Source organism: Aeromonas rivuli (assembly GCF_020149575.1).
GTDB classification, from domain to species: domain Bacteria; phylum Pseudomonadota; class Gammaproteobacteria; order Enterobacterales; family Aeromonadaceae; genus Aeromonas; species Aeromonas rivuli.
On record NZ_CP079742.1, the window covers coordinates 922,672 to 978,564 of the forward strand.

General features: G+C 60.2%; 56 protein-coding genes and 1 pseudogene (2 of these 57 cut by a window edge). 17 read left to right on the forward strand and 40 right to left on the reverse strand.

All coding sequences use genetic code 11. The features are described from left to right. Positions 1 to 1,813 carry the 5' portion of a phosphate acetyltransferase gene (gene pta, locus KYK33_RS04380; protein ID WP_224432135.1) on the reverse strand. 347 nt of this gene lie to the left of the window's left edge, so only the first 1,813 of its 2,160 coding nucleotides appear in the window; the start codon lies at positions 1,811 to 1,813; its stop codon lies beyond the left edge, outside the window. Positions 1,814 to 1,883: 70 nt separating this feature from the next. Continuing rightward, the gene (locus KYK33_RS04385) at positions 1,884 to 3,086 is read right to left on the reverse strand and encodes an acetate kinase (RefSeq protein WP_224432136.1); all 1,203 of its coding nucleotides are present in this window, start codon (positions 3,084 to 3,086) and stop codon (positions 1,884 to 1,886) included. A 303-nt stretch (positions 3,087 to 3,389) separates the two neighbouring features. Here KYK33_RS04385 and yfbV point away from each other — a divergent pair, with 303 nt between their 5' ends. Further along, positions 3,390 to 3,830, forward strand: coding sequence for a terminus macrodomain insulation protein YfbV (yfbV, locus tag KYK33_RS04390; RefSeq protein WP_042040332.1), 441 nt, complete (start codon positions 3,390 to 3,392; stop codon positions 3,828 to 3,830). A 70-nt stretch (positions 3,831 to 3,900) separates the two neighbouring features. Here yfbV and KYK33_RS04395 read toward each other — a convergent pair whose 3' ends face one another. From KYK33_RS04395 to KYK33_RS04405, 3 genes are all read right to left on the reverse strand, one after another. Beyond that, positions 3,901 to 4,401, reverse strand: coding sequence for a YfbU family protein (locus tag KYK33_RS04395; protein ID WP_042040331.1), 501 nt, complete (start codon positions 4,399 to 4,401; stop codon positions 3,901 to 3,903). Between the two features lie 242 nt (positions 4,402 to 4,643). Continuing rightward, complete coding sequence (bcp, locus tag KYK33_RS04400) at positions 4,644 to 5,108, reverse strand: thioredoxin-dependent thiol peroxidase (protein ID WP_224432944.1); 465 nt, start codon at positions 5,106 to 5,108, stop codon at positions 4,644 to 4,646. Between the two features lie 59 nt (positions 5,109 to 5,167). Further along, on the reverse strand, positions 5,168 to 5,701 hold the full coding sequence (locus KYK33_RS04405; protein WP_224432138.1) for a glycine cleavage system protein R: 534 nt from the start codon (positions 5,699 to 5,701) through the stop codon (positions 5,168 to 5,170). Positions 5,702 to 5,891: 190 nt separating this feature from the next. Between KYK33_RS04405 and dapA the strand changes: the two genes are divergently transcribed. The 3 genes from dapA (at position 5,892) to KYK33_RS04420 (ending at position 9,148) form a co-directional block, all read left to right on the forward strand. Then, positions 5,892 to 6,779 carry a 4-hydroxy-tetrahydrodipicolinate synthase gene (gene dapA / locus KYK33_RS04410; protein ID WP_224432139.1) on the forward strand — a complete coding sequence of 296 codons (888 nt, stop codon included), beginning with the start codon at positions 5,892 to 5,894 and terminating at the stop codon, positions 6,777 to 6,779. After that, positions 6,772 to 7,899 (forward strand): outer membrane protein assembly factor BamC, encoded by a 1,128-nt coding sequence (bamC, locus tag KYK33_RS04415; protein ID WP_157013878.1) that lies wholly within the window; start codon positions 6,772 to 6,774, stop codon positions 7,897 to 7,899. Before dapA ends, bamC begins: the two co-directional genes overlap by 8 nt. 145 nt (positions 7,900 to 8,044) lie before the next feature. Beyond that, entirely contained in the window at positions 8,045 to 9,148 is a 1,104-nt protein-coding gene (locus KYK33_RS04420) for a phosphoribosylaminoimidazolesuccinocarboxamide synthase (RefSeq protein ID WP_224432140.1), read from the forward strand. Between the two features lie 130 nt (positions 9,149 to 9,278). On the opposite strand, the gene KYK33_RS04425 is transcribed toward KYK33_RS04420, so the two are convergent. Further along, positions 9,279 to 9,881, reverse strand: coding sequence for a short chain dehydrogenase (locus KYK33_RS04425; protein ID WP_224432141.1), 603 nt, complete (start codon positions 9,879 to 9,881; stop codon positions 9,279 to 9,281). Positions 9,882 to 9,979: 98 nt separating this feature from the next. On the opposite strand from KYK33_RS04425, the gene KYK33_RS04430 reads away from it, so the two are divergent. The 4 genes from KYK33_RS04430 (at position 9,980) to KYK33_RS04445 (ending at position 13,036) form a co-directional block, all read left to right on the forward strand. Then, positions 9,980 to 10,879: a LysR family transcriptional regulator gene (locus KYK33_RS04430; protein WP_224432142.1), complete on the forward strand. Its 900-nt coding sequence runs from the start codon at positions 9,980 to 9,982 to the stop codon at positions 10,877 to 10,879. Between the two features lie 163 nt (positions 10,880 to 11,042). Then, complete coding sequence (locus tag KYK33_RS04435) at positions 11,043 to 11,681, forward strand: DUF2057 domain-containing protein (RefSeq protein ID WP_224432143.1); 639 nt, start codon at positions 11,043 to 11,045, stop codon at positions 11,679 to 11,681. Between the two features lie 114 nt (positions 11,682 to 11,795). Beyond that, positions 11,796 to 12,233, forward strand: coding sequence for an HIT domain-containing protein (locus KYK33_RS04440; protein WP_224432144.1), 438 nt, complete (start codon positions 11,796 to 11,798; stop codon positions 12,231 to 12,233). 98 nt (positions 12,234 to 12,331) lie between these two features. After that, entirely contained in the window at positions 12,332 to 13,036 is a 705-nt protein-coding gene (locus KYK33_RS04445; protein WP_042040320.1) for a DUF3334 family protein, read from the forward strand. A 96-nt stretch (positions 13,037 to 13,132) separates the two neighbouring features. On the opposite strand, the gene KYK33_RS04450 is transcribed toward KYK33_RS04445, so the two are convergent. Then, positions 13,133 to 14,119 carry a DUF2860 family protein gene (locus KYK33_RS04450; protein WP_224432145.1) on the reverse strand — a complete coding sequence of 329 codons (987 nt, stop codon included), beginning with the start codon at positions 14,117 to 14,119 and terminating at the stop codon, positions 13,133 to 13,135. Positions 14,120 to 14,440: 321 nt separating this feature from the next. On the opposite strand from KYK33_RS04450, the gene arcB reads away from it, so the two are divergent. From arcB to KYK33_RS04470, 4 genes are all read left to right on the forward strand, one after another. Then, on the forward strand, positions 14,441 to 16,756 hold the full coding sequence (gene arcB, locus KYK33_RS04455; protein ID WP_224432146.1) for an aerobic respiration two-component sensor histidine kinase ArcB: 2,316 nt from the start codon (positions 14,441 to 14,443) through the stop codon (positions 16,754 to 16,756). Between the two features lie 4 nt (positions 16,757 to 16,760). Next, positions 16,761 to 18,134: a dGTPase gene (dgt, locus tag KYK33_RS04460; RefSeq protein ID WP_224432147.1), complete on the forward strand. Its 1,374-nt coding sequence runs from the start codon at positions 16,761 to 16,763 to the stop codon at positions 18,132 to 18,134. 318 nt (positions 18,135 to 18,452) lie between these two features. Further along, positions 18,453 to 18,656, forward strand: coding sequence for a DUF1127 domain-containing protein (locus KYK33_RS04465; protein WP_005892507.1), 204 nt, complete (start codon positions 18,453 to 18,455; stop codon positions 18,654 to 18,656). 301 nt (positions 18,657 to 18,957) lie between these two features. Continuing rightward, positions 18,958 to 20,931 (forward strand): HAMP domain-containing methyl-accepting chemotaxis protein, encoded by a 1,974-nt coding sequence (locus KYK33_RS04470; protein ID WP_224432148.1) that lies wholly within the window; start codon positions 18,958 to 18,960, stop codon positions 20,929 to 20,931. A 293-nt stretch (positions 20,932 to 21,224) separates the two neighbouring features. On the opposite strand, the pseudogene KYK33_RS04480 reads toward KYK33_RS04470, so the two are convergent. The 12 genes and pseudogenes from KYK33_RS04480 to KYK33_RS04540 form a co-directional block, all read right to left on the reverse strand. Next, positions 21,225 to 21,327, reverse strand: a pseudogene (locus tag KYK33_RS04480) (transcription/translation regulatory transformer protein RfaH); the annotation flags it as partial. Between the two features lie 209 nt (positions 21,328 to 21,536). Next, positions 21,537 to 22,037, reverse strand: coding sequence for a transcription/translation regulatory transformer protein RfaH (rfaH, locus tag KYK33_RS04490; protein WP_042039791.1), 501 nt, complete (start codon positions 22,035 to 22,037; stop codon positions 21,537 to 21,539). A 100-nt stretch (positions 22,038 to 22,137) separates the two neighbouring features. Next, positions 22,138 to 22,938, reverse strand: a complete 801-nt coding sequence (gene metQ, locus KYK33_RS04495; RefSeq protein ID WP_224432149.1) for a methionine ABC transporter substrate-binding lipoprotein MetQ — start codon at positions 22,936 to 22,938, stop codon at positions 22,138 to 22,140. A 27-nt stretch (positions 22,939 to 22,965) separates the two neighbouring features. Further along, positions 22,966 to 23,619: a methionine ABC transporter permease gene (locus KYK33_RS04500; RefSeq protein WP_042039789.1), complete on the reverse strand. Its 654-nt coding sequence runs from the start codon at positions 23,617 to 23,619 to the stop codon at positions 22,966 to 22,968. 77 nt (positions 23,620 to 23,696) lie between these two features. Next, complete coding sequence (gene metN / locus KYK33_RS04505) at positions 23,697 to 24,740, reverse strand: methionine ABC transporter ATP-binding protein MetN (RefSeq protein ID WP_224432150.1); 1,044 nt, start codon at positions 24,738 to 24,740, stop codon at positions 23,697 to 23,699. Positions 24,741 to 24,991: 251 nt separating this feature from the next. Next, positions 24,992 to 26,236, reverse strand: coding sequence for a tetratricopeptide repeat protein (locus KYK33_RS04510; protein ID WP_224432151.1), 1,245 nt, complete (start codon positions 26,234 to 26,236; stop codon positions 24,992 to 24,994). Positions 26,237 to 26,247: 11 nt separating this feature from the next. Further along, positions 26,248 to 26,883: an energy transducer TonB gene (locus tag KYK33_RS04515; protein ID WP_042039786.1), complete on the reverse strand. Its 636-nt coding sequence runs from the start codon at positions 26,881 to 26,883 to the stop codon at positions 26,248 to 26,250. A 15-nt stretch (positions 26,884 to 26,898) separates the two neighbouring features. After that, entirely contained in the window at positions 26,899 to 27,306 is a 408-nt protein-coding gene (locus KYK33_RS04520; RefSeq protein ID WP_005892521.1) for an ExbD/TolR family protein, read from the reverse strand. A 64-nt stretch (positions 27,307 to 27,370) separates the two neighbouring features. Continuing rightward, complete coding sequence (locus KYK33_RS04525) at positions 27,371 to 27,898, reverse strand: MotA/TolQ/ExbB proton channel family protein (RefSeq protein ID WP_042039784.1); 528 nt, start codon at positions 27,896 to 27,898, stop codon at positions 27,371 to 27,373. 10 nt (positions 27,899 to 27,908) lie between these two features. Then, positions 27,909 to 29,282 (reverse strand): MotA/TolQ/ExbB proton channel family protein, encoded by a 1,374-nt coding sequence (locus tag KYK33_RS04530; RefSeq protein ID WP_224432152.1) that lies wholly within the window; start codon positions 29,280 to 29,282, stop codon positions 27,909 to 27,911. Next, the gene (locus KYK33_RS04535) at positions 29,279 to 30,043 is read right to left on the reverse strand and encodes a DUF3450 domain-containing protein (RefSeq protein ID WP_042039781.1); all 765 of its coding nucleotides are present in this window, start codon (positions 30,041 to 30,043) and stop codon (positions 29,279 to 29,281) included. Before KYK33_RS04535 ends, KYK33_RS04530 begins: the two co-directional genes overlap by 4 nt. Positions 30,044 to 30,147: 104 nt before the next feature. Further along, the gene (locus tag KYK33_RS04540; protein WP_042039779.1) at positions 30,148 to 32,760 is read right to left on the reverse strand and encodes a TonB-dependent receptor plug domain-containing protein; all 2,613 of its coding nucleotides are present in this window, start codon (positions 32,758 to 32,760) and stop codon (positions 30,148 to 30,150) included. Positions 32,761 to 33,500: 740 nt separating this feature from the next. Between KYK33_RS04540 and KYK33_RS04545 the strand changes: the two genes are divergently transcribed. The 5 genes from KYK33_RS04545 to KYK33_RS04565 all read left to right on the forward strand — a co-directional run bounded on the left by KYK33_RS04545 (position 33,501) and on the right by KYK33_RS04565 (position 39,622). Next, positions 33,501 to 34,526 carry an ABC transporter permease subunit gene (locus KYK33_RS04545; protein WP_310504100.1) on the forward strand — a complete coding sequence of 342 codons (1,026 nt, stop codon included), beginning with the start codon at positions 33,501 to 33,503 and terminating at the stop codon, positions 34,524 to 34,526. A gap of 115 nt (positions 34,527 to 34,641) precedes the next feature. After that, positions 34,642 to 35,685 carry an ABC transporter permease gene (locus KYK33_RS04550; RefSeq protein ID WP_224432945.1) on the forward strand — a complete coding sequence of 348 codons (1,044 nt, stop codon included), beginning with the start codon at positions 34,642 to 34,644 and terminating at the stop codon, positions 35,683 to 35,685. Positions 35,686 to 35,782: 97 nt separating this feature from the next. Further along, on the forward strand, positions 35,783 to 37,600 hold the full coding sequence (locus KYK33_RS04555; RefSeq protein ID WP_224432154.1) for an extracellular solute-binding protein: 1,818 nt from the start codon (positions 35,783 to 35,785) through the stop codon (positions 37,598 to 37,600). A gap of 13 nt (positions 37,601 to 37,613) precedes the next feature. Further along, positions 37,614 to 38,609, forward strand: a complete 996-nt coding sequence (locus tag KYK33_RS04560) for an ABC transporter ATP-binding protein (RefSeq protein WP_224432155.1) — start codon at positions 37,614 to 37,616, stop codon at positions 38,607 to 38,609. Continuing rightward, positions 38,606 to 39,622 (forward strand): ABC transporter ATP-binding protein, encoded by a 1,017-nt coding sequence (locus KYK33_RS04565; protein ID WP_224432156.1) that lies wholly within the window; start codon positions 38,606 to 38,608, stop codon positions 39,620 to 39,622. Before KYK33_RS04560 ends, KYK33_RS04565 begins: the two co-directional genes overlap by 4 nt. A 210-nt stretch (positions 39,623 to 39,832) precedes the next feature. On the opposite strand, the gene KYK33_RS20115 is transcribed toward KYK33_RS04565, so the two are convergent. The 21 genes from KYK33_RS20115 to KYK33_RS04665 form a co-directional block, all read right to left on the reverse strand. Beyond that, a complete protein-coding gene (locus KYK33_RS20115) occupies positions 39,833 to 39,955 on the reverse strand; it encodes a hypothetical protein (protein ID WP_263480009.1) in 123 nt (40 codons plus the stop codon). A gap of 382 nt (positions 39,956 to 40,337) precedes the next feature. Continuing rightward, positions 40,338 to 41,789, reverse strand: a complete 1,452-nt coding sequence (locus KYK33_RS04570; protein ID WP_224432157.1) for an aminoacyl-histidine dipeptidase — start codon at positions 41,787 to 41,789, stop codon at positions 40,338 to 40,340. A 1,167-nt stretch (positions 41,790 to 42,956) separates the two neighbouring features. Beyond that, on the reverse strand, positions 42,957 to 44,117 hold the full coding sequence (locus tag KYK33_RS04575) for a phage late control D family protein (protein WP_224432158.1): 1,161 nt from the start codon (positions 44,115 to 44,117) through the stop codon (positions 42,957 to 42,959). Then, entirely contained in the window at positions 44,117 to 44,608 is a 492-nt protein-coding gene (locus tag KYK33_RS04580; RefSeq protein ID WP_224432159.1) for a phage tail protein, read from the reverse strand. The genes KYK33_RS04575 and KYK33_RS04580 overlap by 1 nt, the downstream gene beginning before the upstream one ends. 12 nt (positions 44,609 to 44,620) lie before the next feature. Further along, positions 44,621 to 47,056 carry a phage tail tape measure protein gene (locus KYK33_RS04585; protein WP_224432160.1) on the reverse strand — a complete coding sequence of 812 codons (2,436 nt, stop codon included), beginning with the start codon at positions 47,054 to 47,056 and terminating at the stop codon, positions 44,621 to 44,623. After that, positions 47,053 to 47,184, reverse strand: coding sequence for a GpE family phage tail protein (locus KYK33_RS04590; protein ID WP_029306174.1), 132 nt, complete (start codon positions 47,182 to 47,184; stop codon positions 47,053 to 47,055). The genes KYK33_RS04585 and KYK33_RS04590 overlap by 4 nt, the downstream gene beginning before the upstream one ends. Positions 47,185 to 47,192: 8 nt before the next feature. After that, positions 47,193 to 47,477: a phage tail assembly protein gene (locus tag KYK33_RS04595; protein ID WP_224432161.1), complete on the reverse strand. Its 285-nt coding sequence runs from the start codon at positions 47,475 to 47,477 to the stop codon at positions 47,193 to 47,195. 65 nt (positions 47,478 to 47,542) lie between these two features. Continuing rightward, positions 47,543 to 48,061 carry a phage major tail tube protein gene (locus KYK33_RS04600; RefSeq protein WP_224432162.1) on the reverse strand — a complete coding sequence of 173 codons (519 nt, stop codon included), beginning with the start codon at positions 48,059 to 48,061 and terminating at the stop codon, positions 47,543 to 47,545. 9 nt (positions 48,062 to 48,070) lie between these two features. After that, a complete protein-coding gene (locus KYK33_RS04605) occupies positions 48,071 to 49,249 on the reverse strand; it encodes a phage tail sheath C-terminal domain-containing protein (RefSeq protein WP_436467766.1) in 1,179 nt (392 codons plus the stop codon). Between the two features lie 207 nt (positions 49,250 to 49,456). Continuing rightward, positions 49,457 to 50,089: a tail fiber assembly protein gene (locus tag KYK33_RS04610; protein WP_224432163.1), complete on the reverse strand. Its 633-nt coding sequence runs from the start codon at positions 50,087 to 50,089 to the stop codon at positions 49,457 to 49,459. Continuing rightward, on the reverse strand, positions 50,089 to 51,030 hold the full coding sequence (locus tag KYK33_RS04615) for a phage tail-collar fiber domain-containing protein (RefSeq protein WP_224432164.1): 942 nt from the start codon (positions 51,028 to 51,030) through the stop codon (positions 50,089 to 50,091). The genes KYK33_RS04610 and KYK33_RS04615 overlap by 1 nt, the downstream gene beginning before the upstream one ends. Continuing rightward, positions 51,027 to 51,656 carry a phage tail protein I gene (locus KYK33_RS04620; RefSeq protein WP_224432165.1) on the reverse strand — a complete coding sequence of 210 codons (630 nt, stop codon included), beginning with the start codon at positions 51,654 to 51,656 and terminating at the stop codon, positions 51,027 to 51,029. The genes KYK33_RS04615 and KYK33_RS04620 overlap by 4 nt, the downstream gene beginning before the upstream one ends. Beyond that, positions 51,653 to 52,552 (reverse strand): baseplate J/gp47 family protein, encoded by a 900-nt coding sequence (locus KYK33_RS04625; protein WP_224432166.1) that lies wholly within the window; start codon positions 52,550 to 52,552, stop codon positions 51,653 to 51,655. The genes KYK33_RS04620 and KYK33_RS04625 overlap by 4 nt, the downstream gene beginning before the upstream one ends. Beyond that, positions 52,549 to 52,908, reverse strand: coding sequence for a GPW/gp25 family protein (locus KYK33_RS04630; protein ID WP_224432167.1), 360 nt, complete (start codon positions 52,906 to 52,908; stop codon positions 52,549 to 52,551). The genes KYK33_RS04625 and KYK33_RS04630 overlap by 4 nt, the downstream gene beginning before the upstream one ends. After that, positions 52,905 to 53,477 carry a phage baseplate assembly protein V gene (locus KYK33_RS04635; RefSeq protein ID WP_224432168.1) on the reverse strand — a complete coding sequence of 191 codons (573 nt, stop codon included), beginning with the start codon at positions 53,475 to 53,477 and terminating at the stop codon, positions 52,905 to 52,907. Before KYK33_RS04635 ends, KYK33_RS04630 begins: the two co-directional genes overlap by 4 nt. A 78-nt stretch (positions 53,478 to 53,555) precedes the next feature. Beyond that, the gene (locus KYK33_RS04640) at positions 53,556 to 54,014 is read right to left on the reverse strand and encodes a phage virion morphogenesis protein (RefSeq protein WP_224432169.1); all 459 of its coding nucleotides are present in this window, start codon (positions 54,012 to 54,014) and stop codon (positions 53,556 to 53,558) included. After that, a complete protein-coding gene (locus KYK33_RS04645) occupies positions 53,996 to 54,466 on the reverse strand; it encodes a phage tail protein (RefSeq protein ID WP_224432170.1) in 471 nt (156 codons plus the stop codon). The genes KYK33_RS04640 and KYK33_RS04645 overlap by 19 nt, the downstream gene beginning before the upstream one ends. Beyond that, positions 54,441 to 54,692 carry an Rz1-like lysis system protein LysC gene (gene lysC, locus KYK33_RS04650; protein ID WP_224432947.1) on the reverse strand — a complete coding sequence of 84 codons (252 nt, stop codon included), beginning with the start codon at positions 54,690 to 54,692 and terminating at the stop codon, positions 54,441 to 54,443. Before lysC ends, KYK33_RS04645 begins: the two co-directional genes overlap by 26 nt. Continuing rightward, positions 54,577 to 55,050, reverse strand: coding sequence for an Rz-like lysis system protein LysB (gene lysB / locus KYK33_RS04655; protein WP_224432171.1), 474 nt, complete (start codon positions 55,048 to 55,050; stop codon positions 54,577 to 54,579). The genes lysC and lysB overlap by 116 nt, the downstream gene beginning before the upstream one ends. Next, on the reverse strand, positions 55,040 to 55,510 hold the full coding sequence (locus KYK33_RS04660; protein ID WP_224432172.1) for a hypothetical protein: 471 nt from the start codon (positions 55,508 to 55,510) through the stop codon (positions 55,040 to 55,042). Before KYK33_RS04660 ends, lysB begins: the two co-directional genes overlap by 11 nt. Further along, positions 55,500 to 55,893, reverse strand: the end of a protein-coding gene (locus KYK33_RS04665; RefSeq protein ID WP_224432173.1) for an N-acetylmuramidase domain-containing protein. It continues 428 nt past the right edge of the window; the window shows 394 of its 822 coding nt (coding positions 429-822); the start codon falls outside the window, past its right edge; it ends in the stop codon at positions 55,500 to 55,502. The genes KYK33_RS04660 and KYK33_RS04665 overlap by 11 nt, the downstream gene beginning before the upstream one ends.

Here is a 55,893-nt window from a genome sequence, read left to right on the forward strand (position 1 = left end):
CGTCCGCGCCGGCGCCAGAGGTACCGGTGGAGTAGGAGATCATGGCGACGCGCGGCTCGATGCCGAAAGCGGCAGCGGAGTCGGCGGACTGGATGGCAATCTCGGCCAGCTGTTCGGCGCTCGGATCCGGGTTGATGGCGCAGTCACCGTATACCAGCACCTGATCAGGCAGCAGCATGAAGAAGATGGAGGAGATCAGCGACGAACCCGGGGCAGTCTTGATGATCTGCATCGGCGGACGAATGGTGTTGGCGGTGGTGTGCACGGCGCCGGAAACCAGACCGTCCACTTCGCCACGCTCCAGCATCATGGTGCCCAGCACCACGTTGTCTTCCAGCTGCTCGCGGGCAACCACTTCGGTCATGCCCTTGTTCTTGCGCAGCTCGACCAGACGCGGCACGTAGCGCTCGCGCACTTCCAGCGGGTCGATGATCTCGACGCGATCGGTCAGCACCACACCCTGCTGTTCGGCGACGCGGCGGATCTCTTCCGGGTTGCCCAGCAGCACCGGACGGGCGATGCCACGCTCGGCACAGATAGCGGCAGCCTTGATGGTGCGCGGCTCTTCCCCTTCCGGCAGCACGACGCGCTTGTTGGCCTGACGGGCCAGCTCGGTCAGCTGATAGCGGAACGCAGGCGGGCTCAGACGACGGGAGCGGGTGGACTTGGCAGAGAGGGACTCTATCCAGTGCTTGTCGATGTGGCCAGCCACATAGTCCTGCACCAGTTCGATCCGCTCGCGGTCATCTTCCGGGATGTCGACGTTGAAGTTCTGCAGGCTGACCGCGGTCTGCCAGGTGTTGGTGCCGGTGATCATGATCGGCAGGCCGGTGGCCATGGCCTGTTGGCACAGGGCCATCACTTGCGGTTCCGGGTGATAGTTGCCGGTCAGCAGCAGGGCACCGAGCTTGACGCCATTCATGGCGGCCAGACAGGCGGAGACGATGACGTCCGAGCGATCGCCGGAGGCAACCAGCAGGCTGCCCGGACGGAAGTGCTCAACCATGTTGTGGATGGAGCGGGCACAGAAGGTCACGGTCTGCAGACGACGGCTGTCCAGTTCACCCTTGTGCAGGATCTTGGCGGCCAGGTGCTTGGAGAGATCCTTGGCGCGCGGGGCGATCAGCTGGGTGTTCCAGGGAATGCAACCCAGGATGCGCAGCGGGCTCTTGCCAAACACCTGCAGCACTTCCAGGTTATGGGCGGCATCTGTGGTGTGGTGATGGGCCTCGAACATCTCGGTGAGATCGGGGCGAGTCACGCCGTGCTCGTCCACCGGTGCGCCCACCTTGTTGATGACGCAGCCGACGATGCGGGGGTTGTTGACGCCACCGAAGTTGGAGCAGGCCAGTTCGATGCGCTCTTTGAGCTTCTGGCTGGAGTCATGACCCGGGTGGGTGACGAATACCATGTCGGCGTCCAGCGCCTTGGCCACGTCATAGTTGAGCTTGTTGGCAAAGGGCTGTTTGTCGGTGGGCACCATGCCCTCGACCACCACCACTTCGGCGCCGCTGGCTTTCACGTGCCCTTCGAAGCGAGCCACAATCTCTTCCAGCAAGATATCGGTGTTGCTGGTGGTGATCATGTTCTCGGCGTAGGAGAGGGCGAAGGGCTCGGGTGGGTTGATGTTGGCAGCGGCGCGGATCACGGCGGTGGAGCGCTCGGCTCCAATCTCGCCCGGACGCGGCTGGGCAACCGGTTTGAAGAAGCTGACATTGACACCGTGACGTTCCATGGCGCGAACCACGCCAAGACTCACGGAAGTTACGCCGACACCAGTGCCGACCGGGATGAGCATAATAGTGCGTGCCACTTATTACCCCTTGTTCATTTTTTGGGATCAGGAAAAGGCCGCCCTGGGGCGGCCTTGCTCTACAGCTAAATTATGCGCCGACGAGATCCAGCGCGTCATGGGCAATGACCCACTCTTCGTTGGTCGGGATAACCAAGGCCTTGGTGGAGCCAGCCTTGGAGATCTCGCCACCCTTGCCGAAGCGGGCTTTCAGGTTGGCGTCGTGGTCGACGTCAAAGCCCAGCAGCGCCAGCTTGTTCAGGGCCATCTCACGGATAGGAGCGGAGTTTTCACCGATACCACCGGTGAAGACCACGGCATCCAGACGACCATCCATGGCGGCAGCGTAAGCGCCGATGTACTTGGCCAGGCGGTAGCAGTAAACGTCCATGGCACGCTTGGCTTCTTCTTTGCTGTCGTAGTTGTCTTCGACGAAACGGCAGTCGGAAGTGACTTCAGTCAGACCCTGCAGACCGGACTCTTTGGTCAGCATGGTGTTGATCTCGGCCACGCTCATGCCCAGATTGTCATGAAGGTGGAAGATGATGGCCGGATCGATATCACCACAACGGGTACCCATCACCAGACCTTCCAGCGGGGTCAGACCCATGGAGGTGTCGACGGACTGGCCATTCTTGATGGCGCAGACGGAGCCGCCGTTGCCCAGGTGGCAGTTGATGATGTTCAGCTCGGAGACCGGCTTGTTCAGGATCTTGGCCGCTTCCAGGCTGATGTAGTAGTGACTGGTACCGTGCATGCCGTAGCGACGGATGCCGTTCTCTTTGTAGAGTTTGTACGGCAGGGCATACAGGAAGGCTTCCTGGGGCATGGTCTGGTGGAAAGCGGTGTCGAACACGGCCACGTTCTTGTCGGCCAGATGCGGGAACACTTTCAGGGCGGCACGGATGCCGACCAGGTGGGCCGGGTTATGCAGCGGGGCCAGGGTGGCGCAATCTTCGATGCCCTGGACCACTTCGTTGGTGATGACCACGGAGGAGGTGAACTTCTCACCACCATGCACCACACGGTGACCGACGGCGATCAGGTTCTCGGCCAGGGCCGGATTCAGGGGCAGGATCTTGTTGACTATGAAGTCCAGCGCTTCCTGGTGGGCGGCACCGGCGCCGAGATCGGCACTGCCTTTCTCGCCGTTGAGCTTCCACTTGATGCGGGCATCGTCGAGACCGAAGCACTCGGCCAGGCCGGACAGCAGGTCGTCGCCTGTGGTGGCATCGATCACGGCAAACTTCAGGGAAGAGCTACCACAGTTAAGTACAAGAACCAGCTTACTCATGAATAAATCCTATCGCAGATTGGGTTGTGTAGGAGGACTGCACGGACGCAAAGGCGTCCAACATCTTCAACTTATCCTTATGAGGGTTGGCAATCTGTTGCTTGCCCCTTGTATAGTGATACAAGACCCGAAATCCTGACGCCTGCCGATGGGTGCCCGAGGGGCCACTGGCGGTAAAAATAGGCGGACAAAGGATAACCTCATTGTTGAAAAATAACAAAGTCATCCTAAACCTTTGCTATGTTCCATCAAATTTTTACGCGGTTTTGCCGTTAATACGTTCAAAATTAGCTCGGAGGTAATATGAGCATGAATTCTTTTGGAACTAAGTTACAGCAAGGCCGACATTATATGACGATTTGGCCGCGCCGTCCCGAGCTCAATCCGCTGTTTCCTGAAAACCGTGTCATCCGCGCCACCGAGTTTGCCCTCAAGGTGATCCCGGCCCTGGCCGTGCTCAGCATCATGCTGCAGTTCCAGTTTGGTCAGGATTACTACTGGCCTTCGGTCATCACCAGCGTGCTCTTCCTGCTCAGCCTGCCGCTGCAAGGTTATTACTGGCTCGGCCAGCGTGCCGCCACCCGCCTGCCGCCCTCTCTGGCCAGTTGGTATCGGGAGATCAATAGCAAGATGAACGAGCAGGGTGGCCGCCGTCAGCTGGTGGCCCAGCCTCGCTATGAAGAGCTGGCCGATACCCTCAACGCCGCTTTCAAGCAGCTCGATAAATCCTTCCTCTACGAGTGAGCCCAGCTTGATGCATCAAGGCGCCCCGGGGCGCCTTTTTTATCGGTCGGGTTGTGCATCGGCGGTACCCTCAGGCGGCCAGGATCTTGCGGATCTCCTGGATGGAGAGCTTGTACTGACGTGGACACTGGCGCCACACCGCCAGCATCCGCTGGTATTTGTCACCCATGGCAATGTCGCTGGAGAGTTCGTCGCAGGGGCAGTCCAGCTCGGGGAAGCGCTTGTCCACCTCGAGCAGGAAGCAGACATAGTCTGCCAGGGCGGCTTCCTGGCTGCGGCTGTAGCCGTTGAAGCGCAGTCGGCTGGCTGCTATCTCTCCCTGATTGACCGGATCCAGGTTCCCCCAGGAGATGGCCAGGGCATGGTGCAGCTCCAGGGTGTCCAGCACCCCTTGGCAGGTGGCCAGATCCAGGTGGCCGAAGTGTTTTTCCAGCTCGAGGATCTGCAGGCAGTAACCCTTTTCGATGATGGTACTGGCGCGCTGATAGTGGGCGGCTCGCTCCGGGTTGAGCTTGGCCAGGATCTCGTACTGGTTGCTGAGGATAAGGCGCTCGGTGTGGCTCATGTTCATGGGTTTTCTCGCTGCAAGATGAAACTGGCACCAAGTTAACCCAGATATCAGATGAATTTTTTGATCTCGAAGGGGAGTTGTCGTCAAAAAACCTGGCGGTGAGTCGGGCCGTGCCCAACGTGGGGCATCAAAGAGAGTGCGGCACAACGGCACACAGCAAGAGAGGGCCCCGGGCCCTCTCTTGTTTCATCTGTCTCATCCCAGCCATGGCTGGGATGACAGCCCCGGTTGCGGGGATGGGCTTAGCCCTTGACGAAGTCCAGCACCACCTGGTGGTGGTTGCTGGTCTTGAACTTGTCGAAGCGGTGGACAATCTTGCCCTCTTCGTCGATGAGGAAGCTCAGGCGATGGATGCCGTCATACTCCTTGCCCATGAATTTCTTCGGACCCCAGACCCCGAAGGCATCTGCCACGGCATGGTCTTCGTCGCTGAGCAGCCGGAAATTGAGGCTGTCGCGCTGTGCGAATTTTTTGAGGCGTGTGCTGGCATCCGGGCTGATGGCAAGCACCTCCACATTGAGGGTGGCCAGCTCCGCATTGACGTCGCGCAGGCCGCAGGCCTGGGTGGTACAACCCGGGGTCATCGCCTTGGGATAGAAGTAGACCAGTACCTTCTTGCCGCGCAGATCGCTCAGGCGAACTGGTTGGCCATCCTGATCTTGCAGGGTGAAATCGGGTGCCATGGCACCGGCTGACAAGGGGGTGATGGGTTCAATGGCGGACATCTTGGCTCCTTGGTGAAGCGGGCAATCGGGGGGATCCCACCTCAAGCATGCTTGCGGTGGATGATAAATTCGAACGACTCGGCGCCCAGGTTCTGACAGAAGGTCGCGAAGGCGGCCTCGGAATCGGTGACCTCGCCCGTGCGGGTCAGGTTGAGTTGAAAGGCGGCCTTGAAACGGTTGTAAGGCTGCTGCTCCCGGGTTTCGGTCTGCATGGCCTGGATGTCCCAGCCATGATCAATGAAGAACTGGGTGCACTGACTGACGATGCCCGGCTCGTCACGGATCAGGATCTCGGCACTGGCATTGGTGTCGTATTGCAGGGAGTGGTGGCGCTCGGTGCGCTTCATCATGGTGATGAGATCCCACTCCTGACTGCGCAGGGGCAGGCTTATTTCGAGCTGCATCAGGCTGTTCCAGTCACCGGACAGCAGCATGATGAAGGTGAATTCGTTGCCGAAGATGCCAAGGCGGCTGTCGACAATGTTGCAGCCACAGCCACTCACGTGGCGAGTCACTTCGTTTACTATGCCAGGCCTGTCCGTGCCGATGGCCGTTACGACCAGGTAATGCGTCATAAGTCCTCTCTCGTCCATTCATTATTCTGGCGCAAGAAGGCTCGGGTGAGCCGTGGTCCACGCAGGGGAACACCATTGCGGACATAGCGCCGTTTTGTGGCGGATGGTAACACGGCTTGCCACCTGCCTCCCTTGTTTTTCAAAGGGGTCAGCTTTACCATTACGCCCCTGAAAATCGGGAGAAATATCCATGTTACGCGGTAGTCTTGTCGCTCTTGTCACCCCTATGCTGGCTTCAGGTGAAGTCGATTGGGCCAGTCTGGCCCGTCTTGTCGAGTACCACGTGGCTGCCGGGACCTCGGCCATCGTCTCGGTCGGCACCACGGGGGAGTCGGTTACCCTGAATGAGCAGGAGCATATCGCCGTTGTGGAAAGGACCGTGGCCCTGGCTGGCGGACGCGTGCCTGTCATCGCCGGTTGTGGCTCCAACAGCACGGCTCACGCTATCGCGCTCTCTCAACGTCTCGCCCAAACTGGCGTGGTAGCGGGTCTCTCTGTCACCCCTTATTACAATAAACCGACCCAAGAAGGTCTCTATCGTCACTATTGTGCGATCGCCGAGGCTAGTGGTCTGCCTCAAATTCTTTATAATGTGCCGGGGCGCACCTGTTGCGATCTCAAACCCGAGACAGTGGCTCGGCTGGCCAAGGTGCCGGGGATCATCGGCTTGAAAGAGGCAACCGGCGATCTGACGCGCACGCCGCTGCTGCGCGAGTTGTGTGGATCCGATTTTCTTCTCTACAGTGGCGATGATGCGACTGGATGTGATTTTATGCTGCAAGGGGGCGATGGGGTCATCTCCGTCACCACCAATATTGCGGCGGCCCAGATGGCCGACATGTGTCGTGCTGCCCTGACTGGCGATGCCGGTCTGGCCCATGACATCAACAATCGATTGATGCCGTTGCATCGGACTCTGTTCTGCGAGCCGAGTCCCATCCCCGTCAAGTGGGCCTGTGCCCGATTGGGATTGATAGCGACGGCGACCCTGCGTCTGCCGCTGACCGACCTCACCCCCGAGGGCGAACAGGCGATGACGCAGGCTCTGACGACTGCGGAGTTGATGGCGAGTGTTTAAAACAAACGGAAAGGGAAGTGCAGTGCGTCTGGCCATGAGTGTGGTGACCCTGGCCGTACTGGCCGGTTGCAGCTCACCGGCAGAACGCAAGATGGCCAACCGTGGTTTCGAGTATGAGGAAGCCCGCCTGGAAGGCCGCGCTTTCCTGATACCTGCCGGGTTGCAGAGCCCCGCCTTTAACAGCGATTTCAATATCCCCGCCCTGCCCGAGAGCAGCCGCGAAGGCGCCATTGGTGCCAAGGTGGACGTGCGTCCACCCGCCCAGTTGTTGACTGTGGTACCGGGTAGCCAGGTGGTGGCCAATGCGGCCGACCCCACGGTCTCTTTCTATGCCCTGAGCACCCAGCAGGATATTCAGAATGATACCTGGGCCTTCCTGATGAACTTCCTGGCCAAATACAAGGTCACTACCGAGACGCTGGATCGCCAGAGCGGTGTACTGGAGACCGGCTGGTTCGACAACACCTTGGCGCTCGATGGCTGGGGTGAGGAAGATGACGATTATCAGATCCGTCAGCGTTACCAGTTCGTCTTGAAAAATGATCTCCAGCGCCATGCGGTCAACATGTCGGTGAAGGTGGTCGATCATGAAGAGATCCTCGACGGTGAGACCACGACCAGCCTGACGCCAGCCGAGGCCAAACGCTACGCGACCCGCGCCCTGAACCAGTTCTCCCTCTATTACGACAAAGAGCTCAAGGCGCGCGAGCAGCACAAATCCAGCGATGGCATGGCGTTGCAGCTCGGTCTGGACAACAACGATTTGAGCGCCTGGATTGCCGGGGGATCCTTCGATCAGGTGTGGCGTCGCCTCAACCAGATCCTGCCGGGCTACGGTTTCGTCATCAAGGATACCCAACAGTCTCTGGGCTGGATCGACGTCGAGTATGACGATCCGGGCAGCGATTTCTGGCAAGCCAAGGGGGCTGAGCCCTTCAAGCTGGAGGAGGATAAATACCGCTTCCAGCTCGGCGAGATGGCGGGGGGCAAGACCTCCATCACCCTGTTCGACAAGGATAAAAAACCTGTGTCGTCCGGGACTATCTCCCAGATGTATATCAGTCTGTCCGAGGCATTCGCCAAGGCCCAGGCCGATCAAGCCGCAGCAACAGCAGAATAGAAACAGGGGCCTAGTGCCCCTGTTTTATTAGGTTAATCCCCTACAAACTGGGGGCTTGCTTGGTGCGTGTGTTTGGCTAGTCCCCAGCAACAGGGGCTTGGCATGTGTGTTTTATCAACCCCCACAACAGGAAGTGTTAAAAGCCATGAGTCTTGCAGATCAAGTATTGGCGGTGAATGACGATTTACCGATCCGTACCGATAAACCTGTCCATTCCGGCAAAGTGCGCAGCGTCTACTGGTTGACCCCGGCAGACAGTGCCCGGCTCATCAGAGAGAAAGGCTATGATGTGCCGGCCGATGCGCCGCTGGCCATCATGGTGATCAGTGACCGTATCTCTGCCTTCGACTGCATCTGGCAGGGGGTGGACGGACTGAACGGCGTACCGGGCAAGGGCGCGGCACTCAATGCCATCTCCAGCCACTGGTTCAAGTTGTTCAAGGAGAAGGGACTGGCCGACAGCCACATCCTGGACATCCCGCACCCCTTCGTCTGGATAGTGCAAAAAGCCCGTCCCGTGATGATCGAGGCCATTGCCCGCCAGTACATCACCGGCTCCATGTGGCGTGCCTACAAGAATGGCGAGCGCGAATTCTGCGGTATCACACTGCCAGAAGGTCTGAATAAGGATCAGAAGCTGCCTGAGACCCTGATCACCCCCTCTACCAAGGGTGTGCTGACCGGTCTGGAAGGGGTGCCCGAGGCCGATGACGTCAACGTCTCCCGTGCCGACATCGAGCGCCACTACCAGGGCTTCAACTTCAGCAGTCTGGATGACATAGATCGCTACGAAGTGCTGCTCAAGGAAGGCTTCAGTGTCATCAGCGATGCCCTGGCCGCGTTGGATCAGGTCTTTGTCGACACCAAGTTCGAGTTTGGCTACGTCCATGATGCCGAAGGCCGCGAGAAGCTCATCTATATGGATGAAGTGGGCACCCCGGACAGCTCCCGCATCTGGGACGGCCCGGCCCTGCGCGAAGGCGAGATCATCGAGAAATCCAAAGAGGGTTTCCGTCAGTGGCTGCTGAACCACTTCCCGGATCCGGACATACTGCTCAACAAGCACCGCATGCCGGAACGTTTTGCCCTGGCTCGGGACAACAAATTGCCCACCGAGGTGATGATGGATATCTCCAACACCTACGTGGGTATCGCCGAGAAGATCATCGGCCACAAGCTGGTGCGCAGTGCCAATCCCAAGCAGGAGATCATCGAGGTGCTGCGTGAGCAGTACGGCCTGATCGACTGAGGCTACGCTTTTTTATCGCCGAAAAACAAACGTTTGCTGGCGATGATAGCAGCCAGCTGATAAATGAACGGGCCCCATTGCGGGGCCCGTTTTTTATTGCTGATCTGGCTTGGCAGCGAGGCCGCAGGGATCAAGCATTGACCCTGAACACCTGGCCGGTCTGCACCCCGAGCACGGATTTCTGATAGGCCAGAGCCACTCGGGCGGCCGGCACTGGCTCGAAGCCGGGGAAGAAGGCTGCGTACTTATCCATCGACTCGGTCAACAGGGTCGGGCTCACCACATTGATGCGCAGCCCTTTGGGCAGCTCGCAGGCGGCCGCCTTGGCGAAGTGCTCTATGGCGCCGTTGATGGTGGTGGCACTGCTGCCCCAGTTGATGGGCTCTTCGCTCAATATGCCGCTGATCAGGGTGATGGAACCCCCTTCGTTCAGATAGGGAATGGCGGCGCGGGTCAGTTTGACTTGGCCCATCAGCTTGCTCTCCAGGCCGAGTTGCCACTGCTCATCGGTCAGCTCGGTGAGAGGGGCGAAGGCCACATTGCCGCTGGCGATCACCAGGGCATCGAACTGGCCGATGCCTGCAAACAGGGCGGCGATGGAGGCACCATCCGTCATGTCGACGGTGGCATCTCCCTGGCTGCGGCCGACCCGGACAATCTCATGCTGAGTTGCCAGCAGGTTGCTGACGGCGGAACCGACTGTGCCACTGGCACCGACAATCACTATTTTCATGGCTGCACTCCTTGTTGGGATGTGTTGATAATAGCGCGCCAAAAAAGAAGAAAAAGCGCTTAAAATAAACCAATTGTTGTCATTTTGGAGTTAATTAAGTGGAGATAGGCCATCTATCGAGCTTCTATCAGGTGGTACTGAGGGGCAGTTTCTCGGCCGCAGCCGACGCACTGGGGGTGAGCAAAGGCATGCTCAGCCGCCATGTCAGCAGTCTGGAGCGCAGCCTCAATGCCCAGTTGTTGCAGCGTACCACCCGCAGGCTCAGCCTGACCGAGGCAGGCAAGACTCTCTACCAGCAGGCGGGCCAGATCTTTGCCCTGGCCCAGCAGGCTGAGCAGGACATACAGGCACTGACGGAAGAGGACAGCGGCCGATTGCGTTTCACTTGCCCGGTCAGCACCGGAGACAGGATGGCGGCCGAGCTGCTTGAGCGCTTCGCGCGCCTCTGTCCCGGGGTGACGGTCGAGTTCAACTTCACCAATACCGCCCTCGACATGCGCCAGGGGGAACATGACATCGCCCTGCGTGCCATGGAGCGGATCCCGGACAATCTGGTCGCCCTCTCGCTGGGACGGCTCAGGGATGTGGTGGTGGCGAGCCCAGCCTGGGTGGCGGGCCATGGTCTGCCGACGACCCCCTATGAACTCGCCGCCCACTCCTGTTTGCTGCAAGATCATAATCCTGCCTGGGAGCAGTGGCATTTCAACAGGGAAGGGGAGGAGGTCAGCATACTGGTGCAGGGCCGGGTGCGCGCCAATCACTACAGCACCCTGGTGCAACTGGCGGTGGCCGACATGGGGCCCACCAAGTGCCCGTTGATGCTGGTCGAGCCCCTGCTGGATCGGGGCCAACTGAGCTTGCTGCTGCCCGACTGGCAAAGCGCGCTGCATCCCATTCACATCCTCCATGCCCAGCAGCGGCGGGTACCGCGCAAGATCAAACTGTTCAAGCAACTGTTGCAGGCGTGGTTTCAAGAGCATCCGCACTATCTGGTGTGAGGGCGCGCAAGCCTTGGGTAAAACAGGGGGGATGAGGATATCCGCCGCACAGTGCGCAAATAACAACCCCCCCGGCCAGATGGCCACTCCTGGCTGTTATCTGTCTGTCACAAAGGCTCGTTAAGGTAGCGGGCCATGAGTGCAACAGATAATGGATGACAGGATGAACAGAGCATGGGGCCTTGCCCTGTTATTGGGCGCAGGGTCATGGAGTGCGGCCGCGCTGGCCGAGATCAGGGTATCGGTGCCTGCGCCGTTTCAGCTGCTGGCGGTGCAAGAGGGCAAGATCCTCGATGAGCACAGCGCCACCCTGAAGGAGGGGGTCGCTCAGCTGCTGATCCGCTATGACGGGGTGGAAGAGAGCCGCACCAGCAGCGACAACGACACCCATCATCTCTCTGAGCCGCAGGTGGTTCGGGTCGAACGCCACAGCGGTCAGCTGCAACTGCTGCCGGATGTCGCCGCCGGTGCACTGAACAGTGGCGAGCAGATGGCCGCCTTTGCCAAGGCGCCCAAGCTTAGCCTGGATGATGGTCAGGGCCAGCCGGTCGCCTTCACTCAGGATGAGCTGGCCAGCCAGGGTCTGCAACTGGGCATCGATTGGCCCGAGCGCCTGGCCGATTACAACCGGGATGGCGGGGTTGCGGCGCTGGCACTGATCGCCCCGGCGCAGGCCGTGCAGGGAGCAAGCCCTCGGCCGCTGAGCGCCAGCGGCCTGGAAGCCCAGTTGCAGCAACTGTTCCTGCAGGCCGATCCGGCGCTGCGCAAGCGCTTCATCGGCTGGGCCGTTCCTCAGCTCTAGTGTCAGTGGCGAGCAGGAGAGCGCGCTTGCCGTCCGCTCTCCTGCTTTCCTTGCCAAAGCGCATACAGTAAGGTGGGCCCACATCAGTGCCCCCTTAACCGCGCCGAGGTTTTCATGTTCGAACTGCATCCCCGCCTGGCCGCCGACACCCGAGTGCTCGGCGACTTGCCCCTGTGCCGTGTCTTGCTCGCCAAAGAGAGTCAGTATCCCTGGTTGATCCTGGTGCCCAGGGTTGCCGATCTGCGGGAAATCCATCATCTGGCTCCCCTTCAGCAGCAGCAGTTGATGCAAGAGTCCTGCGCCGTCGCGACCTTGATGGAGCTGCGCCTGCGCCCTGACAAACTCAATGTGGCGGCCCTCGGCAATCTGGTCCCCCAACTGCATCTGCATCATGTGGCGCGCTTCATCGCCGACAAGGCCTGGCCGGGTCCCATCTGGGGGGCTCACCCGGTCATCGCCTATGATCCACAAGTTTTGGCGAGCGAGGCCGATACATGGCGGACGGCGCTCGCCACCCTCGCCGATTTCACTCCGGTCAATGCTGATGAGTGACTCAAGAGGGCGCTGGCTCCCAGCCTGATGGCAAGGAGCAGTGCGCGCCGCCGAGCTGTGCTATAGATAAGCCCATTTTCGCCGTTCAGGAAGAGATCATGATAGTAACGAGAGCCGATGACGATACCGTGCTGACCACGGAAGATGTACTACTGAGCCTGTGCAACTCGGTCACCAAGGTGCTGAGTGCCGCCAGCCAGAGTCAGGTGCGCTTCTCCGGCATGGTGCAGAAAATAAGCAAGACCTGTCTCAAGCCCGACATCGGTTGCTTCGTGCTGTTCGACGGCGGTTTCTCCGGTTTGGTGGTGATCAACTTCTCTGCCGCCGCGGCCATGGAGCTCTACGAGAGCTACATGCTGAGCATGGGCCTCTCCAAGGCGGATCTCGCCATCTCCCACACCTCCGACGAGGTGAGCAACGTGATGGGGGAGTTGATGAACCAGATAGTCGGCAACTTCACCCACAAGGTGGGTCGCGATCTGGAGACTCACATCACCCAGAACCAGCCCAAGATGCTGGCTCTCAACAAGCAGGTGATGCTGAGCGTCGATACCAACCTGGATAATCCCGAGTCGCGCCGTGTCACCTTCTTCACCGCCCGCAACAACATCTTCTATCTGGAGCTGGCGATGGACAAGGCGGAGTTCATCCGTCTGCACAATGAGGGGCGGGATCAGGAGGAGCTGAGCCCGGACGAGCTGATTGCCCTCACCAAACAGGGCCAGGTGGCGCCGCCGAGCGCCGCTCCCAAGGCCGCAATGGCCAACGATCATGACGATCTGCTTGACTCCCTCGGCCTCTAGTTCCAGGTTAGCGAGTGCTCGCCAGCCTGGGCCGACCGCCCACCCCTGATGCAAGAAGGCCACCCCAGGGTGGCCTTCTTGCTATGAGCTCAGCACTCAGAAGTTGTAGAGCAGGCCGGCGCTCAGGGAGCTGGCGTTGCTGTCATAGAAGCTGATGTCCGAATCGGCCTTGGCATAGCTGGCGCTCACCACCCCGGACAGGGGGGCGACCCCGAACAGCTGGTGCCAGAAGAAGGATCCACCGAGGGCGAACTCTTTGGCATCGGCGCGTCGGCCAAAGATGGGCTGGACGGCATCGTAGTCACGCTGGCCCAGATAGAGGTTGCTGACCAGGGACCATTGGCTGCCCTTGACGCCATAGCTCAGCTGCACACCGGTGCTGTCATAGCTCTCGGCGCGGCCATCGAGATCCGCCTGCTTGTAGACCAGTGCAGGTTCGAGCAGCTGACCCGGGGCAAAGCGCCACAGGTAACCGAGTTCAAATGCATACTCATGACCGTTGCGATCCAGCTGCTGGGCGACATCGTGGCCATAGCGTTCGCCGCTGTGTTCGTTGTCGATATCAATCTTGCGCACCGTCGCCTTGCCGTTGAAATTCGAGCCCCAGATCTTGTCCCAGCTCAGACGCATGCCGCGGGAGCTGCGATCCGTGCTCTCTCTGTCGACCCCGGTAGCGAAGGGATCCTGCCACTGTTCGGTGGGCAGGGCACTGAACACGTAAGAGCCGGCGATGATGCCCTTGTCGCCAAGCTGCTGCCGCACCCCGAACTGCTGGGTGAAGTCGAAACGCACCGCATCCTGGATAAGGTTACCGAGGAACAACTGGGTGCGGGAGTCGGCGAAGGTGTAACGCAGATCCGCATTGATCAGGGGGGTCAGGCCATCGGAGCGCTCGGCCGAGCCCAGGTTGTCGATGCGGTCATGACTGTCATGTCCCTTGTAGAAGTTGGATTCGTAGCTGCTGGCGTTGATGCCACCGAGCAGGAAGCCGGAGAAACCAGACTGTGCCGGGATCTCGATGATCTCGGCATGAAGGGGACCTGCGGCCAACAAGCCGAGACCGAGCAACAGACTCTTGTGCATTTCTCACTCCTCAAACGAGAACGTTTCAAACTAATAAGCGATGGGCATTATAGGGCGCTGATGGGCGGCTGTCTGCGTCAATGGAGGCTGTTTTGGCCGAGGCGTGATGCCCCATTCTACTGAGTTTTTTGTCAGGTAAAGGGCGGGGGAGCCGGGCTCTTGCTTCCTCCGCGGACTGACCAGGAGCAGATCGCCGCATGGACGCCAGTGGGGCTTGGCTCACAAAGGCGGGGGCGAGGCGCCATCCCCGTGAGGGAGGGCAAGCGTTCCGGCGTTGAGGCTGGTATTCTGGGAAGCGAATAACGGGGAGAAAACAACGAGATGAAGCAGATTAAATCCTGGGCCCAGTATTATGTGGATCTGATGACCAAGCTGGGACTGGTGCGATTCAGCATGTTCCTGGCGGCGGCCATCATAGTGCTGGCGGTTTCCATCCAGATGGGGGTGACCCTGTTTCTGCGCGGCACCATCGATGTGGTCGATCTGGTGCGCTCCGTCTTCTTCGGTCTGCTGGTCACCCCCTGGGCCGTTTACTTTCTCTCCATCGTGGTGGATCAACTCGAGGACTCCCGGCAACGGCTGAGCCGTATGGTGCGCAAGCTGCAAGAGATGCGCGAGCGCGACCTCGAACTCAACAGCCAGCTACAGGAGAACATCAGTCGTCTCAACGTCCAGATAGCCGAGACCAACAGGGCCGAGACTCTGCGCCAGCAGGCCATCGAAGATCTGGAGAACGAGGTGTTTCAGCGCGAGAAGGCCCAGCTGCACCTGGGGGAGCGCACCGCCCTGTTGCGATCCTTCATCGATTGCTCCCCGGATCTGGTCTATTACCGCAACGAGGACGAGCAGTTCTCCGGCTGCAATACCGCCATGGAGCAGCTCACCGGCCGGGTCGAGGCTGAGCTGATCGGTCTGACGCCATTTGATGTCTACAAGCTGGATATCGCCAATAAAGTGGTGGAGACCGACCGACAGGTATTCGCCACCAATGAACCCATGACCTATGAGCAGTGGCTCGAATATCCCGATGGCCGCAAGGCTTACTTCGAACTGCGCAAGGTGCCCTTCTTCGACCGTTTCGGCAAGCGGCTCGGCCTGCTCGGCTTTGGCCGTGACATCACCGAGCGCAAGCAGTATCAGGACAAGCTGGAGAAGGCGAGTCGCGACAAGACCACCTTCATCGCTACCATCAGCCACGAGCTGCGCACCCCCCTCAATGGCATAGTGGGCCTGAGCCGGATGCTGATGGACACGCCGCTCTCTCCCGCCCAGCACCAGCAGCTCAAGACCATCCACCTGAGCGCCGTGACCCTCGGCAACATCTTCAACGACATTATCGATCTCGACAAACTCGACCGGCGCAGGCTGGAGATAGTACCGACCCGCATTGACCTGCCCGCCTTCCTCGATGAGCTGGAGACCCTGTCGCGCATCCAGGCCGAGCAGAAGGGGCTCTATCTGCATTTCGACCGGGATGGCGACATGCCGCAGTTCGTCATGGCCGACGGAACCCGCTTGCGTCAGGTGCTGTGGAATCTGGTGGGCAACGCGGTCAAGTTCACCGACGAGGGGGGGGTGACCATCCGTTGCCTCGCCCATGAGGCCGAAGCGCCGGGCAAGCTGGCACTGCACTTCGAGGTGGAAGACACCGGCATCGGCATTCCCCGTCCCCAGCAGGAGAAGATCTTCGCCATGTACTACCAGGTGGAGGGGCAGAAGCATGCCACCGGCACCGGTATCGGTCTCGCGGTCTCCCGCCAGTTGGTGCAATCCATGGGCGGTCAGCTCTATGTGGACAGCGATGTCGGGGAGGGCTCCTGCTTCACCGCCGAGCTGGAGGTGGCTTGCGTCGAGCCGGTGAGCGAACCCGAATCCCCCGACAGTGGTCTCACCCTCGACATACTGCTGGTGGAGGATGTCGAGCTCAATGTCACCGTCGCCTGTGCCCTGCTCGGTAAACTGGGGCATGAGGTCAAGGTGGCCCGCACCGGCAGTGAGGCCATCGCCATGGCCAATCCGGATGACTTCGATCTGATCCTGCTCGATATCCAGCTGCCTGACATGACCGGATTCGATGTCGCCAGTACCCTGCTGGACCAGTATGGCGACAGCCTGCCCCCCATGGTGGCGCTGACCGCCAACGTCACCGGCGATCGCCAGTATTACCTCGCGCGCGGCATGCAGGATGTGATCAACAAGCCGCTGCGATCCCAGGCGGTGCGCGCCGTGATCGCTCACCTGTTTGCCGATCTGACCGACGAGGAGGCTGAGGCCGCCACCGAGCAGACGCAGCAGAACGACTTGCTGGACCTGGGCTTTTTGACTGACTACGCCGACACGGTCGGCAAGCCGATCCTGCTGTCGAGCGTGGATCTGTTCGAGAAGATGATGCCGGACTACATGGCCGTGCTCGACTCGAACATGATTGCCAGGGATCAGGCGGGAGTCGTGGAGGAGGCCCACAAGATCAAGGGGGCCGCCGGCTCCATCGGCCTGCGTCGCCTGCAACAGCTGGCCCAACTTATCCAGACCCCGGATCAGCCCGCCTGGTGGGAGAATGTGGAAGACTGGATTGAATCGCTGCGTCTTGCCTATCCCGGCGACATAGCCCGACTACGCAGCTGGCTGCAGGAGTGACCCCATGTACCAGACCCTGATCCCGGCCCTGCGCATCCATCCCCGGATCCTGCCTGAGGGGGAGGAGAGCCTGCTGGCGGCGACCGAGTTTGACCGGGCCCGCATCGTCCAGGCGGCGCCGGTGCGCCGCCTGCAGCAAAAGACTCAAGTGTTCCCTCTTGATGTCAAGGCCTCGGTGCGTAGCCGGCTGACTCACTCCCTGGAGGTGCAGGAGACCGGCCGCCAGATCAGTCGCCAAATTTTAGGGGCACTGCCCCTGGATGCCGTCTGCCCCTGGTCGTTTATCAATCTGGTGGAGATGGCCTGCCTGCTCCATGACGTGGGCAACCCGCCATTCGGCCATTTTGGTGAGCAGGTGATGGGGCAGTGGCTCGGCGAACAACTCGACCCTCTGTTTGCGACGGCCGTGGGGCAGGGGAGCGAGCAGTGGCCGCTATTGCGCGCCGATCTGCTCGGCTTTGATGGCAATGCCCAGAGCCTGCGCCTGGTGCACAGCCTGCATGAGCTCAACCTGACCTTGGGGCAACTGGCTGCCTTGTGCAAATACCCGGAGCAGCTCAGCCACGCCGGCGGCCAGGCCCAGCATCATGGCTGGGCGACCAAGCGCGGCATCTTCTTCAGTGAACAACCCCTCTATGCACAGTTGAGCCTGAGCCTGGGGCTGGCCCCTGGCTGTCGTCACCCCTTGGTCTACATCATGGAGGCGGCGGATGACATCTCCTACTGCATCGCGGATCTCGAAGATGCGGTGGACAGGCGCATCCTCAGCCAGAGCGAGCTGAGGCGCGCCTTGGCGCGGGCCGACGAGGGGGAGTATATGCAGGCCTTGTTGCAAGAATCCCGACAGGCGCCCGAGGGGTTCTTCCCTCATTTCCGGCAGCGGCTGACCGATGATCTGGTGGCCCTGGCGGCGCAGACCTATCTGGCCGAGCATGAGGCTATCCTCTGCGGCAGTTACCCCCATGCGCTGCTCAGTGGCCAGGCCCCGGCGGCCCGGGTGCTCGAGACCCTGAAGCAAGTGGCCCGTGAACAGGTGTTCATGCGCCCGGAAGTGGAGGCGCTGGAGCTCGAAGGCTACGCCGCCCTGCGTGGCGTGCTGTCGACCTACTCCTGCCTGCTGGCCTTGCCAGAGCCCCAGTTTGCCCGCTTGCTGGCAGGAGCGGGGGGGGCCGAGCTCTTCTTCGCCCGTCGCCTGTTCCACCGCTTGTCGGCGCGCCACCTCAAGGCATACCGCCTGGCGGTGGCAAGCTTGGATGCGCGTTTCCAGAGTCGCGCCGAGCAGGAGTGGTATTACCGGATGCGGCTGCTGCTCGATTACGTCAGCGGCATGACGGATACCTATGTGCTGGAGGAGTACCGGCTGCTCTCCGGCATCTGAGGCGGTCATCCCCGCAGTGACAGGTTGAAGTGGTCTCCCTCCCCAGATGGGGGTGAGGGCCAGGGGGACGCTTGAATTGAATCCGCTGCTTTTTTACACTCTCGACACTTGTTCCACTTTTCACGTTAAGGAGACGAATATGCAACATTCAATGTTCAACGTTGCGACTCGACACGGCACTGACCGTGTGTCCGTTCGTACTCTTTTGCCGCGTGGAGTGAGCAGGTAACACTGTCACTATTTATCACCCGCGGTTCTTCCGCCGGGTGAATTTCCCCGCTCTTCGGGAGAACTGCAACGTTCAAACGGAGAGATCATATGTCTATCGAACTGACCCTGCTGCGTGGCGCCGCGCGCCTCATCGAGTTTCGTATCACCCGTATCGAGCAGCGCCGTACCCTGCTTAACCTCTCGCCCGCCCTGCTCAAAGACATTGGGCTGGAAGGAGAGGCCGTGCAGGTTTCCCACCTGCGTGAGCGGGAATACCAAACAGATTACCGGCTTGGGAATCGAATAACCTGATGGATGGGGGCCTTGCCCCCATCCCGGCTAACAGCGGGCCCCCGGGGCCCGCTTCGCCGAAAATCATTCTCTCTTCCCCGGTATTTTCCCTCATGAACCCCCACCATCGGTCCGATAAGTCCTGAAGGGCCATCCGGTAGTGAGGCCAGTGGCTGCCCCTGCCAGTTGTGACTGTGATAGTCTCGAACCTGGTTGGCAAGGATCCGCCCCGCCATCAGCAGAGCTCGCTACAGGTAGCATCAGCTGGTCGCCAGACTCATCGACGCAGCGCTCAAGCGCTCTCCCCGGAACAAGGATGTTCATGAAAATTGCCGCAAAATTGTTACTCGCCTTCGGCTTCGTCAATCTGCTGATCCTGCTGTCAGCGGTACTCATTCATCATCAACAAAACAAGATCAGTGCCTCGGAACAGGCACTGATGCACCAGGCCCTGCCCGCCTTGCAGCGAGATGAGGCGAGTCAGAAGGCGCTGGTGGCCACCGTCTCAGCCCTGCGTGGTTATCTCATCCTCGGAGAGGATCCCGCCCAGGCACAGCGGCTCAAGCAGGAGTGGCAGGATGCCTGGCTGCGCATCGAGGGACAGACCATGGCCCCGGCGCTGGGCGAGCGCTTGGCCGCCTTCAAGCTGAGTCAGCAGCAGCTGTGGGATCTGGCCCACACCGATGACAACCTGCCTGCCCATACCCTGATGCTGCAAGAAGCCGGTCCCCTGGCGGAGGCTGCTTTGGACCAGCTGCAATCCTTCACCAACGAGGAGGTGGCGAGCGAGGAGAGCCTGCTGCCCGGAGACAGACGCCGCCTGCTCAAACAGGTGGGGGATGCCTATAACGGTCTATCCAACGCACTCTCGGCGCTGCGTGATTACCTCATCTCGGGGGAGGCTGACTACCGTCAGAAGTATCAGGATTACTACCAGTTCCACCGCCAGCGGGTCGCGGAGATCGGGGGGCAGGCTGCCGACTTCACCGAGGCGCAGAAGAGGCTTTGGGGGCTGTTCGAGGAGATGTCGACCCCCTTCAGTGACCTGGTCGGGCAGGTGATCGCCAAACGTCAGGCACCGGACTGGAACAGAGCCAACTATCTGATGGCCAAAGAGATTGAGCCTGTGCTGCACGAGCTGGCCGGCCAGCTTGCGGATCAGGTCAGTCAGACCCATGCCGAGGTGGCGCGAATGGGGGCGCTGATGGATGGTGCCAGTAGCCGTATTCGCACCATGTTGATCGCCTCTACCCTGGCCGTCTTGCTGCTCAGCACCCTGGTGGCCTTCTGGCTCAGTCGCCATCTGACGGGGGACATCCGTCTGCTCGAGCGCCGTGCCAGTCTGGTGGCATCCGGCTGCCTGCCCACCGAACCACTGCCGGTGCGCCGCCGTGATGAGCTGGGGGGACTGACCGGTTCTCTGAACCAGATGTCGGCCCAGTTGCGCCAGCTGGTGGCCGATATCCAGGGCGCGGTCAACCAGGTGGAGGGGGCCTGCGGTGAAGTGAGTCACACGACTCGCACCATAGTGGCGGATCTCGCCAGCCAGCATCAGCGGGTGGGCAATGTCGCCGCAGCCATTGACCAGATCTCGGTCACCAGCGAAGGGGTGGCGGGCAGCATTGCCCAGGCCGCCCGCGCCGCGGCGGATGCCGAAGTGCAGAGCCGGGCCGGGGATCAGGCTCTCGGCCAGATGGTGGATACCATGGGCGCCATCGCCGCCATGATAGCCGAGGCCAATGACGCCATGATGCGGCTTAGCGCCCAGAGCGAGCAGGTGGGCAGAGTCACCGAGGTGATCGCCACCATCGCCGAGCAGACCAATTTATTGGCTCTCAATGCCGCCATCGAGGCGGCGCGGGCCGGTGAGCAGGGGCGAGGCTTCGCCGTGGTGGCCGACGAGGTGCGCCAGTTGGCCAGTCGCACCAGCCAATCCACCGCCGAAATCAGCCAGACCATCGCCAGTATCCAGCAGCAGACCCGTCAGACCGTGGCCACGGTGCGCGGTGGCACCCTGTTGGTGGAGGAGGGGAGCCGCGCGGTCGGCAGCGTCAGTCAGACCCTGCAGGGGGCCATCGGCCAGGTACAGGCGCTCTGCCTTCAGCTTGCCACCATCGCCACGGCCACTGAGCAGCAATCGCGCACCGCCCGGGAAGTGGCGGGCATCGTGGAGGAGATAGCCGGGCTCAGCGCCCAGTCAAGCCATCATAGCCAGCAAGGGGAGGCCATCGTTGCCCGCCTCGCTCAAGACACGGGGCGGCTCAGTCTGGCGATCAGCCGCTTCGAATTACAATGACTTGATCCACAACGAGAAGGCCCCGCAACCTGTCAGGTTGCGGGGCCTTGTTATATTGGCGGATCCTGTGCCCGCTGGGGCGCTATCAGTCCAGACGGCGAAAGGCCTGATTGTCGACGCTGCTGCTGATTTCCTGGTTGAGCAGGCTGACCAGCAGAGAGGGTGCGCTTCTCACCATCGGGATTCATGTCAGTCCAGACGGCGAAAGGCCTGGTTGTCGACGCTGCTGCTGGTTTCCTGGTTGAGCAGGCTGACCAGCAGAGAGGGTGCGCTTCTCGTCATCGGGATTTATGTCAGTCCAGGCGGCGAAAGGCCTGATTGTCGAAGCTGCTGCTGGTTTCCTGGTTGAGCAGGCTGACCAGCAGAGAGGGTGCGCTTCTCGCCATCGGGATTTATGTCAGTCCAGACGGCGAAAGGCCTGGTTGTCGAAGCTGCTGCTGGTTTCCTGGTTGAGCAGGCTGACCAGCAGAGAGGGTGCGCTTCTCGTCATCGGGATTTATGTCAGTCCAGACGGCGAAAGGCCTGGTTGTCGACGCTGCTGCTGGTTTCCTGGTTGAGCAGGCCGACCAGCAGAGAGGGTGCGCTTCTCGTCATCGGGATTTATGTCAGTCCAGACGGCGAAAGGCCTGGTTGTCGAAGCTGCTGCTGGTTTCCTGATTGAGCAGGCTGACCAATAAGATGGCCCGCTTCTCGCCGTCCGGTTCCAGATAGATGGCCTCGAATCCTGCCAGGGGACCTGACTCGATGAGCACCTTGTCGCCCTGATTCGGCAGGCAGGCATAGCTGGCTCTCGCCTCATCGCTGTCATCTTTGCTCATCAGCTGGTAGACCAATTGGCTGGAAATGGGGGTCCACTCCCGACCGAAGTGGATGATGCGACTGATGCCCCGGGTCGATTTGAGGGTCACCGGAGTGACCTCCTCGAGGTCCACATAGATGAACAGGTAGTTCGGGAACATGGGCTCGCGCACCGGCACGCGTTTGCCACGGCGCAGCTTTTCGACTTCCACCATGGGGTAATAGGATTCAATGCCCTGAGCTGCCAAATGGACTCGTGCGCGCGCCTCTTCCTTGGGCTTGCAGTAGGCCAGATACCATAGTTTCATGCTTGTTATTTCTTATCGTGATCGTGCCCGAGGCTATGATAGCGGCAGCGATAAAAAAGGCCACGTTGACGTGGCCTTTTTTGCTGGTGTGGCGGGTGGCTTACCAGCCCTTGACCAGTCCGCCGTTGAACAGCGCCATGCCTTTCTGGTAAACCTCATCGGTCTGGAACGCTTGCACGAACTGTTTGACCTTCTCGTCATCCTTGTTGTCTTCACGGGCGACGATCAGGTTGACGTAGGGGGACTCTTTATCTTCAACAAAGAGACCATTCTGGGTCGGGGTCAGCCCAATCTGACCGGCGAAGGTGTTGTTGATGATGGAGAGAGAGACATCTTCCAGGGAGCGCGGCAGCTGGGCGGCTTCCAGTTCGACAATCTTGAAGTTGCGTGGATTGGCCGTGATGTCCAGCACAGTCGCTTCCAGACCGGCGCCCTCTTTCAGAGTCAGCAGACCCTGTTTCTCCAGCAGGGTCAGGGAGCGGCCCAGGTTGGTCGGATCGTTCGGGACGGCAATCTGGTCGCCATCTTTCAGTTCGCTCAGGGCTTTGATCTTCTTGGAGTAACCGGCAATCGGGTAGACGAAGGTGTTGCCGACCGGCACCAGCTTGAAGCCGCGATCACGGATCTGGGCATCCAGGTAAGGCTTGTGCTGGAAGGCGTTGATGTCGATGCTGCCATCGTTCAGGGCCACGTTGGGGGTGACATAGTCGGAGAAGGTCACCACTTCGACGTTCAGACCATATTTTTCCTTGGCAATCTTGGCGGCAGTCTCGATAAGTTCGGTCTCGGGACCGGCGATGGCGCCCACTTTCAGGGTCTGGCTCTCTTCTTTCTGGCCGCAAGCGGTCAGTACCAGGCCAGCCAGCAGGGCCGCCGCGATGGATTTAATGCCTAATTTCATAAAAACCTCCTGTTTAGAAATCGATGCTCAGCGATGATCGCATTGCTTGACCAGACGCTCACCTGCGCTCTGGATGAGTTGAACCAGTACCACCAGAATGGCCACGGTGACCAGCATGACGGTTGGGTCGAAACGCTGATAGCCGTAACGGATCCCCACATCACCCAGACCGCCCCCCCCGATGGCACCGGCCATGGCGGAGTAGTTCACGAGTGTGACGAGGGTGATGATGACGCTGTTGAGGATGCCGGGCAGGGCCTCGGGCAGCAACACCTTGGTGATGATTTGCAGCGGCTTGGCGCCCATGGCCTTGGCGGCCTCGAGCAGGCCATCCGGCACTTCCATCAGGGCCCCTTCCACCAGGCGGGCGATGAAGGGCACGGCGCCTATGGTCAGCGGCACTATGGCCGCTATGGTGCCGATACTGGTGCCGACGATGAGTCGGGTCAGCGGTATGATGGCGACCAGCAGTATGATGAAGGGCACGGAGCGACCTATGTTGACCACGATGCCAAGCAGGCGGTTCAACAGCGGGTTGGCCAGGATCTGACCCGGTTTGGTCACATAGAGAGCGACGCCCAGGGGCAGGCCGAGCAGGCAACCGAACAGGGCCGAGGCTGACACCATGACAAGGGTGTCGCCCAGCGCCGTGATGAGCAGATTAATCATGGCGTCGGACATAACCCATTACCTCCAGCTGAATGCGAATGTTGATCAAGGCGTACGTCTGATTGGCCCCAGGAGCCGTGAACAGCGGGCTAGTCATGGCGTCGGACATAACCCATTACCTCCAGCTGTATATGGTTGTCGATGAAAAACTGTTGGGTGGCCGCGCACTGGGCCTCGTCCCCAAATACCTCGGCCAGCAGGAAGCCGAACTTGACGCCCCCGGCGTATTCGATGTCCGCCGCCAGGATGCTGATGTCGACATTGAAACGGCGACTCACCTCGGAGATGAGCGGGCTGTCGACGCTGGCACCGGTGAAACCGAGCTTGAACAGCGGATAGCTGTCGGCAACCCGGGTCGGGGTCATGCGGTCCTGGTACTCCTGAGGCACATCTAGGTGGATGGTGGAGTGGATAAAATCGCGGGCCAGCTGGGTCTTGGCGTTGCTGAAGAACCAGGCGACCTCGCCCTGCTCAATCAGACTGCCGTCACTGATGATGGCGACCTCGTCGCAGATGCCTTTCACCACATCCATCTCATGGGTGATGAGCAATATGGTCAGTCCCAGCTTGACGTTGATCTCTTTGAGCAGGGTCAGGATGGAGCGGGTGGTCTGGGGATCCAGGGCCGAGGTGGCCTCATCGCACAGCAATACCTTGGGGGCAGGTGCCAGGGCACGGGCGATGGCGACTCGCTGTTTCTGACCGCCGGAGAGCTCGGACGGATAGGCATGGGCGCGCGCCTCCAGGCCAACCAGGGCCAGCAGCTCATCGACCCGGCCCTTGATGCGGGCCTTGTCCCAACCGGCCAGTTCCAGGGGGAAGGAGACATTGGCAAAGACGGTGCGCGAAGAGAGCAGGTTGAAGTGCTGGAAAATCATGCCGATCTGACGGCGTGCCAGGGTCAGCTCGGCTTCGCCGAGGGCGGTCAAGTCCTGATCATCGACCACGACCTGGCCACTGGTGGGGCGCTCGAGCAGGTTGACGCAGCGAATGAGGGTGCTCTTGCCGGCGCCAGAGGCACCTATCACACCGAAAATCTTGCCCTGGGGTACATGCAGGCTCACGTCACGCAGGGCGTGTACGGCATCACTGCCTTTCCCGTAGACTTTGTTGAGGGCATTCAACTTGATCATGGATTCTTCCGTGCCAAAGCCTTAAAGCACAGGGCGCTACAGGCGGGTAAATTGGGCAGAGGTTACACTGGGTTTGCTCTGTCATCATGGTGGATGATGCTAAGATGTCTGGATGGCTATGTCAATGCGTGTTTCTACGTCTAGACGTCTAAAATATGGATATCCATAGTCGGATATTCCCTATAAAAAAACCGCTCCGAAGAGCGGTTCAGGTCACCTGGAACAGGTGAGAGAGGCAATTCCCTCGGGGGCTATTGGGTCTGGCTGCTGTTTGCCTCCTGGCTCTGCTCCTTGAGGAAGCTTATCCAGGGGGTGGCACGGCCGCTGACCTGGCCATTCTGGGCGGCCTGGGTAAAGGCGGTAAGCGCCTGCTGGGGTTTGTCCTGTTCGAAGTAGGCGACCCCGGTCAGGAACTTGAGGTCGGCCCGCTGCTCACCGCTGGCATTGCCCGCCGGCTTGCCCGCCAGGGCGACCAGATCCTGATAGCGCTTGCTCTGGATCATCATGCGCGCCATCTTGAGCTGCAGCTCGGCGTTGGGCGCCTGGCGGTAGGCCGTCATCATGGTATCGATGGCCGGGTTGAGCTCCTTGGCCTGATGCCAGTAGTTGGCCAGGGTCTTGAGGTTCGCCACGCTGCGCTCGACCTGACCCGCCTTCATGGCCTGCTCCAGTACGCGGGCGCCGCGATGGGGAATGCCGGCGAAGGCGAGGTAGTTGGCCAGGCGCAGCAACTCGGCCTGCTCGGTCAACATGCCAAGCCGATAGGCGCTCTCCAGGGCGGACAGCGCCTTGGCATCATTACCCGCCTGCATATACATGGCCGAGAGCTGGGTCCAGTACTTCTTCTTCTCCGGGAACATGCCGACCAGGGTAGTCAATACCTCGGTGGCTGGCTTGTACTGTTTCAGCTCGTAGTGGGCCCCCATCTTGAGCAGATACCAGGATTCCGGCGCCTTGCCCGCCGACAGCTTGATGGCACTGTCCACTGCCGGTATGGCGTCCCGATACTGCTTGAGCTGGACATGGGCATTGGCCAGGGTGATGTAGGCATGGGGGGTTGGCTTGTCATCCTTGCCAAGGTTGGCAAACCACTCCTTCATGGTCGTCACGGACCCCTTGAAATTGCCATCGGCCATATAAAGCTGGGCCAGGTTGTAACGCACCTGCTGGGCCACGGGTTGGGGGAGACCGCCGGTCGCAATGGCATCGGCGAAGTATTTGGTCGCCTTGCTGTATTGATCCTGCTGGGCCGCCACGAAGCCCAGGGTTTGCAGTATCACCCCCTTGTCATAGACCTTCTCGCCAGCCCCTGACAGGGCTTCCTGCAGCTTGGCATTGGCCTCGCCATATTTCTTGGCGGCAATCAGCTCCTGAGCCTTGTTGACCGCGCGGTAGGCGCGGTCAGAGAGGGAGGGTTGTTCGGCGGCCCAGCTGGCTGTGCTCATCAACACGGCCAGGGCGACCGGGGCCAAGATCCCCTTGTGTAATTTGTTCATCGCCACCTTCCTTAGTTGACCGCGAATTCGATCTCTTGCTGCATGCGACTCGCCTGCGGCTTGCCATCGACCATGGCCGGTTTGAATGTCCACTTGGCCACGGTTTTACGGGCCTCTTTGCCGAGGTCGTAGCTGCGGGGCTGCTCCTTGACGACCCGGACATTGCTGACGGTGCCCCGTTCGGTAACGGTAAACTCCAGCAGCACCTTGCCCGATGCCAGGCCCGCCAAGGCGGCCTTGCGTGGCATCATGGGTTCGAAGGTTGCCAGTGGTATGGCACCGTTATTGCCGCCCAGACCACCCCCACCGCCACCGGTGCTGTAGGCGCCGAGGGCATTGCCCCCGGCGATGTTGACCGGCAAGTCCAGCTTGGGCATGTCCATGGCCATGGTCTGCATCTGCGGCTTGTCCGGGCTCGACACTTCCATCTCGGGAGGAGGTGGCGGGCGCTTGGGCGGCGGCGGTTTGGGCAGTTCTCTCTGTTTCTCTTGCAGCGTCTCCTGGGGCTTGAGGCGGACAAAATCGACCATGCTGACGTCGTCTTGTTCCAACAGCTCCCGGCGATCCTGGTTAACCAGCTTGTCCATTCCCCAGAACAGGCCGAATACCACCAGAAAAGCGGCTGCGAAGGATATCAGGTATCTCATTGGTGACCCCTGGCATCAGCCTTCTTTGTTGGCCGCGATGGAGATGTTCTGCACCCCGGCCATGCGGATCTGATCCATGACTTCCACCACGATACCGGACTTGGATTCGGTATCGGCCTGGATCACCACGGCGCCCTCCGGGTTCTCGGCACGCAGCCGCTCGATGTTGGCACGCACCGCGCCCACCTCGACCTGACGCTTGTCGACCCAGACCTGACCGTTCTCACGCACGGCCACCATGATGTTGCCCTTCTTGACCGTTTCGGCGGTATTGGCGCTGGGGCGATTGATCTCGACCCCGGCCTCCTTGACGAACGAGGTGGTGACGATGAAGAAGATCAGCATGATGAACACTATGTCCAGCATGGGGGTCATATCGATCGCCGCCTCGTCTGCGCTGCTTGCGCTGTGACGCTTTCTCATAGCAAAAACTCCTTGCTTGTCGCGGGTGGCGAAGCCTGGCTTCGCCACCGGATCATTCCCTGATTCAACCGTGCTTCAGGCTGTCTTCCAGTTTGTCGACCGCGAGCCTGCCTTTGTGCTCGAGGCGGCTGGCGAAGAACAGACCCGAGAGGGAGGCCACCATGCCCGCCATGGTCGGAATAGTGGCCTTGGAGATGCCGGAGGCCATGGCCCGCGGCGATCCCGTGCCCGTGATGGCGAGGGTGTCAAACACCTGCACCATGCCGACCACGGTACCAAGCAGGCCCATCAGCGGGCAGAGGGCGATCAACACCTTGATGACCGGCATCCCCTTGTCCACCGCCAGGGCAACCCGGGAGACCAGTTCACGGCGGATCTGCTTGGCAGACCAGGATCCATGGTCACTGCGGGCCAGCCAGGTCTGTTGGGTTCCCCTGGCTTGCTGCGGGTAGACGGTCAGAAAATAGATCCAGCGCTCGAGCAACAGGGCCCACATCAACAGGGTGAGGAAGAAGATGGCGACCAGCACATCTCCCCCCATGCCCAGAAAGCGCCGGATGGATTCCACTTCCTCAATCAACCAGAACCACATGGAAGCCTCCTTAGGCTGCTGCTTTGGCGGCGTGCAGACCTTCCTGATAACGGGCCACGAAACCCGCGCTCTGCTCTTCCAGGATCTGGATCAGGCGACGGCTCTGGGTCTGCACCACGGTGTAGAGGAACAGCATGGGCACCGCGACCACCAGACCTTGCATGGTGGTAACCAGGGCCTCGGAGATGCCGCCGGCCATCAGCTTGGGATCGCCGGTACCGAACAGGGTGATGGCCTGGAAGGTGGCAATCATGCCGACCACTGTCCCCAACAGACCCAGCAGGGGGGCGACCGAGGCGATCAGCTTGATGATGCTCACGCCCTTCTCCAGGGTAGGCACATGGCGCAGTATCACCTCGTCGAGCTTGGACTCCAGATCTTCGATGTTGTCGCCCTTGTGGCCCTGATAGGCGGTCAGCATCTCACCCAGCGGGTTGCCCTTGATGATGGAGTCTGACTTCATCTGCTTGCGCATGGCGCCGCCGATGAGGGAGAGACGGGCACCGCAGAACAGGGCGATCAGCAGGCCAACGGCGCCCAGCGCCAGGATGACGTAACCGACCACGCCGCCCTGATCGATGCGCTCGGCCAGGGTTGGGGACTGCACCAGCAGGGAGAGGATGACGCCGCGCGACGGATCCACATAGATGGGTTCAAGCCCGGCGCCGCCCTGCTCGAAGTCGGCGATGAGGGAGGTCATCTTGCTGTCCGGTTGACGGGAGAGCTCTTCAAACTTGCCGGTTTCGGGGACGAAGTTCAGGTACTTGCCATCGGCGACCGTATTGAACTCGCCAATCTGGGTGACGGTTTTATCAGCCTGGCTCCCTTCGCCGTAGACGACGGTGGCCGGGATCTGGCTCACCTTGCCCGCGTCGACCATGCGACTGAGGATGGTGGTCCAGAAGGCTTCAAGTTCCTGGCTGGAGGGCAGCTCCTTGCTATCGGCAAGCTTGGTCAGCAGCGGCGCCTGATCGGGATGTTCGACCCGCAGCGGCGAGGCGTTGAAGATGCCCTTGAACTCGCCAGCGAACTGACGCACCACACCGAACATCTCCCCCATGTTGCCGGCGCGCTGGCGCAGGGTCTCGGTCAGCTCGGTCAGCTGCTTGTCGTTGGCGTCAAAACTGGCCTTGAGCCGATCGCCCTTGGCGGTCTCGGCGGCGAGATCCGCCTTGGCCTTGGCCAGCAAATTGGCCTGTTCGTTCTTGTCGGCCAGGAAGCGGGCCTCCCGCTCCTTGTTGAGCTGAGATTCGGTCAGGCTGTCGGCCTTGATCTGGCTCAGCAGGGCATTGAGATCCACCGGCTTCTCGGCGGCGGTGACTGGCAGAGTAAACAGGGCGGCACCCGCTATCAGCGAGGCTATGGTAAGTCTGAGTCCTTTCATGATGCTTTCTCCGCAGTGTGAACCGGCAACTTGATCAGGGCAGGAGGAGCCTGCTTCTTGGCGATGCGAAGGCCTTGTTCAACTGCACTGCGATACTCCTGGGGCAGGGCTTCCCACTGGCGGGTCTGTTTGTTCCATACCCCAGTCTCCATCCCGTCCGGGGATTGGTAGAGCAGGGCGATGCGGCCGACGCGCAGGAACTCATAGGTCTTCTGGGCGCCATCTTTTTCCAGACTGGCCTTGTAGGCCTCTATGGTGCGACTGAAGCCCTCTTCGATCTGGTAAGCCTCGAGGATCTTGCGGTATTTTTCCGAGATGGTGACATCGGCCCTGTCCATCAGGTGGGTCAGGGCGGCCACCCTGTCTTCCCGCTCCACTTTCTGGAATGGCAAGTCCAGGCTGACGAACTGATCGAGGGCGTCGATCATCTTGAGCATCAACGGCACCACTTCGGTGCTGGTCTGATCGATCTGGGCTATCTGGCGCTGCATCGAGGCCAGCTCGCTGCTCTGGGAGTCGACCATCTTGCCGACTTGCTCGTTATAGACGTGCAGGCTGTCGAGTTGACGCAGACTCGCCTTGTACTGGGCCAGGGCGGATTCTGCGGTTTCGGCGTAGCTATCAATCTTTTGCTGAGACACTTTCGAGGCATTGTCGGTGGCGGCCTGGGTGTCCACGGCTTGGCCTGCGGTGGCGGCACTCAGGTTGAAGCTGGTCAACAGAGCGGCCGAGATCAGGCTGCCCAGAAGCGCTTTCTTCATTGTAATCGTCCTTGTTTTCATAGGATTACCCTATCTCCGTTACTTCTTTGGACCTTGGGTAAAGCCGGCCCGGGGGCCGGCTTACTGTTATGTCAGCACAGGGATCAGAACTTCTGGGTGTAGTCGAGGTAGTAGATGCGACCGTCGATGCTGTAGATGTCTTCGTCATAGGTGAAGCCATCGCTCTCGAGAGATGGAATACGGTTGAACATGTTCTTCACACCGGCCTGCAGCTTGCCATCCCAGGGAGTATCAACCCCGACGTTCAGGTTCCAGGTGGTGTTGGAGGCGATGTGGCCCGTCTCTTCACCGCTGTCGGCGAGATAGTCCTGGCTCTGGGAGTCGATGTAGTTCGCGCTCAGATAGGTATCCATGTTCCACCACTGGGGCACGTTCACGCCGACCCCTGAGTTGAAGCGCAGTTGCGGCTTGCCGTTCTGGCCAATCTTGTCAATCTCTGGGCCACCGGCGTAGAGACCTTCCTTGTACTCCAGGATGTAGGTGCTGCCGAAGTCATAGCGGATGGTGGCGAAGTTCAGGTCGTAGCGATAATCCGCCTTGAAGTCCAGGCCGCTGGTGTTCAGATCCCCCAGGTTGACCATGGGAGAGGTGACATTGCGGATCTTGCCGTCGCTGCGGCGCTCGACCAGGCTGGAGCCGCCGTTGTTCAGCTCGTCATAGATGATGGACTGGGTGGAGTTGAGCTGGATGACATCCTCAATCTTGATGATGTAGTAATCCAGGGAGAAGTTCAGGTCGTCGATTGGGCTGTAGCTGGCACCGAAGTTCAAGGTGTTGGCCGTCTCTTCCTGCAGCTCCTCGTTAGAGGTTCGGGTGGTATTGTACTGCTGGTTCGGGCAGTCGGCCGCCGAGATGCCGTTGTTCTGGCAGTAGACGTAATCCTTGGCCCAGTCCGCTGAATAAGAGTCCGCAGCATAGAGATCCTGCAGGCTGGGGGCGCGGAAGGATTGCGACCAGGAGGTGCGGAACATCAGGTTGTCCAGGGGCTGATAGCGCAGGCTGGCCTTGGGGGAGAAGGCGCTGCCAAAGTCGCTGTACTTGTCATAGCGACCGGCGACGCTCAGCTCGACCTCTTCCAGTATCGGGATCAGGGTCTCCACATAGACGGCGGTGACGTTGCGATCGCCCCCCGAGGAGTTGCCGGACGACCCTATGATGTTGCCCGCTTCCGATTGGGAATCATATTTGTCGGCATAGACCCAGTCGTTGTACTCGGCGCCCGCATACCAGCTGACCGGGCCGGCTGGCAGTTCGCCCATGTCCCACTGCACACCGGCATACCACTGGTAGAAGTCCATGGTGGCGCGGCGGCTGGTATCGGCAGCCATGGAGGCCGTGGTGTCAGCATCAAACTCGCCATTGACGAACTTGCCATCGGCAACCGCCTGCTGGGCGGCGGGGGCCAGCACGTAACCGGTACCGTTCTCCTTGTTGTCGGTCTTGGAGTACATGTAACCGGCGTTCCAGATCAGATCGCCGACCGCTTCGGTGGGCAGGGTGCCCTCGAACGCCAGGTTGAGGCTGCCGGTGGTATCTGTGACCAGGTTGTCGCGGGTGCCGACGTTGTTGAAGCGATAGTAGACGTAGGCGGCTTCCCCCAGGCTCTCGGTGGCGGCGGCATCCAGGCCATTTTGCTGGTAGAAGGCGGCATTTTTCGGGTTGGCCGCATCCACGGTGAAGGAGCCTGCTGCCGGGGCGAAGCGCCCGAAGCTCTCGACCCGGGAGGCGACTATCTGCGGCACGAAGTCGACGCTGTCGTTGATGTGATAACGGCCGTTGAGATAGAGGGTATCCCGGCTGCGCGAAGCCGTCTTGGCGGCGACCTGACCGTAGTCATAGTTACAGCCGCCATCGAAGTTGGTGAAGGGCTCTTTGCAGGTGCCATTGGCATCGGTGGCGCCCGCCAGGGGACCATATTTCCACTGGGCATCGCCATTGCCGTCTACCCCGGTGACGCCCTCGACGTTGCGGCCATAGGCGCTCGGCGCCTCCTTGCCCTGCTTGACGAGATAGTCGCGATCCCGGGAGTAGATGATGTCTTTCTTGTCGTGCTCATAGACGGCCATCAGGGAGCCTTTCTCCCCGGTGATACCGGCCATGACGGAGCCGCTCTTCTCGTCACCGCCGTCTTCAGACGGGCTACCGAGACGACCCTGGAATTGCAGACCCTCGTAGTCTTGCTTGAGGATGACGTTGATCACGCCGCCGATGGCGTCGGAGCCATAGATGGCGGAGCCGCCGTCCAGGTTGACTTCGACCCGCTCAACGGCCGCCATGGGGATGGTGTTGAGGTTGATGGCGGTGCCACCCATGGTGGGGGAGCCCGCGACCCGCTTGCCGTTGAGCAGTACCAGGGTTCGCTCTGACCCCAGGCCACGCAGGCCGACGGTGCCTTGGGACTGGAAGGAGCTGCCCGAAGAGGGAGAGACGCCGCCGAAGGAGTTGTAGGAGGCCTGCTTGAGGTAGTCAGCGACGGTTTGCTGGCCGGATTGTTCTATCTGGGCCTTGCTGACGGAGACGACAGGGGTGGAGCCTTCGACATCGACGCGGGAAATGCGTGAGCCAGTGACCTTGATTTTCTGCAGCTGTTCAACGGATTGGCCCTCTTCTTCGGCATAGACAGAGGGGGCCACTACTGCTGCTGCGCTCGCCAACGCGAACGCGATGGCAGCAGAGATCCTGCTTTTCCTAAGCATCGCTTATATCCTTCCTGGTTGTTTATTGTTTGCTTCCTGAACCGCCCTCGTTGGAGCAGTGCGTAAGGCTTATCAAGTTTTGGCGGCGGGAGTCAATTGATGGGCACTGTATGGGGAGATCGCGTTTTGTGGCGGCACAATATTAAATGCACAACGTTTTCTTAGTTATATATTCTGACGCATGTCAAAATGAAAGGTTAATGTAATGTTAATGCGCTTGTTGGTGAAGTATTTGATTAATGCGGAACTTATTACTAACGATGGGGTCTTGTTGAGTTTCATCTCACTTTTCCAGCCGTTCACGATATTTTTAACTACTGAGTGTCGAGGGTGACCCGATAAATAGATTGGCTGGTCAGATGAGGTGGCTGTCTATTGCTTCTTTATAGCTATTTTAATGATCTGGATTAACCTGTTGATTTTATGCGTCTTCTGTTCTTTGGTCACATGAATGAAACAAAACTTAAATTCTTTAAATATTTTTTTTAATAGTGGTTTTTTATTTCGAATTTAAGTTTTCAGCAAAAAAAGTGCAGTGATTTACACTGTTGCGACATGCAAGGGGATGAGAGGAGACCAAGGGCTCGTTTTACTTGATTTTTGTTGCAGAGGTTTTACAGTGGCCGAGCGGATTGTTTGTCAAATTGCCAGTCAATCCAGCTTGTCGTGCCAGGAAGGAGAGGCCAGTCACAGGAAATGACTGGCCACACAATAACAACAAGGACGAGGTTTAACCCACCATGCTGTCGTATTTCTTACGTCGGATGCTTTTGATCATCCCGACGTTTCTAGGCATCACGCTGCTGGTCTTCACCGTCACCCGTTTCGTACCGGGCGGCCCGGTCGAGCGCATGCTGTTGCAAGCTCAGGTCTCGCAAAATGAATCCGGGCGATCCAGCGGCAGCAAAGGCGGCCAGGCCCTCTCCGACGAACAGATCGAGGAACTCAAGGCCTTCTATGGTCTCGACAAGCCGATGCTGATCGCTTATTGGGAGTGGCTGCAGAAGCTGGTGGTGCTGGACTTGGGGGAGTCGACCCGTTACTACGAGCCGGTCTGGGATCTCATCAAGGACAGGCTACCCGTCACCGCCTTCTTCGGGCTGGCGACCTTCCTGCTCAGCTATGCGGTCTCCATCCCGCTCGGGGTGGCCAAGGCGCTCAAACACAACAGCCGTTTCGACTCCATCAGTTCGATGCTCATCTACATGGCCTATGCCTTGCCCGCCTATGTGGTGGGGATCTTCCTCATCACCGTCTTCGCGTTTCACCTGGAGTGGCTGCCCATGGGGGGCTTCCCTGGCGATGACTTCGAGTACATGGAGAGCAGCTGGGACAAGATAGTGGTCGTCTTCTCCCACGCCTTGTTGCCGCTTATCGCTTATGCCATCGGCGACTTTGCCATCCTCACCATGACCATGAAAAACAGCCTGATGGAGAACCTGTCGGCGGATTATGTGCGCACCGCCGTGGCCAAGGGGCTGCCGTTTCGCAAGGCGGTGACCGATCACGCCATGCGCAACAGCCTGATCCCCATCGCCAGCCACCTGGGGTCGGTGCTCACCGTCTTCTTCGGCGGCTCCTTCCTGATTGAGACCATATTCAACATCGACGGCATCGGTCTGCTCGGTTACGAGGCCATCGTCGAGCGGGATTACCCCACCGTCATGGGCATACTCGCCATCACTTCCATGCTGATGCTGGTGGGCAATATCGTCTCGGATATTTGCGTTGCCCTCGTAGATCCTCGCGTGCGGTTTGGAGAATGATCATGAACCTTGTCCTTAATATCATGGCGATGCCAAGCAGCATGACCCTTGCCGATATCTGCGTGGTGATGCCGGCCGTCGATCCCCGCGTGCGGTTTGGAGAATGATCATGAACTTGAATCTGAATCCGGTCACGCTAAAGAAGCTCAAGCGTTTCAAGTCCATCAAGCGGGGTTACTACTCCTTCATCATCTTCTCAACCCTGGTGATGCTGGCGTTGCTGGCGGAGCTGCTGGTCAACAGCCGGGCGCTGGTGGTGAACTATCAGGGGGAGCTCTACTTCCCCACTTATGGCGACGTGATCCCGGGCCAGCACTTCGGGCTGGATTACCAATACGAGACCAATTACCGGCAGCTGCAGGGCAAGTTCGAGCAGGAGAACAACGGAAACTGGGTGCTGCTGCCCCCGGTGCCCTGGAATCCCTACGAGCAAGACTTCAAGCAAGATGTCTACCCGCCCTACGCCCCCAGCCTGGCGGATCGCCACTTCCTCGGCACCGACACCAGTGGTCGCGATGTGCTGGCGCGGCTGGTGTACGGTTTTCGCATCGCCATCGGGTTTGCCTTCATCGTCCTGGTGGCGAGTTACCTCATCGGTGTCAGCATTGGCTGCATGATGGGGTTTCTGGGCGGCAAGTTTGATCTCTTCTTGCAGCGCTTTATCGAGATCTGGTCCCAGGTGCCTTTCCTCTACGTCATCATGATCCTGGTCTCCCTGGCCAAGCCCAACTTCGGCCTCTTTGTCGGCATCAACGTGCTGTTCGGCTGGATGGGGATCACCTGGTACATGCGTACCCTCACCTACAAGGAGCGGGCGCGAGACTATGTGATGGCGGCGCGGGCCCAGGGTGCCAGCACCAAGCGGATCATCTTCAACCACATACTGCCCAATACCCTGGTGATGATAGTGACCCTGGCGCCCTTCGCCGTGGTCGGCAACATCTCGACCCTGACGGCGCTCGATTACCTCGGTTTCGGGTTGGCGCCGCCGACCCCCAGCTGGGGAGAGCTGCTCTCCCAGGGCATCAACAATCTGGATGCCATCTGGATCGTCAGCTCCGTGGTGGTGGCGGTGAGTCTGGTGCTGATCATGGTCTCCTTCATCGGGGAGGCGGTGCGTGAAGCCTTCGATCCTCGTAAATTTACCCGTTATCAATGAGTGGTCGCCACGCCTCTGCAGAGGCGGGCGCACCTTGTGAATGTTACCCGTTATCAATCAGTGCCCCGTGCAGGGATGCAGTGACCAGGAGGTCAAGATGAACAACAAGATGAAATGGATAGGGGCCCTCTTCCTGCTGGTGAACGGGCAATGGGTGTGGGCGGCGACGTTGCCGGAGGGGCTGGTCTGGGAGACCAATGATCAGGATCCCCAGTTTGCTTCTGCCAAGGCGCTGCCGGGCGGCACCTTCAATATGTTTGTCGACAGTTTTCCGCTGACCTTTCGCACCGTAGGGCCTGATTCCAATGGCGCCTTCCGCTCCTATATCCTGGATAACCAGCTGCGGCTGATCAGTTTTCATCCCAATACCGGCAACCCCATTCCGTCGCTGGCGACTCAATGGGCCATCGCCCCTGACAATCAGACCGTCTATTTCAAGCTGGATCCCCGCGCCAAGTGGTCCGATGGTAAGCCGGTCACCGCCGATGACTACACCTTCGGTTACGAGATGATGCGATCCAAGCACATCAAGGGCCCCTGGTTTAACAACTACTACACCACCGAGGTGGTGGCGGTAGAGAAGATTGATGCGCACACCATCCTGGTCAAGGCCGGTAACCCCAAGGCCAAACTGGACTTGCTCAATACCACTGAGCTGTGGCCGCAACCCAAACACTATTACACCCTCGATGAGAACTGGGTGAAGAAGTACAACTGGGCCGTGGTACCGACCACAGGGCCCTATGTGATGACAGAGGTCAAGAAGGGCAAGTCCATCACCTTCAGCAAGCAGAAGGCGTGGTGGGCCCAAAGCGATCGCTACAACCAGCACAGATTCAACGTCGATACCATCAAGGTGCAGGTCATTCGTGATCGCAACATCGCCTTTCGCCACTTCCTGAAGGGGGAGTTTGACAGCTTCGAGATGCTGCTGCCGAACTGGTGGCACGAGAAGGCCAACACCCAGGAGTACAAGCAGGGGCTGGTCAAGAAGGTGATGGCCATGACGGACACCAAGCAGGGCGCTCAGGGGCTGCACCTCAACATTGCCAATCCCAAGCTGGCCGATATCAATGTCCGGCTCGGCATCCAGCACGCCCTCAACATCGACAAGATGATCAAGACGGTGCTCTATGGCGACTATCAGCGCGCCACCACCTTTGACTCAGGCTTTGGTGCCTTCACCGAGGTTGCCTTACCCGAGCGTACCTATGACATCAATCAGGCCCGTGACTACTTTGCCAAGGGTGGATTCGACAAGGCGGGACCGGACGGTATCTTGCAAAATGGCAAGGGGGAGCGGCTCAGTCTGGCCATCACCTATGCCACCACTGAGCATACCAAACGGCTGACCGCGCTCAAGGAAGAGGCCAAGAAGGCGGGTCTGGATCTGGAGCTCAACCTGGTCGATGGCGCGACCGGCTTCAAGGTGATGCTGGAGAAGAAGCATGAGGCGGCCTGGCTTGGCTGGGGTGGCGGTGGCCTCTATCCGCAATATTGGGAGTTCTTCCACTCGGATAATGCCAACAAGCCGCAGACCAACAACTTCTTCAATGTGGCGGACAAGGCGCTCGATACCCTGATCGATACCTATGGCAGCGAGTTCGACACCGACAAGCGTGCCAAGCTCTCCCAGCAAATTCAGCAGCGCATCTACGATCTGGCCATCTTCGTGCCCGGTGCCCAGCTCAACTATGTGCGGGCCAGTGCCTGGCGTTATGTGATGTTGCCCGAGGTGCCTGCCACCCGAAATTCGCCGGATCAGCTCTATTGGCCGATGGACGGTTACCCTTATAGCAGTGGTGGCTTGCTCTGGCTCGATCCCAAGGCAAAGGAAGAGACCAGACAGGCCAGGGATGCGGGCGAGAGCCTGCCCTCGCAAGACATGGTCGACAAGACCTATGCACGCAGTTGAGAGGGTGAGTCAGATGTCGATAAGCAAGGTGCCCATCCTGGACGTTCGGGATCTTGAGGTGGAGTTCAGTGTCGATGACGGCAAGATCAAGGTGCTGGACGGCGTCAGCTTCAAGGTGCAGGCGGGCCAGACCTTAGGGATAGTCGGCGAGTCTGGCTGCGGCAAGAGCGTCACCTCCCTGGCCATCATGGGACTGCTGCCCAAGCCTCACGGTCAGGTGGTGGCGGGATCCATCAATTTTCAGGGGGAGGAGCTGCTCAATTTAAGTCCGGAGCAGATGTACAAGGTGCGCGGCAATCGGATCGCCATGATCTTTCAGGAGCCGATGACGGCACTCAACCCGGTCAAGACCATAGGCGCCCAGCTGGTAGAGGTGTTCACCCTGCACAGGCCTGCGTACAGCAAGGCCCAGCGTAAGGAGGCCGCCATCGCCATGTTGCGCAAGGTGGGGATGCCGGAGCCCGAGACGCGGTTCAATGTCTATCCCCATAACCTCTCTGGCGGCATGCGCCAGCGGGTAATGATCGCCATGGCGCTCTCCTGCGAGCCGGACTTGCTCATCTGTGACGAGCCGACCACGGCGCTGGATGTCACCATTCAGGCCCAGATCCTGGAGCTGATGAAGGAGCTGCAAGCCCAGACAGGGATGGCCATTCTCTTCATCACCCATGATCTCGGGGTCGTGGCCGAGCTGTGTGACGAGGTGGTGGTCATGTATGCCGGGCGCGCGGTGGAACGCGCCCAGATATTTGACCTGTTCGAGCAGCCCCATCACCCCTATACCCATGGCCTGATGAACTCGATCCCTCGCCTGGAAGATGAGCCCAAGACCCTGCTCAACACCATCAAGGGCCAGGTGCCTGCACTCTTTGAGATGCCGGCGGGTTGCCGTTTCTCCAACCGTTGTCCCCATGCCAGCGACATCTGCATCAGTCAGGTGCCGCCCATGGAGCAGCTTCAAAACCGGCACGCCGTGGCTTGCCATCATTGGAAGGAGATCCGGGTATGACGCCACTGTTGAGTGTCAAAGGGCTCAAGCAGCACTTCGTCATGGGCGGCGGCCTGCTGCAGAAGAAGTACACCGTCTACGCGGTGGATGGCATCAGCTTCGATCTCAAGCAAGGGGAGACGCTGGGGCTGGTAGGGGAATCTGGCTGTGGCAAGTCGACCCTGGGTCGCTCCCTGCTCAAGCTGTTCGAACCCACGGCGGGGCAAATCTGTTTCGAGGGGAGGGATATCACGGGATTGAGCGCCCGGGAGATGCGATCCCTGCGCCAGGAGATGCAGATCGTCTTTCAAGATCCTGCAGAATCCCTCAATGGTCGCCATACCGTGGGCCAGATTTTGGAAGAGCCCTTCATTATTCACGGCAAGGGCAGTCGCAGTGAGCGCCAGCTGTGGGTGCGAGAGCTGCTCGGCAAGGTCGGGCTGCCCGAGACGGCGGCGGATCGTTTTCCCCATGAGTTTTCAGGGGGGCAGCGTCAGCGCATCGGCATCGCGCGCGCCATCGCGCTCAAGCCCAAGCTGCTGGTCTGCGACGAGGCGGTGTCGGCGCTGGATGTGTCGGTGCAGTCGCAAATCATCAATCTGTTGCTGACCCTGCAGCGGGAGATGAACCTGGCCCTCATCTTCATCGCCCACGACCTGTCGGTGGTGAAGCATATCTCGGACCGGATCGCCGTCATGTACCTGGGGCGCATCGTCGAGATAGCCCCGGCCCAGCAGCTGTACCGCAACCCGCGCCACCCCTATACCCAGGCGCTGATCTCCGCCATTCCGGTGCCGGATCCGCGGCGCCGCAACCAGCGGATCTTGCTGAGCGGGGATGTGCCTTCGCCCATCTCACCCCCCCCAGGTTGCCATTTTCATCAGCGTTGCCCCCATGCCGGTGAACGCTGTCGCAGCCAGTCACCCAAGCTAGACCCCTGTGCGGGAGAGACCCATCTGGTGGCCTGCCACTTCCCGCTGCCGCTTCAGGAGGTGCCGACGCAGGATCCGATGTCACTGGGAAAGGTGATCTGAAGGATGAGAGCCTGGAGATGAGGGAGCCGGGGGCAAGGGAATTAAAAAATGGGGCCCGTGGGCCCCATCTTCATTGGTAGCGTTCAGGTTCGGCCTGGGAGTGCGTGCGCACAGAGGCCTGGGCAGGACTGCCGTGCCGGATGGCATGGCGGCTGTGTGTGGTATTGATAGGTATTTTGTTGGTTAATAACGACATGATTGCCGTTGTGATTAGGCACCGTAACGGAAGTAGTAGTTACGAGTGGCCGGGGCATAAGTGTCTTTTTCAACACGGCCTTTTTTCTTGCTGGTGGCACCTTTAAGGTGGAACAGCACTGCCAGGTTCTCAAACATGATTCACCTCGTCGCTCTGTTGTCTGGGATGTTTCTGTGACAAAGGTCACGGTTCAATCCTAGCGATTAATGTGATGCAGATCAAATTTTGAGGTAATTAAACAACAAAACTCCTGGAAAAGGTTTTCCTGTGCAAGTCGGTTCATGGATAGGTTTTCAGAAAGCGGTTGCAGGCCGGTTCAGGGGGAAAATCTTGGCAGCAGGGCAGCAGGGCAGCAGGGCAGCAGGGCAGCAGGGCAGCAGGGCAGCAGGGCAGCAGGGCAGCCGCTGCGGTCCGTGAGTCAGCAAAAAGCAGCAGGAGAGGCGGGGGGAGAGGGCGAAGAGATGAGTGGGGCTTGGATCATGCCCCGCACCAGGCGGGGCATGTTGGACTGCCTGGGTCTTATTTGGCAGGGATCTGCTCGAGCACATGGACCAGCAGCTGCCAGAAGCGCTCGACCGCCGGGATGTGCACCTTCTCGCCCGGCGCGTGGGCGCCGCGGATGGTCGGGCCGAAGGAGACCATGTCCCAATCCGGGTAGGCGCTCTTGAACAGGCCGCACTCCAGACCGGCATGGATCACCATGACATTGGGCAGGTCGCCGAACAGGGTCTGGTAGCTGTTTCGCACCAGCGCCATCACGGGGGAGTTGACGTTCGGTGCCCAGCCCGGATAGGCACCGGTGAACTCGCAGCTGGCGCCAGCCAGGCTGAACAGGGAGCGGGTCATCTGCTCCACGCTCTCGCGACCCGTGTCATGAAGGGAGCGGATCAGGCACTGGACATAGACTTCGTTGTCGAGAGTCTTGATGACCCCCAGGTTGGTCGACGTCTCGGTCACCCCCGGGATGGCATCGCTCATGCGCATCACCCCGTTCGGGCAGGCGATCAGGGCGTCGAGCAGGCGGCGCTGCAGATCGTCAGAGAGCAGCTTGGTCGGGGCATCCTGCTCTTGCAGCAAGACCGTCAGGTTTGCCTCGACGGCGGCCAGCTCGCTCTGGTAGATACCTGCATACTGGTCGACCAGGGCTTTGAAGCCCGCGACACTGGCTGCGGGCACCAGCAGCTTGGCCCGGGCTTCGCGGGGAATGGCATTGCGCAGGGTGCCGCCGCTGATATCGCCAAGGCGCACGCCCAGGGGCTCCGCCGCCTTGAGCAGGCGTACCAGCAGCTTGTTGGCGTTGCCACGACCACGGTGGATGTCGACCCCGGAGTGACCGCCGCGCAGTCCCTTCACGTGCAGCTCGAAACCTGCGCCCTCACCGGCAGCAACCTGCTCCAGGGGGAAGCGGATATTGGCATCCACGCCACCGGCGCAGCCCATGTAGACCTCGCCATCTTCTTCTGAATCCGTGTTGAGCAGGATCTCGCCTTCCAGCCAGCCCGCTTCCAGGCCGAAGGCGCCGGTCATGCCGGTCTCTTCGTCCGTGGTCAGCAGCACTTCCAGCGGACCATGCTTGATGCTCTTGTCGGCCAGCACGGCCAGACAGCCAGCCATGCCCATGCCGTTGTCGGCGCCGAGGGTCGTGCCGCGAGCGGTGACCCAGTCACCATCGATGTAGGCATCGATGGGATCGGTGGCGAAGTCGTGCTGGGTGTCGGCATTGGCCTGGGGCACCATGTCCATGTGGGCTTGCAGCACCACGGCTTTGCGGTTCTCCATGCCTGGGGTGGCGGGCTTTTTGATGATGAGGTTGCCCACGGGATCCTGTTTGACCGCCAGCCCTTCACTCAGGGCCCATTCGGTGATCCAGGCACTGAGCTTGGCCTCATGCTTGGAGGGATGGGGAATGGCGCAGATCTGTTCGAAGAAGTGCCAAATCAGTTTGGGAGATAGAGAACTAAGAGGTGCCACGTCAGACTCCTTACCAGCACGGGAAATAACCGGGCCCACCAGGGCCTGATGAAGAGGGTAACGATAATACAGTCAATCCCGTAAAACTGTGAGCGATCAGCACAAATCATGGCCGTCACTCGCCTTGGCCAGGCTGGCAAGCTGGTGTGACGCCCAAAACTGGTGATTTATTTTTGTGACTCACATCACAAAAATATTGAGTTTTACGATGATGCTGGTAAATTGTCCTCCGTGGTCTCCACCACTGTCAGGATGACGAGAAGTGCCTCCAGGGAACCGAAGCAAAGCAAGTGCGCCTCCATGGAACCGAGTGTCAGCTTAAGGATTCAAGCCCGCATAAAGGTACGTAACTTGTTAAGCAATCAGGAGTTTATATGTCAGGCAGTAGCGCAACTTATTGGTTTACCCCCTCTCTCTACACCCAGGGCTTCAGCTATCCGAATGCCTTTGTCAATCGTCGTTAAGCGGCGATAGGGCCCAGAGGCGAGCGCCATGGACCCAGGTAGAGAAAACAGCAGGCGTGAGGTCTCCTCCACCTGCTTTTTTTTGCCCGTCATTTATGCCTTCTTCTCTTGATGAACGCCATATCCCCTTGGGCTGCCCTCATCCCCGTCTCGTTTCCCTGCCAAGGCTGCCTGAACAGCGCCCCCTTCCTCGCCGATCACTGAGCCCAGAGGGCGGCATCAAACGATACTCACCTTCCGGTTTGCTGATAAAAAGGCATACGTTTGCCAACCTTTTCACCGGGAAAGGGTGCTAACATAGCCGCCCAATAGCCTGTCCATGCCCATCCCTTGCGATGCGTTGTCATGGTGAGCCCAGATTGCCTCTCTATTTTTGTTCGTTTCCGGCCCGGCTGACTTAGCCCGAGCGGGATCGAGTGCAAGCTGAATTTGGTGCAGGACCCTGTGGTATCACTCCGGGGACGAGCGTTGGCAGGTAATAAATTTCAAGTGTTCATCTGTTTTAAAATAACTTGTCGAGATCGATAGCATGCCTAAGAAATTCTACGCTCTTTAGGATTCCTTGTTAGCTGGCATTATTTCCGTTATTTTTCATGTTGTTATGAATATCTATAAAGAGCTGCATATTTGAATGGCGACAAAGTGGCGACAGGTTTTTTGATGATCGAGAATGGCGGCAGGGCTTCGGCCCTGCCGCCATTTTTCATTCTGGCAGTTCTTCCAGCTTCACTTCGAGTTGCAGGCGGTTGGTGTAACCCTGGTTGGTGAGGTCGTGGACTACCTGGGTGAGTAGCCAGGGAGCGGCGTCGATGTCGGGTTTGAAGCCCCTGACAGTGGTGGGTTGTTCCGGATATAGCTCGGCGCGTCCCTTGGCCAGGGTGATCTGGAACTCCGCCACGCCGCGTTGCAGCTTTTCCCACTCGGCCCGGGCGGCCCGCATGGCGTTGGCCTGGTTGGCGTAGACGTGGCGCAGTTCCTTGACGTTCTCGCTGCTGCCGACCAGCAGCTCGTTCTCCTTCTTGTTGACGACGACACCTGGCGGCAGGGGGCGTGCTTCTTTTGGCTTGGTCTTCCTCTTGCGTTTCACCTCGATTTTCTTTTTCTCGGCGGCTTTGTGGTCTTGCCAGTAGGCGGTCACGCCGGTGTAAGCGTCGCGGTCTGCTACAGAGAACCTGTGCTGATCGCCATCTTGGCGGCTGATGGTGATGGCCGGCAGCGGCTGGCCACTGGCGGTGGTGCCCTGGCCCGCCTTGATGAACATCAGTCTGGCAGATTTGACGGTGGCGATGGCATCGCACTGGCCAGCCAGGCGGGTAAGGAAGGCGAGATCGCTCTCGTTGGTCTGGTCGATGTGGTCGATCAGTTGCCCCTTGAGTGAGTCACCGACGCAGGGGGTGAGCAGGTAGGGGGCGGCGACTTGTTCGACGATGCTGCTGATGGTGGTTTGATGCCAGCTGCGCTCGCGTAGTTTGTTCATGCCGCCGCGCAAGTCGGCTGACTTGCCCCTGATGGTGAGCACATCGGGGGCGCCGTTGTGTTCTACCTCGTCAATTTTGTAAGTGCCCTTGTCGACCAATGCGCTGCCCTGCCAGCCGATTAAGGCGCGAAGGGTGGCCCCTCGGCGTGGCATGTCGAGCTGGCCATCGCTGTCATCGAGGGTGATTTCGATAGTGTCGGCCGAAAAGCCCCGGTTGTCGGTGATGGTCATCGACATCAGGCGCGGGCGGATGGCGGCAGAGATGTCACGGCCATCAACCAGCACTTGGTAAGCCGGTACCGGATGGCCTTGGCGCAGGGCATCGAGCGGGTTGGTGATACCCATATTCTCGGCCAGGCGGCTGCCGAACTGGTTGAAGGCGTCCATCACAGGATCCCCCCGAGTTTGCCACCGACACTGCCCATCAGCTTGCCCACTCCTAGGCGGCCGAACAGGTTGCCCGCGGTGCGGCCCAGCAAGGTGTTGCCGAGGGAGCTGTCGTTGTCATCGACCCGCTTGAGCTTGATGGTGAACTCGATTTTTCGGGCGGTGCCATCGGCAAAGAACTCGCTCCTGGTGGTGCTAATACCCTCGATCACGAAGGAGCCGCGCATCACGCCGTCGCCCTGGATCAGGGGGAAGGCCTGGCCGCTGTCGCCCATCTGGTTGAGCATATCGAGGGAGACGGGGCCGCCGGTCAGCTCGGGGAGTAGCACCCCGCTGAAGGTGGTGGTTTCGTCATCCGGGCCGAGGTACTGATAGCCCGGGCGAGCACCGATCCGGTTATTGCCCGGATGGCGCCATGCCCGGTCGTCTTGTTGTGAGAGGGGGGCGAGAGTCGAGCGCATAAACACGAACCAGCCCAGGGTCATCATCATGGCGGTTTCTCCTTAGTTGCGGTCGGTCAGGGAGGCTCGGCCATTGGCAGCTGCCTGCCGTTCGCGCCGGTCCAGTTCGCGGCGCACCTCTTGCGCCACATCCGCGCCGGATTGCCCCGGTTGCTGGACGATGTGGATCGGGGCGTTGATCTTGGTGGTGGTGCTGCCTCTGGCCACTGGTTTGGGTGTGGCGACTATACGTGGGCCGTATCCGGATCCACCGGCCAATGCGGGGGTGCTGTAGTTGCCGGTGAGGTATCCCGATTGCTTGACGTTAGCCGTGACCGAGCCACCCCCTTTCATCCAGTCCGGCAGCAGGTCGGTGAGGGCTTTTATCTTGGCTTTCAGGCTCTCCCACTTCGCAGTGATGCCACCAATCAGGCCGTCGATGATGGCCTTGCCCTTGTTGGCCGCCCCGGCTGGCAGTGTATCGAAGAAGGCCCAGATCTCGCCCCAGTGCATGACCAGCATGCCGATGGGGGTCCATGAGAAGAGCTCTTTCAGGAGTTCCCAGAAGGCGAGCGCAGGGGCCTTGCACTGGGCCCATAGCTCGCTGAACCACTTGGTGACCCCATCCCAATTTTTGTAGAGCAGGAATGCTCCGGCAGCGATTGCCGCAATCCCCATGATGAACCAGCCGATCGGGGTGGTGAGCATGGCAATGCCGAGCCTGACCATTCCCATGGTCAGTGCCTTGATGAAGGTCAGCAGCGGGCCGCCATAGACCAGCAGCATCGACATCCCCATTTTGATGGCGGCCAGCGGCCCCAACAGACCAGCCACAATCAGCAGCAGTGACCCGCCAGCGGCAGCTGCTACGGCGGTGACCGCCGCGATACGGGTCAGGGTAGAGGTCAGCTCTGGGTTGGCCCGCATCCAGTCACCGGTGACCTGGATAATCTCGGTGACGCGCTGAATGAGCCCGCGCATCGGGCCGTTTTCGGTCTCCATCATCTGGATGCCTACGTCATCCCATGCGGAGGTGAGGTTATCCAGATCACCGATGGCGTTATCTGCCATGACCTTGGCGACCTTGCCTGCTTCCCCCTGGGTTTGCTTCAACGTGGCGATGAGCTCTTGCAGCTTGCCGGAGCCCGCCTGTTCGGTCAGCACGGCCAGGGCGGCGAAGGCCTCTTCACCGGCGATGGCCTTGAAATAGCCCGAGCGGGTGGCATCCCCCATCTTGCTGGTCTTCTTGTAGAGCTCGTCGAGAATATCGGGCAGGGCGCGCAGGTTACCCGCCGCATCGGCGGTCTTCACGTTCAGGGCGGCCAGCGCATCGTGTGCGGCCTTTGGGGGCGCTGCCAGGCGGCCGAGAATGGCTCGCATGGCGGTACCGCCCATGCTGCCCTGGATACCAGCATCCCCCAGCTTGCCCGCCATGGCGGAGGCAGTTTCAAGGTCAACGCCGAGGCCAGCCGCCACCGGGCCCACGTACTTCATGGTTTCACCCAGCATCTGCAAGTCGACGTTGGCACGGGTGAAGGTGCCGACCATTACATCCCCGAGCCGGTTCATCTGGTTTGCTGGCAGCTTGAAGCCGGTCAGGATGTTGGAGCCGATATCCGCTGCGGCGGCAATCTCGACACCGCCCGCCTTGGCAATATCGAGCACCCCAGGCATGGCGTCGCGGATCGCCTTGGGGGTAAAGCCAGCCATGGCGAGGAAGCCCTGGCCCTGCGCCGCTTCGCCCGCCGTGAAGGCGGTATTGGCGCCGAGCTCCCGCGCCTGAGCCCGCAAGGCGGCCAGTTCGCCGCTTCCTTTGTTCAGCCGGGTGATCGCCTGCACCTTGGACATATCGACATCAAAGCCCATGGCCTTGCTGGCGATGTTGGTGCCCTTGTAGATAGCCGCGGCACCTGTTGCCATGCCTGCGGCGCCATAGCCCGCCATGGTGCCGCGCATGGACATGGTCTTGTCATAGTTCGCCTTGACCTGGTTGAGGCGCTTTTGCTGGTCGGCCAGCTGCCCCAGCTTGGCGCGCTGCTGGTCGAGCTGGGCATTGGCGGAAGCCAGATCGGTCTTGAGGCGGCGCTGGTGTTCGCCGAGCTGCTTGGTGTTGATGCCTGCCTCGCCCATGGCCCGTTTCAGGTTGCCGTGACGGGCGACCATTTCCCGCTCTTGTTGGGAGAGGTCGCGCACCTTCTGTTTGGCCTGCTCCATGGCGCGGGCCATGGCCTTGGTCGGTTGCTCGACCTTGGTGAACTGCTGTGCCATCTGCTGAGCATCGCGCTGGGCAGCTGTGAGTTGGGCGCGGGTGGCACCAATTTGCTGGCCGAGGGTGCGATAGCCATCAATCTGGCCGCTCTGGGCTTCCAGCTCCTTGATGCGCTTTTTGGTTTCGACCAAGTCTTTGGCGGTGATGCGGCTCTGGCCGCTGGCTGCCTTGAGGGGGGCGGTCAACTTGTCGACCGCCCCGAGCAGGATTTGAAGTTTGAGAGGGTTCATTGCTCTGTTGCCCCGTTGATGCGGTTGTGGGTCTCAACGAGGTTTTGGTGCCAGCCCATCAGCTCGCTGATCTCCATGGCCGCCATCTCGGACGGCGGCCAGTGGGCGATGATGGCCAGATCGGCCATCACCTCGTCTACGCAATGAGGTAGGCCATTCTCTTCGGTACCAAAAAAGCGCTTACCTCGCTGCCCAGTTGCATCAGGTCGGCCGGATCCATGTTGCCGATCTCGACCTCGGTCAACATGGGGGTTGTGATGCGGGGCAGCAGTTTTGTTAGGGCGTTAACGTCCATCTGCACCACATCGGTCATATTGAGGCCGCGCATTTCGCCCGCCTTGGGCTTGCGCAGTTGAACCTCGGTGATGGTGGTATCGCCGCGCTGGATGACTTGGTCGAGGGTAACGGTCTTGTTGTCCATGGTGCTTGTTCCTGATGTTGATGTGGTGACGGGCGGCATGGCCGCCCGTTGGGTTGTTGGGTGGGTTAGAGGCCGATGGCTTTGCGGTGTTCGGCCATGAGGTCGACGCCGTCGGGGCCGATTTCGACCATGTTGATCAGGTCAATCTCATGCACCACCTGGCCGTTGACGGTCTCTTTGTAGTAGGTGTTGACCATGCTGACCTTGGCCTGGGTGTTATCACCTGCCTTGAGGGTGCCCCGGTCGAGCTCTTTGAAGCGGCCACGGCAGACGATTTCGACGGCCATGACTTCACCGGTGTCATCACGTTGGGTTGAACCCGCAAAACGCAGGCTAGTGCCGTCAGCTTTGGGCTCACCCATGCAGCGCAGGAGCTGGTCGCCGTAACCGCCGAAGGTGAAGGAGACATCAAGGGCGCTGTCATCCAACCCCATGTCGATGTTGACGGCGCCGCCCATGCCGCCGCCACGATAGGCTTCGAACTTGCGGGAGAGCTTGGCCGGGGTGAAGTCTTCCGCTTCACCGACCCAGTTGTCGCCATTGAGAAAGACATTGAGGCGTTTGATTTTGCGAGGCAGTGACATGGGGGCTCCTTATGCGGCGGCCGCAACGCGGGCGCCAAAGTCGATCAGGTAGGAATCGGTGATGCGCTGCTGGAAGCCGAGGTCTTCGAGCGGCGGCACCGGGGTGTAGTCGTAATCGATGCGCAGCTTGCCAGCCTTGAGGGTGTCTTTGTCGTTGAGCTCCTCGTTGTACCAGCAGTCGAAGCCGAGCAGGTACCCGCCGGTGACCAGTTCGCGGCCCTTGGCCTTGATGCCCTCGATGATGTCTTTCACCAGGGTGGGGGTCATGGGCTTGTCGACGGCCCACATGTGCGCCTCGGCCATGGTGTCGGCCAGGATCTGGGCGGTGCGGGTGTAGTTCTCGAAGGCGAACAGGGGATCGTCCGAACAGGTGCGGTTGCCCCAGTAACGGAAGCCGTCCGCCCGGATGAGGGCGGTGATTTCGTTGGCGTTGAGCAGGCCGACCTCGGTATCGGGGTCTTGCAGATCCCAGAACAGGGTCTTGGTCATGCCGTCGACCCCGGTCACGCCGACGTTGGACAGGGTCTTGTGCCAGCCGATCTCTTTGTCGATGAATGCCCGCAGGGCGGCCGCCTTGAGGCAGGCATCCAGTTTGATGCTGGCATTGGCGGTGGTGTCCCAGGCGATCCAGTCGCCGTGGATAGGCATCAGTTCGCGGCTGGAGAAGTTCTCGCGGTAGGCCAGCGCCGCTTCGACGGTGTCGGCGATGGTCGGCACATAGGCGAAGGCGCGCAGCTTCTTGGCCGCACCCGCCAGGGCGGTGGCGATGGGCAGGGTGCAATTGTCCGGCACACAAAGGATGCGGGGCTTGACGGTGGTGACCGGGGCGGCCCGCTCCAGCGCCTTGAGGCCGGTATAGCTGCCATCGGGCTTGATGGTGCCGATGATGTTGCTGGTCAGCTCTGCTGCATCGGCACCTGGTGCGACCCGAACCACGATGACGATGGTGTTGACGGTGTCATAGATGGTTTGCAGCGATTTTTTGAGGTTGCCCTCGCTGCCTGCTTTGGCAATGGCTGCTGGCAGGTTGGCAATCAACACGGGTTTGTCGAGGGGGAAGTAGGTGGCGTCCGCGTCTTCGCTGGTGCAGACCATGCCGATCACCGCCGTGGCGACGGTGCGGATGGTGCGGGTGCCCTCGTTGGCTTCCACGACGCGCACGCCGTGGTGAAATTGGTCCAGTGCCATAGGTTCTCCTGTTGTCCGGACGGAGCATTCTTTGCGTAGGTAATGCAAGGTGATGTGAGCAGGGTCAGGATGCCGGGGCAGGGGATAGCAGGCGAGCGGCGGCCAGTGTATCTGCCGTGGATACACTGGATGGGCGGTGACAAGGCGGTGATGGACGGCAGCAACGAAACACCCCGCACTGGGCGGGGTGGTGGTCGGACTCAAGGGTTATTCGGTGGCGGGATCGCCCGGTTGCTGCGGCCAGGTGATGGTATGGGGATAGCCAGCTTGCTGGTCGACCTTGGAAAGAGCGACGCGGTAGGCCTTCCAGGCGATGAGTTTCACCTGGTCATCGGCTGACGGTTCGCTGATGACATTGGGATCCAGTGCGTCGGTGAGCACGGCGATCTCCTGACTGGCTTCGCTCATCAAGGCCTGACGTTGCTGCTGCGCTTGCTGTGCCAGAACAGCATCTTCCTGCTTCAGGTCTTTCACCCAACGCAGCAGGTCCGCATCCCACACGTCGAATTGGGATGATGGAGGGGTGAGAGTGAGGGCCAGCGGCAGTTCACCGAGCTCCTTGATAACGACAGATTGGCGTGTGCGCTTGTCGTATGCCGTCTGACCGCGATAATCATCGACGGACTCCCAGCCTGTCTGGCTACGAACAATGGCTTTCCCTGGTGCGGTTTGATCCGGTTCATCCAAATAGGCACCGGCAGGGAGCCCAGTCCCTACGGAAACCCATGCTTGCTGCTGTGACAAGAGTTCACCTGTGGCCGGGTGGGTGGCGTACACAGTGGCCCAACCAGATGATGAGGCAAAGCCATCCTCCCCCCAAACTACGAGCGGTTCGTTCATTATGCTGCCCTCACGATGTAGTTGAATGCGATGTTACGGGGACGAGTTTCTACTCCACCGACAATGCCGATCGCACCTAGCGAGTGCCCGCTGGGGCTCGGGAGAAATGAGCCGGCTCCAGTATCGGCTGTTGCTGGGATCCCGCGCCCGGCAGGGTAAGTGTCGCTCCGTATAGCCCCTAATTTCCATCCTTCATCATGTGACGTTGGGGCATTGGCGGATATGTGGTGAGAGTGGGCCTTTGTCAGGTCGCTCTGATTAGTAAGAATACTGCGATTGAGATCTCCCCCCCTTCCTGCATCCCAACCCCGAATAAACTCCGCCCGCATATCAGGCAGTACCAGCGACGGATAGGCGATCGCGAGCTTGGGGTAAGTCGCCGCACTGAACGACTGGCCGGTCATGGTGATGTAGCCGGTAGGCGGTACAGCCGTTGGCCAGGGAATTGGGGCACCAACTGGATATGAGCTGAGAGCAACCTCATCGACATACTTGCGAGTCGCCAGTACCACGGCAGGGTCAATCTTGAGCTCTACCGCGCTGGTGTTGCTGACGATCAGCACAATGCGGATGGTTTGGGTACGGCCAGACCCGCTGGTCAGCAGCGGCTTGTAGGTGTCCGGGGCGTTGGCGATGGCGATCAGAGTGCCGCTCTCGTCGTAGAGACCGACGCAGCGGACCCACCACCCGCCAACATCCTCCGGAAGGATCTGCTCAGCGACCAGTTGTGACGGGTTGAGCGGGTCCTGAAACAGGGTGTTGATGGGCGCGCGGCGCTGCTCACCCGGCAGGGCAGTCATGGCCGGATCCGGCGTCACCGGCTGGCCGCCGCCATCACCGACGCCCATGGCGGTGATTTTCAGCGGCACGCCCAGCGCGATGGCGTTGGCAATTTTGGCCTGCCCCACATTGGTGGGGATGGCGAAGTAGTTGGCGCTCAAGCGGCACCTCCTTGTTGTGGATAAATGGTCATGGTGTCGATGATGTGGGTGATGCCGCCGTGCCACTGCTGGCCACGGATCTCGATGGCCTCGGGGCTGTAGGGGTAGATGGTCAGTTCATCGCCCAGGTAGCAGGCAGCGCCGACATAGAGCGGGCCGCGGCTTTCCATGCTGATGGCGAGGCCGGTCAGGTGGCGGGTCATGGGTTTGGCATCGGCGATCAGCCGTTCCAGCTCCTGGTACATGGTTTCGGTGATGCCGGTGTCGAGCACGCCGATGTCGAGCTTGAAGGTGCCCGGGGTGGCTGCCGGGGTTTCTTGCCACCACTCCAGCACCCGGATCAGGTAGCCCAGCGGTTCCACCACCCGGCGGATGGCGCCGATGGTGCCTTTGTGGCTGTGCACGAAGTAGCTGTTGGCGATGACCTGGCGTTTGGTGGCCTCCGGCCATTTGTCATCCCAGCGGTCGACGCTCCAGCTGGCGGCCAGATAGGGCAGCAGGTGGGTGGGGCAGGTCCAGGGTGACCAGAGTGCGCGGAACGGGATCGGCAAGGCCTGAGCATTGGCGCCCGCCGTTGCCAGGTTGCGTTCGGTGCGGGTGGTGCTGGGCGGCAGGATGGCACTCATGGCGCTCGTTCCACGGTGAAGCCGGTGCAGTAGGCAGCTTGGGTTGCACTGGGAGTGATGTCTGCCCAGCCAATCAAATCGACCTTGCGCACGCCCTGCACATGAAGGGCGGCATCAATGGCAGAACGCGGCACCTCGACCCCGATGCGGCGGCGCGGGTTGATAAAGGTGGCGAGCTGATCACGGGCTGCCTGCAGGATCACATCTGCCTCGGCCCCCTGGCTGCTGATGTGTAACTGGGCGGTGATGGTGTAGTGGATGATGCCGGCACTTTGCACGCTGAGTCGGTCAGCAACCGGGCGGGTGTCTTCGTGGCTCAAGGCCAGGGTTACTTTGGCGATCAGGGTTGCATTGGCCGTGCCGTCCCCTTCGGTGCTGAGGATGGTGACCAGGGCCTCGGCGGGGACGGGGCTGGACCCTTTGGCATCGGCTACCTTGCCATCCGCCGAGAGGGCGAAATACTCATAGGCCCCGGTGGGGCCCGCCACGCTGAGGCCATCCCACGCCATCAGGGCTCGCAGGATCAGCGCCTCGTCATCCTCTTTGATTTCTGGCACCGGCGGGGTGGCGGTGTCATCACCCGGCTGGATGGTGAGCCGCTGCACCTTCCAGTTAGCCACCAGGTTGTCGAGGTCGCTCCCCTTGGCCCAGGCCAACATGTTGGCGACGGCGGCATCGTTGATGCGTTGGCGCAGGATCAGCTCCCGATATGCATTCTCTTGCAGCAGCTTGGTGATGGGCTCGGATTCCAGCGCCAGGGTGGCGGCGATGGCCGCCTGCTGGTCTGCCGGATAGAGGCTGACAAAATAGGCCTTGCGCTCGGCAAGGATGGTCTCGAAATCGAGCACCTCGATCACATCGGGCTGCGGCAGTTGAGAGAGGGTGATGGTGCTCAAGTGGCGGCTCCTGTGGGAATGGCGATAGAAGCAGACTCCGGCGCGCCGCCGTCCTTGCGCTGCCAGGTGAGTTCGACGGTGAGGGCGCCATCCATGCCGCCGCCCAGCACTTCTACCCGGGTGATGGTGATGCGTGGTTCCCAGTTGATAAGGGCCTGTACGGTGGCGGCCATCAGGCGCAGGCGGGTGGCCTGATGTTGGGGCTGGTCGATGAGGTAAAAAAGTTCGCTGCCGTAGTCGCGGCGCATGACTCGGGATCCCACCGGGGTGATCAGAATGTCGCGCACCGACTGCACGATGTGGTCGGTGGCGCTGATGGTGCGGCCGCTCGCGGCATTCATGCCAAGCCAGTTCATTGCGGGCCCCCGGAGGTGCCGCTGCCGGTGCTGACGTTGCCGTGTTTGTGGGTAGTGACTTCTATGCCGCCGATGGTTGCGGTGGGGGCGGTAATCTTGCCCCCCGCGCTGATGGTGGTGCCGACCTTGAGCGCCTTGGTGCATTCGACCAGCGGGGTGATTAGCTTGACGGTTACCGAGGCCGCGATATTGGCAGACTTGATGCCGTTGGCGTTGAGCGCCCCGGTTGCCGGGTTGTATTCGATGATGGCGCCGTCGCTGTATTCGGTGCGGTCGAGATCCGGGCTGTCATCCTCGGCTAGCGGCTCGGGGAACTGGTCAGCATTGAGGCGGCCGACGATATAGGCATTGCGCGTATCACCGCTGACCGAAAGCAAAATCACCTGCTCGCCCAGGCTCAGGCGGTGGCGGGTACGGTTAGCCCCGGCCCTTTCTGTGGTGTAGGGCCGCCAGTTGGTAGTGATGTCGCCGGTTTTGACGCGACATTCCCCGGAGCGCACGGCGGTGACGGTGCCAATGCGGATCAGGTTGTCGATCAGGCGTTTGAGTTCGGTTGGGGTCAGTTGCATGGGGCCATTGTTTTGGGCAATGGCGAGTAAGGCGAGCTGCGGCCAGTGTATCCACGACGGATACACTGGCGGCGATGATTACAGTCCGTGACTGAGGTGGGCGAGCAGGGTGGTTTCGAGTTGGTCGAGCTCTTGTTCGGTGATGCCAAGCAGTTCCCGCGTCGGATAGCGGATATCGCGGCCCTTGATGCGGTCTTTGAGGCCGTAGTGGTGGATGGTCGCCAAGCGCCGTGCCGTGCCGACAAATTCAACCACGGCTTGCGAGGGGGTGGCGCTGGCTTTTAACCATGTTTTGCTGCTGATTTTGAAGAACATTTTTCGTCGCAGACGGCCCCGGCCTTTTTTCAGCTTGGGCTGTGGCTTGCGCTGGGTCATAGGGCTGCCATCCGGCTGGATGTTGGTACGGATCCGGCTTGCCTGGCTGTCTCGTAATGTGCGCGCCATTTCCCCGGCTAACTGGCGGCGTGCTGCTGGCTCCAAGCTGGCCAAGAGGCCATCTGCCCACTGGGTCAGGCGACTCAGGTCGTCGCTGGCCATGGTTGATGCTCCCCGTTGATAAACAGTTCCCAGGTGATGCCGTCATCGGGGTCTTCCGGCGGCTCTGGCAGGTGCTCCCAGCCAATCCCCTGTTCGTTTTGCCACACCCTGACCCGCTCGGTCAGTTTGACGGTGATGATGAGGTCCATCAGATCGTTGGCGAGGTATTCGGCCTCGAAGGTGATGCTATCCTTGCGCCGCTCGTCGTTGGTCATCAGCTCGGGCTGATGTTGGCGTAGCCAAGCCAGCAGCGGCACCATGATCTGATCCGGATGACCGGCAAAGTCCTCAATGCCGATGGTGAGCGGGTATTGCCACTCGAACGAGAGCGAGCTGGCGCCGGTGCTTTCGACATTACCCGGGGCAATGAAGAGGTGCAGCTTGTCCGGGTCAGTCTTGAGGTGCGGCACGCAGCGGGTCAGCACCTCACGGATTTGCTTTGGCTTTTCCATTATCTCTCCCGTTCTGGTGGCGTTGCTGGCAGGTGATGAGGCTGTCGACTTGGGCTGCGCAGGCTGCCCAGGCGGCCTCGGTCTGGGTTAACTGGTCGAGCAGGTCACCGTTATTGGCCGGACTGGCCGGTGGCAACTGGCAGGGGATCAGGCCCTGACAGGTGAGCCTGATAATCTGCGGCGCCGGTGAGGGCGGGGCGCTGGAGCAGCCTGATAACAGGATCAGGCAGAGGGCTATCAGCCCAAGTCCGAAGTTCAGCATTTTCACGTTTGAGCCTCTTGATGGTGTCGGCCCGGGTGGCGGCCGTGATGGTCAGATCGCCGAGCTGGTGCTGCAGCTTTGCGGCGGCTTCTGCCTGGGCGGTCAGTTCGTCGGTGAGGGTGTCGATGGCCCCGTCCTTGAGCTTCTCTCGCCGATCGGCCTCGAGGGCCTTGTCGTTGGCGGCGTTGAGGTCGCTTTGCAGGGTGGTGACCTGGCCCTTGGCGGTTGCCGCCGAGGTGGCAGACCAGCCCCATCCAGCCAAGGCGACAGCCAGGGCCAGCAGCAACCAGGTGAGGGGGGAGCGCAGCAGGTTAGTCAGCACAATCAATCCCCCAGAAATCCATCGGGATCGAGTCGTCACGAAGGTGAGAGTGACAGGGCATGATGATGATGGTGTCGACGTGGGTCTGATACGTCTGCATCAACTTGGCAATGGGGCGGTCCCCCGTTGGCTTCATCAAGTTAAATGGCGGCCTTGGCGTGGTGTAGTAATACCCATTGGGGCGGATCTTAATAACGCTCTGGTTTTGGAACCAGTCGAACTCGTCATACATCCAGATCACATCAGGGTCTGCATCGAGTTCGGCAAACCACTCTTTTGTGTTCAGGTATTTGTCACCGCTAACCTTTGCTCCCGGACACCCCTTTTGCAAAAGGGCCATCATAAAGCGGTTATTGCTACAGACGATCACCACCCTCTTGCCCTGGTCTATCAACTGGTTCGCTGTCGCGATAAGCCGTTCAGTTTTCCCCGTCATCCGGCCTGTGATTTCAATGTGCATCCGCCACCTCCTTCACCGGGTAGACCTTGGCAAAGTGGTCATATGCCTTGGCCAGCTTGGTGTCGTAGTCGTTTTCTTTGTAGGCTGGGCCGTTGTAGCGGCGGGCAAAGTCGGCCCATTTACGACCCTGCAGGGCCTTGTGCATGGCGGCGTCCTGCTGGATGAAGCGGCACAGGGCGTTGAGGTGTTCGACCTCGCTGCGCTGCATGGCGGCCTGCCAGTCACCGGCGGAGGCAAAGCCCAGGGTCTGCCAGTGGTAGCCCATGATCTGGAACATGCCCCAGCTGGCCGATTCGATGGCGGCATCCCGATGCAGACTGATGGCCAGTTGCAGTCGCTCCCACTCTGCCGCGCCGCCCGCGTAGCCGCCGCGTTTGAGGTTG

Coding starts and splice junctions, on each gene's coding strand:
- dgt (WP_224432147.1), top strand. CDS start 16,761: ATGTACCAGACCCTGATCCCGGCCCTGCGCATCCATCCCCGGATCCTG.
- KYK33_RS04545 (WP_310504100.1), top strand. CDS start 33,501: ATGCTGTCGTATTTCTTACGTCGGATGCTTTTGATCATCCCGACGTTT.
- KYK33_RS04630 (WP_224432167.1), bottom strand. CDS start 52,908: ATGAACTGGCTTGGCATGAATGCCGCGAGCGGCCGCACCATCAGCGCC.
- KYK33_RS04555 (WP_224432154.1), top strand. CDS start 35,783: ATGAACAACAAGATGAAATGGATAGGGGCCCTCTTCCTGCTGGTGAAC.
- KYK33_RS04385 (WP_224432136.1), bottom strand. CDS start 3,086: ATGAGTAAGCTGGTTCTTGTACTTAACTGTGGTAGCTCTTCCCTGAAG.
- KYK33_RS04620 (WP_224432165.1), bottom strand. CDS start 51,656: ATGAGTGCCATCCTGCCGCCCAGCACCACCCGCACCGAACGCAACCTG.
- KYK33_RS04640 (WP_224432169.1), bottom strand. CDS start 54,014: ATGGCCAGCGACGACCTGAGTCGCCTGACCCAGTGGGCAGATGGCCTC.
- KYK33_RS04515 (WP_042039786.1), bottom strand. CDS start 26,883: ATGAGATACCTGATATCCTTCGCAGCCGCTTTTCTGGTGGTATTCGGC.
- KYK33_RS04435 (WP_224432143.1), top strand. CDS start 11,043: ATGAACAGAGCATGGGGCCTTGCCCTGTTATTGGGCGCAGGGTCATGG.
- metQ (WP_224432149.1), bottom strand. CDS start 22,938: ATGAAATTAGGCATTAAATCCATCGCGGCGGCCCTGCTGGCTGGCCTG.
- KYK33_RS04510 (WP_224432151.1), bottom strand. CDS start 26,236: ATGAACAAATTACACAAGGGGATCTTGGCCCCGGTCGCCCTGGCCGTG.
- KYK33_RS04560 (WP_224432155.1), top strand. CDS start 37,614: ATGTCGATAAGCAAGGTGCCCATCCTGGACGTTCGGGATCTTGAGGTG.
- KYK33_RS04440 (WP_224432144.1), top strand. CDS start 11,796: ATGTTCGAACTGCATCCCCGCCTGGCCGCCGACACCCGAGTGCTCGGC.
- KYK33_RS04635 (WP_224432168.1), bottom strand. CDS start 53,477: ATGCAACTGACCCCAACCGAACTCAAACGCCTGATCGACAACCTGATC.
- KYK33_RS04540 (WP_042039779.1), bottom strand. CDS start 32,760: ATGCTTAGGAAAAGCAGGATCTCTGCTGCCATCGCGTTCGCGTTGGCG.
- KYK33_RS04605 (WP_436467766.1), bottom strand. CDS start 49,249: ATGGCACTGGACCAATTTCACCACGGCGTGCGCGTCGTGGAAGCCAAC.
- KYK33_RS04445 (WP_042040320.1), top strand. CDS start 12,332: ATGATAGTAACGAGAGCCGATGACGATACCGTGCTGACCACGGAAGAT.
- KYK33_RS04645 (WP_224432170.1), bottom strand. CDS start 54,466: ATGGAAAAGCCAAAGCAAATCCGTGAGGTGCTGACCCGCTGCGTGCCG.
- KYK33_RS04470 (WP_224432148.1), top strand. CDS start 18,958: ATGAAAATTGCCGCAAAATTGTTACTCGCCTTCGGCTTCGTCAATCTG.
- KYK33_RS04520 (WP_005892521.1), bottom strand. CDS start 27,306: ATGAGAAAGCGTCACAGCGCAAGCAGCGCAGACGAGGCGGCGATCGAT.
- KYK33_RS04500 (WP_042039789.1), bottom strand. CDS start 23,619: ATGTCCGACGCCATGATTAATCTGCTCATCACGGCGCTGGGCGACACC.
- KYK33_RS04600 (WP_224432162.1), bottom strand. CDS start 48,061: ATGTCACTGCCTCGCAAAATCAAACGCCTCAATGTCTTTCTCAATGGC.
- KYK33_RS04610 (WP_224432163.1), bottom strand. CDS start 50,089: ATGAACGAACCGCTCGTAGTTTGGGGGGAGGATGGCTTTGCCTCATCA.
- KYK33_RS04575 (WP_224432158.1), bottom strand. CDS start 44,117: ATGGACGCCTTCAACCAGTTCGGCAGCCGCCTGGCCGAGAATATGGGT.
- KYK33_RS04450 (WP_224432145.1), bottom strand. CDS start 14,119: ATGCACAAGAGTCTGTTGCTCGGTCTCGGCTTGTTGGCCGCAGGTCCC.
- KYK33_RS04595 (WP_224432161.1), bottom strand. CDS start 47,477: ATGGACAACAAGACCGTTACCCTCGACCAAGTCATCCAGCGCGGCGAT.
- KYK33_RS20115 (WP_263480009.1), bottom strand. CDS start 39,955: ATGTTTGAGAACCTGGCAGTGCTGTTCCACCTTAAAGGTGCCACCAGC.
- KYK33_RS04535 (WP_042039781.1), bottom strand. CDS start 30,043: ATGAAGAAAGCGCTTCTGGGCAGCCTGATCTCGGCCGCTCTGTTGACC.
- KYK33_RS04660 (WP_224432172.1), bottom strand. CDS start 55,510: ATGCACATTGAAATCACAGGCCGGATGACGGGGAAAACTGAACGGCTT.
- KYK33_RS04590 (WP_029306174.1), bottom strand. CDS start 47,184: ATGGCCGATCTGGCCATCATCGCCCACTGGCCGCCGTCCGAGATGGCG.
- KYK33_RS04530 (WP_224432152.1), bottom strand. CDS start 29,282: ATGAAAGGACTCAGACTTACCATAGCCTCGCTGATAGCGGGTGCCGCC.
- arcB (WP_224432146.1), top strand. CDS start 14,441: ATGAAGCAGATTAAATCCTGGGCCCAGTATTATGTGGATCTGATGACC.
- KYK33_RS04580 (WP_224432159.1), bottom strand. CDS start 44,608: ATGATGATGACCCTGGGCTGGTTCGTGTTTATGCGCTCGACTCTCGCC.
- dapA (WP_224432139.1), top strand. CDS start 5,892: ATGTTACGCGGTAGTCTTGTCGCTCTTGTCACCCCTATGCTGGCTTCA.
- rfaH (WP_042039791.1), bottom strand. CDS start 22,037: ATGAAACTATGGTATCTGGCCTACTGCAAGCCCAAGGAAGAGGCGCGC.
- metN (WP_224432150.1), bottom strand. CDS start 24,740: ATGATCAAGTTGAATGCCCTCAACAAAGTCTACGGGAAAGGCAGTGAT.
- KYK33_RS04465 (WP_005892507.1), top strand. CDS start 18,453: ATGTCTATCGAACTGACCCTGCTGCGTGGCGCCGCGCGCCTCATCGAG.
- KYK33_RS04405 (WP_224432138.1), bottom strand. CDS start 5,701: ATGACGCATTACCTGGTCGTAACGGCCATCGGCACGGACAGGCCTGGC.
- KYK33_RS04525 (WP_042039784.1), bottom strand. CDS start 27,898: ATGTGGTTCTGGTTGATTGAGGAAGTGGAATCCATCCGGCGCTTTCTG.
- KYK33_RS04395 (WP_042040331.1), bottom strand. CDS start 4,401: ATGAACATGAGCCACACCGAGCGCCTTATCCTCAGCAACCAGTACGAG.
- yfbV (WP_042040332.1), top strand. CDS start 3,390: ATGAGCATGAATTCTTTTGGAACTAAGTTACAGCAAGGCCGACATTAT.
- KYK33_RS04425 (WP_224432141.1), bottom strand. CDS start 9,881: ATGAAAATAGTGATTGTCGGTGCCAGTGGCACAGTCGGTTCCGCCGTC.
- KYK33_RS04565 (WP_224432156.1), top strand. CDS start 38,606: ATGACGCCACTGTTGAGTGTCAAAGGGCTCAAGCAGCACTTCGTCATG.
- KYK33_RS04420 (WP_224432140.1), top strand. CDS start 8,045: ATGAGTCTTGCAGATCAAGTATTGGCGGTGAATGACGATTTACCGATC.
- KYK33_RS04585 (WP_224432160.1), bottom strand. CDS start 47,056: ATGAACCCTCTCAAACTTCAAATCCTGCTCGGGGCGGTCGACAAGTTG.